Annotated in this window: 53 protein-coding genes and 1 pseudogene (1 of these 54 running past the window's edge); 31 read left to right on the top strand and 23 right to left on the bottom strand. The window is 64.1% G+C overall.

The window, feature by feature from the left end; genetic code table 11:
• Positions 1–46: the final stretch of a valine--tRNA ligase gene (locus tag ACS5Q0_RS21525; protein WP_473128701.1), read on the top strand. Its footprint begins 2663 nt before the window's first position; only the last 46 of its 2709 coding nucleotides appear in the window; its start codon lies off the left edge, out of view; it ends in the stop codon at positions 44–46.
• A gap of 169 nt (positions 47–215) precedes the next feature.
• On the opposite strand, the gene ACS5Q0_RS21520 is transcribed toward ACS5Q0_RS21525, so the two are convergent.
• Entirely contained in the window at positions 216–1493 is a 1278-nt protein-coding gene (locus ACS5Q0_RS21520; RefSeq protein ID WP_473128708.1) for an Nramp family divalent metal transporter, read from the bottom strand.
• Between the two features lie 342 nt (positions 1494–1835).
• Between ACS5Q0_RS21520 and ACS5Q0_RS21515 the strand changes: the two genes are divergently transcribed.
• The 5 genes from ACS5Q0_RS21515 (at position 1836) to ACS5Q0_RS21495 (ending at position 5887) form a co-directional block, all read left to right on the top strand.
• Entirely contained in the window at positions 1836–3842 is a 2007-nt protein-coding gene (locus tag ACS5Q0_RS21515) for an acetyl/propionyl/methylcrotonyl-CoA carboxylase subunit alpha (protein ID WP_473128700.1), read from the top strand.
• Positions 3843–3897: 55 nt separating this feature from the next.
• Entirely contained in the window at positions 3898–4335 is a 438-nt protein-coding gene (locus tag ACS5Q0_RS21510; protein WP_473128707.1) for a DUF1489 family protein, read from the top strand.
• A gap of 24 nt (positions 4336–4359) precedes the next feature.
• Positions 4360–4608 carry a hypothetical protein gene (locus ACS5Q0_RS21505; protein ID WP_473128699.1) on the top strand — a complete coding sequence of 83 codons (249 nt, stop codon included), beginning with the start codon at positions 4360–4362 and terminating at the stop codon, positions 4606–4608.
• Positions 4609–4688: 80 nt separating this feature from the next.
• Positions 4689–5045 (top strand): hypothetical protein, encoded by a 357-nt coding sequence (locus ACS5Q0_RS21500; RefSeq protein WP_473128698.1) that lies wholly within the window; start codon positions 4689–4691, stop codon positions 5043–5045.
• Between the two features lie 131 nt (positions 5046–5176).
• Positions 5177–5887, top strand: coding sequence for a DnaJ domain-containing protein (locus tag ACS5Q0_RS21495; protein ID WP_473128697.1), 711 nt, complete (start codon positions 5177–5179; stop codon positions 5885–5887).
• Between the two features lie 91 nt (positions 5888–5978).
• On the opposite strand, the gene ACS5Q0_RS21490 is transcribed toward ACS5Q0_RS21495, so the two are convergent.
• A complete protein-coding gene (locus ACS5Q0_RS21490) occupies positions 5979–7520 on the bottom strand; it encodes an SPOR domain-containing protein (protein ID WP_473128696.1) in 1542 nt (513 codons plus the stop codon).
• 254 nt (positions 7521–7774) lie between these two features.
• On the opposite strand from ACS5Q0_RS21490, the gene ACS5Q0_RS21485 reads away from it, so the two are divergent.
• The 4 genes from ACS5Q0_RS21485 to ACS5Q0_RS21470 all read left to right on the top strand — a co-directional run bounded on the left by ACS5Q0_RS21485 (position 7775) and on the right by ACS5Q0_RS21470 (position 11515).
• The gene (locus ACS5Q0_RS21485; RefSeq protein ID WP_473128695.1) at positions 7775–8110 is read left to right on the top strand and encodes a phasin family protein; all 336 of its coding nucleotides are present in this window, start codon (positions 7775–7777) and stop codon (positions 8108–8110) included.
• A 272-nt stretch (positions 8111–8382) separates the two neighbouring features.
• The gene (clpS, locus tag ACS5Q0_RS21480; RefSeq protein WP_473128694.1) at positions 8383–8775 is read left to right on the top strand and encodes an ATP-dependent Clp protease adapter ClpS; all 393 of its coding nucleotides are present in this window, start codon (positions 8383–8385) and stop codon (positions 8773–8775) included.
• A 29-nt stretch (positions 8776–8804) separates the two neighbouring features.
• The gene (gene clpA, locus ACS5Q0_RS21475) at positions 8805–11267 is read left to right on the top strand and encodes an ATP-dependent Clp protease ATP-binding subunit ClpA (RefSeq protein ID WP_473128693.1); all 2463 of its coding nucleotides are present in this window, start codon (positions 8805–8807) and stop codon (positions 11265–11267) included.
• On the top strand, positions 11264–11515 hold the full coding sequence (locus ACS5Q0_RS21470; protein ID WP_473128692.1) for a hypothetical protein: 252 nt from the start codon (positions 11264–11266) through the stop codon (positions 11513–11515). Before clpA ends, ACS5Q0_RS21470 begins: the two co-directional genes overlap by 4 nt.
• 79 nt (positions 11516–11594) lie before the next feature.
• Here the strand turns inward: ACS5Q0_RS21470 and ACS5Q0_RS21465 are convergent, their stop codons facing one another.
• The 4 genes from ACS5Q0_RS21465 to ACS5Q0_RS21450 all read right to left on the bottom strand — a co-directional run bounded on the left by ACS5Q0_RS21465 (position 11595) and on the right by ACS5Q0_RS21450 (position 16652).
• Positions 11595–13958, bottom strand: a complete 2364-nt coding sequence (locus tag ACS5Q0_RS21465) for an HWE histidine kinase domain-containing protein (protein ID WP_473128691.1) — start codon at positions 13956–13958, stop codon at positions 11595–11597.
• A 236-nt stretch (positions 13959–14194) separates the two neighbouring features.
• The gene (locus tag ACS5Q0_RS21460; RefSeq protein ID WP_473128690.1) at positions 14195–15370 is read right to left on the bottom strand and encodes a GNAT family N-acetyltransferase; all 1176 of its coding nucleotides are present in this window, start codon (positions 15368–15370) and stop codon (positions 14195–14197) included.
• A 62-nt stretch (positions 15371–15432) separates the two neighbouring features.
• Positions 15433–16185 (bottom strand): glycerophosphodiester phosphodiesterase family protein, encoded by a 753-nt coding sequence (locus ACS5Q0_RS21455; RefSeq protein ID WP_473128689.1) that lies wholly within the window; start codon positions 16183–16185, stop codon positions 15433–15435.
• The gene (locus ACS5Q0_RS21450; RefSeq protein WP_473128688.1) at positions 16182–16652 is read right to left on the bottom strand and encodes a RidA family protein; all 471 of its coding nucleotides are present in this window, start codon (positions 16650–16652) and stop codon (positions 16182–16184) included. Before ACS5Q0_RS21450 ends, ACS5Q0_RS21455 begins: the two co-directional genes overlap by 4 nt.
• Positions 16653–16887: 235 nt before the next feature.
• Here ACS5Q0_RS21450 and ACS5Q0_RS21445 point away from each other — a divergent pair, with 235 nt between their 5' ends.
• A complete protein-coding gene (locus ACS5Q0_RS21445) occupies positions 16888–17724 on the top strand; it encodes a cell envelope integrity EipB family protein (RefSeq protein WP_473128687.1) in 837 nt (278 codons plus the stop codon).
• Here the strand turns inward: ACS5Q0_RS21445 and ACS5Q0_RS21440 are convergent.
• Both ACS5Q0_RS21440 and ACS5Q0_RS21435 read right to left on the bottom strand, forming a co-directional pair.
• Positions 17715–18992, bottom strand: coding sequence for a DNA polymerase IV (locus ACS5Q0_RS21440; RefSeq protein WP_473128686.1), 1278 nt, complete (start codon positions 18990–18992; stop codon positions 17715–17717). The genes ACS5Q0_RS21445 and ACS5Q0_RS21440 overlap by 10 nt on opposite strands.
• Before the next feature lie 27 nt (positions 18993–19019).
• Positions 19020–19289, bottom strand: coding sequence for a DUF3572 domain-containing protein (locus tag ACS5Q0_RS21435; RefSeq protein ID WP_473128685.1), 270 nt, complete (start codon positions 19287–19289; stop codon positions 19020–19022).
• 122 nt (positions 19290–19411) lie between these two features.
• On the opposite strand from ACS5Q0_RS21435, the gene ACS5Q0_RS21430 reads away from it, so the two are divergent.
• From ACS5Q0_RS21430 to ACS5Q0_RS21410, 5 genes are all read left to right on the top strand, one after another.
• Complete coding sequence (locus ACS5Q0_RS21430; protein WP_091138365.1) at positions 19412–19795, top strand: response regulator; 384 nt, start codon at positions 19412–19414, stop codon at positions 19793–19795.
• Between the two features lie 522 nt (positions 19796–20317).
• Complete coding sequence (locus tag ACS5Q0_RS21425) at positions 20318–22156, top strand: adenine deaminase C-terminal domain-containing protein (RefSeq protein ID WP_473128684.1); 1839 nt, start codon at positions 20318–20320, stop codon at positions 22154–22156.
• A gap of 95 nt (positions 22157–22251) precedes the next feature.
• Positions 22252–23526 (top strand): efflux RND transporter periplasmic adaptor subunit, encoded by a 1275-nt coding sequence (locus tag ACS5Q0_RS21420; protein ID WP_473128683.1) that lies wholly within the window; start codon positions 22252–22254, stop codon positions 23524–23526.
• Positions 23523–24245 carry an ABC transporter ATP-binding protein gene (locus ACS5Q0_RS21415; protein ID WP_473128682.1) on the top strand — a complete coding sequence of 241 codons (723 nt, stop codon included), beginning with the start codon at positions 23523–23525 and terminating at the stop codon, positions 24243–24245. The genes ACS5Q0_RS21420 and ACS5Q0_RS21415 overlap by 4 nt, the downstream gene beginning before the upstream one ends.
• Positions 24245–25450, top strand: coding sequence for an ABC transporter permease (locus tag ACS5Q0_RS21410; protein WP_473128681.1), 1206 nt, complete (start codon positions 24245–24247; stop codon positions 25448–25450). The genes ACS5Q0_RS21415 and ACS5Q0_RS21410 overlap by 1 nt, the downstream gene beginning before the upstream one ends.
• Positions 25451–25457: 7 nt before the next feature.
• Here the strand turns inward: ACS5Q0_RS21410 and ACS5Q0_RS21405 are convergent, their stop codons facing one another.
• Together ACS5Q0_RS21405 and ACS5Q0_RS21400 are read right to left on the bottom strand one after the other, a co-directional pair.
• Positions 25458–26576 carry an FUSC family protein gene (locus tag ACS5Q0_RS21405; RefSeq protein WP_473128680.1) on the bottom strand — a complete coding sequence of 373 codons (1119 nt, stop codon included), beginning with the start codon at positions 26574–26576 and terminating at the stop codon, positions 25458–25460.
• Between the two features lie 47 nt (positions 26577–26623).
• Positions 26624–26809, bottom strand: coding sequence for a hypothetical protein (locus ACS5Q0_RS21400; protein WP_473128679.1), 186 nt, complete (start codon positions 26807–26809; stop codon positions 26624–26626).
• A 176-nt stretch (positions 26810–26985) separates the two neighbouring features.
• Between ACS5Q0_RS21400 and ACS5Q0_RS21395 the strand changes: the two genes are divergently transcribed.
• The 4 genes from ACS5Q0_RS21395 to ACS5Q0_RS21380 all read left to right on the top strand — a co-directional run bounded on the left by ACS5Q0_RS21395 (position 26986) and on the right by ACS5Q0_RS21380 (position 29183).
• Complete coding sequence (locus tag ACS5Q0_RS21395; protein ID WP_473128678.1) at positions 26986–27237, top strand: hypothetical protein; 252 nt, start codon at positions 26986–26988, stop codon at positions 27235–27237.
• Between the two features lie 93 nt (positions 27238–27330).
• Positions 27331–27567 carry a hypothetical protein gene (locus ACS5Q0_RS21390; RefSeq protein WP_473128677.1) on the top strand — a complete coding sequence of 79 codons (237 nt, stop codon included), beginning with the start codon at positions 27331–27333 and terminating at the stop codon, positions 27565–27567.
• A gap of 146 nt (positions 27568–27713) precedes the next feature.
• Positions 27714–28349 (top strand): SGNH/GDSL hydrolase family protein, encoded by a 636-nt coding sequence (locus ACS5Q0_RS21385; RefSeq protein WP_473128676.1) that lies wholly within the window; start codon positions 27714–27716, stop codon positions 28347–28349.
• Between the two features lie 228 nt (positions 28350–28577).
• Entirely contained in the window at positions 28578–29183 is a 606-nt protein-coding gene (locus ACS5Q0_RS21380) for a hypothetical protein (protein ID WP_473128675.1), read from the top strand.
• Between the two features lie 149 nt (positions 29184–29332).
• On the opposite strand, the gene ACS5Q0_RS21375 is transcribed toward ACS5Q0_RS21380, so the two are convergent.
• Complete coding sequence (locus ACS5Q0_RS21375) at positions 29333–30598, bottom strand: mandelate racemase/muconate lactonizing enzyme family protein (protein WP_473128674.1); 1266 nt, start codon at positions 30596–30598, stop codon at positions 29333–29335.
• Positions 30599–30823: 225 nt separating this feature from the next.
• Here ACS5Q0_RS21375 and ACS5Q0_RS21370 point away from each other — a divergent pair, with 225 nt between their 5' ends.
• From ACS5Q0_RS21370 to denD, 4 genes are all read left to right on the top strand, one after another.
• Positions 30824–31321: a TRAP transporter small permease gene (locus tag ACS5Q0_RS21370; protein WP_473128673.1), complete on the top strand. Its 498-nt coding sequence runs from the start codon at positions 30824–30826 to the stop codon at positions 31319–31321.
• On the top strand, positions 31318–32601 hold the full coding sequence (locus ACS5Q0_RS21365; RefSeq protein WP_473128672.1) for a TRAP transporter large permease: 1284 nt from the start codon (positions 31318–31320) through the stop codon (positions 32599–32601). The genes ACS5Q0_RS21370 and ACS5Q0_RS21365 overlap by 4 nt, the downstream gene beginning before the upstream one ends.
• A gap of 38 nt (positions 32602–32639) precedes the next feature.
• Entirely contained in the window at positions 32640–33650 is a 1011-nt protein-coding gene (locus ACS5Q0_RS21360; protein WP_473128671.1) for a TRAP transporter substrate-binding protein, read from the top strand.
• A 104-nt stretch (positions 33651–33754) separates the two neighbouring features.
• A complete protein-coding gene (gene denD, locus ACS5Q0_RS21355; RefSeq protein ID WP_473128670.1) occupies positions 33755–34735 on the top strand; it encodes a D-erythronate dehydrogenase in 981 nt (326 codons plus the stop codon).
• A 48-nt stretch (positions 34736–34783) separates the two neighbouring features.
• Here denD and ACS5Q0_RS21350 read toward each other — a convergent pair whose 3' ends face one another.
• Positions 34784–35101 carry a hypothetical protein gene (locus ACS5Q0_RS21350; RefSeq protein WP_473128669.1) on the bottom strand — a complete coding sequence of 106 codons (318 nt, stop codon included), beginning with the start codon at positions 35099–35101 and terminating at the stop codon, positions 34784–34786.
• Between the two features lie 336 nt (positions 35102–35437).
• Here ACS5Q0_RS21350 and ACS5Q0_RS21345 point away from each other — a divergent pair, with 336 nt between their 5' ends.
• Positions 35438–35902, top strand: coding sequence for an HU family DNA-binding protein (locus tag ACS5Q0_RS21345; protein ID WP_473128668.1), 465 nt, complete (start codon positions 35438–35440; stop codon positions 35900–35902).
• 91 nt (positions 35903–35993) lie between these two features.
• Here ACS5Q0_RS21345 and ACS5Q0_RS21340 read toward each other — a convergent pair whose 3' ends face one another.
• The 5 genes from ACS5Q0_RS21340 to rnr all read right to left on the bottom strand — a co-directional run bounded on the left by ACS5Q0_RS21340 (position 35994) and on the right by rnr (position 40255).
• Positions 35994–36308: a hypothetical protein gene (locus tag ACS5Q0_RS21340; protein ID WP_473128667.1), complete on the bottom strand. Its 315-nt coding sequence runs from the start codon at positions 36306–36308 to the stop codon at positions 35994–35996.
• A gap of 59 nt (positions 36309–36367) precedes the next feature.
• Positions 36368–36535 (bottom strand): 50S ribosomal protein L33, encoded by a 168-nt coding sequence (gene rpmG, locus ACS5Q0_RS21335; RefSeq protein ID WP_473128666.1) that lies wholly within the window; start codon positions 36533–36535, stop codon positions 36368–36370.
• A gap of 193 nt (positions 36536–36728) precedes the next feature.
• Complete coding sequence (locus ACS5Q0_RS21330; protein WP_473128665.1) at positions 36729–37454, bottom strand: NUDIX hydrolase; 726 nt, start codon at positions 37452–37454, stop codon at positions 36729–36731.
• Positions 37426–37911 (bottom strand): DUF983 domain-containing protein, encoded by a 486-nt coding sequence (locus ACS5Q0_RS21325; protein ID WP_473128664.1) that lies wholly within the window; start codon positions 37909–37911, stop codon positions 37426–37428. Before ACS5Q0_RS21325 ends, ACS5Q0_RS21330 begins: the two co-directional genes overlap by 29 nt.
• Before the next feature lie 16 nt (positions 37912–37927).
• Complete coding sequence (rnr, locus tag ACS5Q0_RS21320) at positions 37928–40255, bottom strand: ribonuclease R (protein WP_473128663.1); 2328 nt, start codon at positions 40253–40255, stop codon at positions 37928–37930.
• 836 nt (positions 40256–41091) lie between these two features.
• On the opposite strand from rnr, the gene ACS5Q0_RS21315 reads away from it, so the two are divergent.
• Positions 41092–41379 (top strand): hypothetical protein, encoded by a 288-nt coding sequence (locus tag ACS5Q0_RS21315; protein WP_473128662.1) that lies wholly within the window; start codon positions 41092–41094, stop codon positions 41377–41379.
• Positions 41380–41559: 180 nt separating this feature from the next.
• On the opposite strand, the gene parE is transcribed toward ACS5Q0_RS21315, so the two are convergent.
• Complete coding sequence (gene parE / locus ACS5Q0_RS21310; protein ID WP_473128661.1) at positions 41560–43623, bottom strand: DNA topoisomerase IV subunit B; 2064 nt, start codon at positions 43621–43623, stop codon at positions 41560–41562.
• A 250-nt stretch (positions 43624–43873) separates the two neighbouring features.
• On the opposite strand from parE, the gene ACS5Q0_RS21305 reads away from it, so the two are divergent.
• On the top strand, positions 43874–44062 hold the full coding sequence (locus ACS5Q0_RS21305) for a hypothetical protein (protein ID WP_473128660.1): 189 nt from the start codon (positions 43874–43876) through the stop codon (positions 44060–44062).
• Here ACS5Q0_RS21305 and ACS5Q0_RS21300 read toward each other — a convergent pair.
• From ACS5Q0_RS21300 to ACS5Q0_RS21290, 3 genes are all read right to left on the bottom strand, one after another.
• Positions 44047–44559 (bottom strand): MgtC/SapB family protein, encoded by a 513-nt coding sequence (locus ACS5Q0_RS21300; protein ID WP_473128659.1) that lies wholly within the window; start codon positions 44557–44559, stop codon positions 44047–44049. The two genes, ACS5Q0_RS21305 and ACS5Q0_RS21300, sit on opposite strands and share 16 nt — an antisense overlap.
• Before the next feature lies 1 nt (position 44560).
• Positions 44561–47269, bottom strand: a complete 2709-nt coding sequence (gene topA, locus ACS5Q0_RS21295; protein ID WP_473128658.1) for a type I DNA topoisomerase — start codon at positions 47267–47269, stop codon at positions 44561–44563.
• Between the two features lie 138 nt (positions 47270–47407).
• Complete coding sequence (locus ACS5Q0_RS21290) at positions 47408–49042, bottom strand: isovaleryl-CoA dehydrogenase (RefSeq protein WP_473128657.1); 1635 nt, start codon at positions 49040–49042, stop codon at positions 47408–47410.
• Positions 49043–49345: 303 nt separating this feature from the next.
• Here ACS5Q0_RS21290 and ACS5Q0_RS21285 point away from each other — a divergent pair, with 303 nt between their 5' ends.
• The 4 genes from ACS5Q0_RS21285 to dprA are packed head-to-tail and all read left to right on the top strand — an operon-like array spanning position 49346 to position 53399.
• Entirely contained in the window at positions 49346–50293 is a 948-nt protein-coding gene (locus ACS5Q0_RS21285; protein ID WP_473128656.1) for an aspartate carbamoyltransferase catalytic subunit, read from the top strand.
• Between the two features lie 8 nt (positions 50294–50301).
• Complete coding sequence (locus tag ACS5Q0_RS21280) at positions 50302–51594, top strand: dihydroorotase (RefSeq protein WP_473128655.1); 1293 nt, start codon at positions 50302–50304, stop codon at positions 51592–51594.
• A 10-nt stretch (positions 51595–51604) separates the two neighbouring features.
• Positions 51605–52207, top strand: coding sequence for a glycerol-3-phosphate 1-O-acyltransferase PlsY (gene plsY, locus ACS5Q0_RS21275; protein ID WP_473128654.1), 603 nt, complete (start codon positions 51605–51607; stop codon positions 52205–52207).
• A 4-nt stretch (positions 52208–52211) separates the two neighbouring features.
• Positions 52212–53399, top strand: a complete 1188-nt coding sequence (dprA, locus tag ACS5Q0_RS21270; RefSeq protein ID WP_473128653.1) for a DNA-processing protein DprA — start codon at positions 52212–52214, stop codon at positions 53397–53399.
• 1 nt (position 53400) lies between these two features.
• On the opposite strand, the gene ACS5Q0_RS21265 is transcribed toward dprA, so the two are convergent.
• Entirely contained in the window at positions 53401–53646 is a 246-nt protein-coding gene (locus ACS5Q0_RS21265; protein WP_473128652.1) for a hypothetical protein, read from the bottom strand.
• A gap of 140 nt (positions 53647–53786) precedes the next feature.
• Positions 53787–54571, bottom strand: a pseudogene (locus ACS5Q0_RS21260) (IS5 family transposase).
• Positions 54572–55181 lie beyond the last annotated feature (610 nt).

Genomic DNA, 55181 nt, shown 5'->3' with positions numbered 1-55181 from the left:
CAAGACGAAAATGGAAGAGGCGCTCGGGCGGCTGAAGGACGCTTGAGTGATCCTTTTTGGACCCTCGTCATCCCCGGCCTTGTGCCGGGGACCCACGTCTTTTCAACGTCGCGGCTCTCAAGGCGTGGATAGTCGGGTCTGATCCCCGGATCGGGTCCGGGGACGCCATGACGGAATGAGTCGGGATGGGGTGACGCGTCTTTCGCATCACCCCATCAGCCTATTACGAAATCCGCCAGCAGCTTCACATTCAGCACCACGATCACGGCCGCGATCACACCGGCGACGGCGGTGAGCCAGCGGGGCGTGACGAGGTCGCCCATCTTCTGCTTCGAGGCCGTCAGCGTAACCAGCGGGATGACCGCGAAGGGAAGCTGAAGGCTGAGGACGACCTGACTGAGGATCAGGAGCCTCGCGGTGCCGCTCTCCCCATAGGCGATGGTCACGGCGGCCGCCGGAATGATGGCGATGCCGCGCGTGACGAGGCGGCGCAACCACGGCGCCATTTTGAACGCGATGAAGCCTTCCATGACGATCTGGCCGGCCATCGTGGCCGTGACCGTGGAGTTCAGGCCGCAGCACAGCAGCGACAGGCCGAACAGCATGGGGGCGATGGCCGTCCCCAGAATGCCGTAGAGCAGGGTATGGGCTTCGCCGATTTCGGCGATCTCGGTGCGGCCGGTATGGTGGAAGGCCGCCGCGGCGAGGATCAGCAAGGATGCATTGATCGTGAGCGCGAACATAAGCGCCACGGTCGAATCGAGCGTTGCGAAGCGCAGCGCCTCGCGCTTCTCGGGAAGGGACTCGCCATAGGCGCGCGTCTGCACGATGCCCGAGTGGAGATAGAGGTTGTGCGGCATCACCGTCGCGCCGAGGATCCCGAGCGCGAGGTAGAGCATGTCGGGGTTGGTGACGATCTCGGTCGTGGGCGCGAAGCCTGCGATGACCGCGCCCCAATTCGGATCGGCCATGGCGATCTGGATGCCGAAGCACACGGCGATCACGCCGAGCAGGGTGATGATGAAGGCTTCGACCCAGCGGAAACCGAGATTCTGCAGATAGAGAATGAGAAACACGTCGAGCGCCGTGATGACGACGCCGATCTCCAGCGGGATGCCGAACAGGAGATTGAGGCCGATAGCGGTGCCGATCACCTCGGCGAGATCCGTGGCGCAGATGGCCAGTTCCGCCAGAACCCACAACCCCCATGCGACGGGCCTCGAATAGGCGTCGCGGCAGGCTTGGGCGAGGTCGCGGCCCGTGGCGACCGCCAACCGGGCGCAGAGCGACTGCAGGATGATCGCCATGACGTTCGAGATCAGGGCCACGGAAAGCAAGGCATAGCCGTATTTCGAGCCGCCGGCGATGGAGGTCGCCCAGTTGCCGGGGTCCATATACCCCACGGCCACGAGATATCCTGGCCCGAAGAACGCCATGGCCCGCCGCCAGGGAGAGCCGGAGCGGACCCGGATCGATCGGTTCACTTCGGGCATCGACGGAAGGTGGGCTTCCTGACGCCAGGCTGCCTTTTGGACGAGGGAAACGGGAGGAGACTGATCCATGGCCTATTCTGCAGTTGCAAGTCATTTGCAAGTAAAAGGTAGCGCGGGTCCGCCCCGTGCGCAAGAGGGCGTTTGACTGGAAGTTCTGGTGGGGGATCCTGGAGGGCGAAGAGCCTGTCCGAATTGAACCTGCGCGGACAGACTCTGACGACGGAGGTTCAGGCTCCCGTTCGCATGATGCCCCAGCGGCACCTGTTCGAAGGTGACAAGCAGCCTAGGTTTTGCTCTAGCTGTTGATCAACCGAACCTGAATTCGGACCGGAAGGGATGACCATGCTCGAGAGTGTCCTCATTGCCAATCGCGGCGAGATCGCCTGCCGGATCATCCGCACGGCGCAGCGGTTGGGGATGCGCACCATCGCGGTCTATTCGGAGGCGGATGCGAATGCGCTCTTCGTGCAGATGGCCGACGAGGCCTACCCGATCGGCCCCGCGCCCGCCCGCGAGAGCTATCTTAAAGTTGACACGATCATCGATGTCGCGAAGCAGGCTGGAGCGGCCTCCATTCATCCCGGTTACGGGTTTCTCTCTGAGCGTGCCGAGTTCGCCGAAGCCTGCGCCGCCAACGGCATCGTCTTCGTCGGGCCGCCTGCTTCCGCCATCAGAGCGATGGGCCTGAAGGACGCGGCGAAGGCGCTCGTGCAGCAGGCGGGCGTGCCCGTCGTGCCGGGTTATCACGGCTCCAAGCAGGATCCCGATTTCCTGCGCCAGAAAGCCTATGAGATCGGCTATCCTGTTCTTATCAAGGCCGTCGCGGGCGGCGGCGGCAAGGGCATGAGGCGCGTCGACAAGGCCGCCGATTTCGATGCCGCCTTGGAGAGCGCGCAACGTGAGGCGCAGAACGCCTTCGGCGATCCGCGCGTGCTGGTGGAAAAGTACGTCCTCTCGCCGCGCCACATCGAGATGCAGGTTTTCGCCGATGCCCACGGTAACGTGGTGCATCTCTTCGAGCGCGACTGCTCGCTCCAGCGGCGGCATCAGAAAGTGATCGAGGAGGCGCCGGCTCCCGGCATGACGCCGGAGATGCGTCAGGCCATGGGACATGCGGCGGTCGAGGCCGCGCGCGCGGTCGGTTATGTCGGCGCAGGCACGGTGGAATTCATTGCCGATGGACGTGAAGGCCTCCGCCCCGACCGCTTCTATTTCATGGAAATGAACACGCGCCTTCAGGTGGAGCATCCGGTGACGGAAGCGATCACCGGGCTCGATCTCGTGGAGCTGCAGTTCCGCGTGGCGTCCGGCGAGACGCTTCCCTTCACGCAGGACGACCTTTCTATCGACGGTCACGCGGTCGAGGCGCGTCTCTACGCGGAGGATCCGGAAAAGGAATTCCTGCCGTCGACGGGCAAGCTCTGGGCTCTGGAATTTCCGGAAGGGGAAGGCATCCGCATCGACACGGGTGTCGAAGCCGGAGCGGAGGTGACGCCTTATTACGACCCGATGATCGCGAAGGTGATCGCCCATGGAGCCACGCGCGACGAGGCGTTGTCGAAGCTCGCCGAGGCGCTCAGTGAGACGGTTGTCGCCGGACCGAAGACCAACACGGCCTTTCTGAAGAAGCTCTGCGAGGCTCCAGAATTCAGGGCAGGGCAGTTCGACACGGGTTTCATCGATCGAAATCTAACTGATCTGCTCCACGGCTCGCACGGGCCCGACCCTGAGAGCGTGTGCCTTGGTGTATTCAGCTTGCTTCAATCTGGTTTGAGCCGAGATTGGAGGAGAGAAACCATGATCGACGAATTCCGCAGATCCCCTTGGATCGTGCCGGATGGCTTTCAGATCGGCCATGCTCGACACCAGCGGTTTTCCATATTGGTTGACGGGGAGCGAGCCGAGGTAGCGGTCGAATGGCCGGAGCCGAGCTCAAAACCAAAGTTTCTGGAAAACGTCGTTCGCTTTGCAGACTGCCGGCTCGAGTTTCTCAAGGATTACGTGCCGCAATCCGGCAGTGGGTTCTATCTTACGGGCACAGGCGTCATTGTCGTGAGAGAAGGGCGGCAGACGCACGTTGCATTCTACGATCCCTTCGACGTCGATCTCGAGCACATGGACGAGGGCGGTTCGGTAAAGGCGCCGATGCACGGCAAGCTCGTGGCCGTGTTCGTGCAGCCGGGAGAGAAGGTCGAGAAGGGGCAGCGGCTCGCCATCGTCGAGGCGATGAAAATGGAGCATGTGCTCGTCTCACCCTCCGATGGGGAAGTTGCTGAGATCGCCGCCGAGCCCGGTGCGCAGGTGGCGGAAGGCGCCCGCCTCATTGTGTTGAAGGCCGAAGGGGAATAGGAGTGCGGCGGAACGCCTGATGGGCGTTTCCCCATCCGCATGGTTCAACGCTGCTATGGCTCTTCATCTCATCAAGCTCTGCGTCGGCTGCGAATCCATCACCGATCTCGAGGAGTGGATCGAGGAGAACCGCGCCCATCATCAGCGGCTCGGGCGCGATTACGAACAGACGCACACCACCCGCATGGTGCCCAAGCGCCTCGAGGAGCTTCTGAGCGGCGGTTCTCTCTATTGGGTCATCAAGGGGCAGGTCGCCGCGCGACAGACACTTCTGGACGTGCGCCCCTTCACCGATGCAGATGGCATCGGCCGTTGTCGGCTCGTCCTGGATCCCAAGGTCGTTGCCGTGGAGCCGCGTCCCTACAGGCCTTTTCAGGGCTGGCGCTATCTGGCGGCGAAGGATGCGCCGCGCGATATCGACGGCAAGGCGGGCGATCTTGCCAAGATGCCCGAGGACATGCGACGGGAATTGGCCGAACTCGGCCTGCTTTAACATATGTGAATCCCGGAGAAGACTATGAGGCTCCCGATTCTTCTCGCATCCTCTCTTCTCATCATGACGGGACCCGCTCTCGCCAAGGAATGCCGCATTCCCGAGCCGAAGCCGGGGCAGGCGCTTCATGTTCCACCGGAATGCAAGGACGTGGCGCGCTCAAAGCCGAAGACCGAGGCATTGAGGAGCGAGCCGGGCGCCTTTGATCTGGGGAATGGCACGACGGTGCGTATCGGAGGTCGCGTGCGGGCTGAAATGGGCTGGCGCCGTTAGACTTTTTTGCTGGGGATCATCTTGGAACCCCGCTGGCTGGATTCGCATTGGCTTTTCAGTTCAGTAGAGTGGAGGTTCCGATGCTCCTGTCCGCATCCGAAGGCCGGCACTGGCGTTATGAAGTCTGTGAGCACGAGGACGGATATCTCGTCCAGATGCGGGATCTGACAACGGGGGAGCTGGACGATGATTTCTCCACGATCTTCCGCACGCTTCCGGTCGCATTCGCCTATGCCGAGATGTCGGCCGCTTACGAACGTTATGCCGCCTGCGAGCTCGAGCAGGTCGAAGACGAGCAGATCGAGATCGACGTGGAAGCCACGGAGCGCCACTTCATCGATCTGAGCGACCGCCTGCACGATTCCGGCATCAACGGCGTGGTCATTCAGGCCTGGGAGCGGGAGAGCCAGCGCGGATCGGCGCGCCTCCTCCACTGAGCCGTCACACACGAATTCCGGTTCTGTCGAAGCCGGTTCCACGAAAGTGGGGCCGGCTTTGTCGTCAAAGAGAGGGTTGACGATTTACAAGCGCCTCGTCCCGGCCCACATCATGTGATGGGAATGGACACATGATGCTGCTTTATGGAATTGCGGCCGCTGCCCTCGTGTGGTGGCTTCTCAAGGTTTTCGCCCGATCGGACACGGCTGCCATCGCCAAGGCCGTGAAGATCGTCGGAGGGATCGCCGCTCTCGGCGCAGCTATGGTGATCGGAGCCAAGGGGCAGGTCGCTACGGCTCTTCTCGTGGGCGGCCTCGGCGCCTGGATGCTGGGCTGGGGCGGATTGCCGCTGCCGGGGCCCTTGAGCCGGTTTCAGAAGGCCTCCGGCCGCTATTCGCGGATCCGGTCCGCCATGATCGAGATGGAGATCGACCATGCGACGGGCGGGGTGGAGGGCAGCGTCCTGGCCGGTGCCTTCGCCGGCCGGCGGCTGTCGAGCCTGGGTCCTGAGAACCTGCGCCGTCTTTACGACGAATGCGGCACCCTCGATCCCGAAGGGGTTCCTCTCCTAGAGGCTTATCTTGATCGCCGGTTTTCCGGCTGGCGTGAAGACGCTCAGGGAGACCGCGACACGCGGACGCGCACTCATGCGCATTCGGGCGTAATGACGAAAGATGAAGCCTATCAGATCCTGGGGCTTAAGCCTGGAGCGAGCCTCGATGAGATCCGACATGCGCATCGCACGCTGATCAAGAAGCTCCACCCTGACCAGGGAGGGACGGCGTATCTCGCTGCTCGCGTGAATCAGGCGAGAGAAGTCCTGCTGGGCCGACATCGCTGATACTCCACGCGCGATCCGGTTTGGATGAGTGCGACGGAGCAAACACAACGCCCGTCGCCAATGATTAGAATGGTAAGAGATTAAAACTTCGTCAGCCGCGGGAGGCGAAGCAGTTCAGGCCGCCCTTCTTCAGCGCCTTGCACGCTTTCTCGGCATCGCCGGATTCCTTGAAGCCGGAGAAGCGGGCGCGGTAGAGGGTGCCGCCGTTGGAGGCCACCTTCTCGGTATAGGGAGAGACCTTGCCGAGAACATTGCCGAAGCGACCGCGGGCGGAATCCAGAATATCCTTGGCCTTGCCCTCGTCGTCCGTCGCACCGAGCTGGATCACCCAGCCACTGACGGTCTTCTTGACCTCGGGCACCTCGGCTTTCAGCGACGCCACCTTGACCGGCTCGACTTGAGCCTGGGCAGAGGGCTTCGCCTCGATCTTGGCCTGCAGGGCGGCCTTCTGGGATTCCGAGATCCTCGGAGGCTGGGCCGGAAGCGCGGCATAGGCCTGGGCATTCAGAGGCAGCGGCTCAGGACCCTTTTGCCAGCGAACGGAGGATGGGGTGGTCGTGGTGCTGGCGCCGGTCGCGGAGGCCACCACCGGACGCAGAGTGTTCAAGTCGAGCGGCTTGCGCTCCGGAACCGGGACCGGCGCGGGAGCCTCGGGGGCTGCGACGGCCTGCGGCGTCGCCGAGGCGACCTGGACAGGAGCAGGGGCGGGAGCCGCATCGGCTACCTGGGTCTGAGCGCCGCGCTCGACGACGGGCGGCGCAACGCGGGCCCCGGCATAGGCGCGCGGCAGATAACTGTCGATGAGACCCGCCATCTTCTGGTCGCGTGAGCCGGCCGAGCGGCCGCCGAGAACCACGGCCACGAGGCTGCGGCTCTCCGTATTGACCGACGTCAGCAGGTTGAAGCCGGAGAGGCGGGTATAGCCGGTCTTGATGCCGTCGACGCCGTTGACCTGGCCCAGAAGCCGGTTGTGGCCCCGGATGGTGCGCTTTCCGAACTGGAAGGAGCGGGTGTCGAAATAGGCGAAATATTTGGGAAACCGGTCCTGGATCGCGCGGCCCAGGATCGAGAGGTCGCGCGCCGTCGTGATATTCGGCGGCGAGTTCGGCAGGCCGTGCGGGTTGTAGAATTCCGAGGAATTCATGCCGAGTTCCTTAGCCTTGCGCGTCATCATGCGGGCGAAGGCCTCTTCGGAGCCGGCGATGTTCTCGGCCACCACGACGGAGACGTCGTTCGCGGAAAGGGTCACCATGGCCTTGATCGCGTCATCCACCTCGATGGTCGAGCCCGGGCGCAGGCCGAGCTTGGTCGGGGGCTGGCTCGCCGCGTATTCCGAGACCGTGAGGGGGGTGTTCAGGGCGATGCGGCCCCGTTCGAGCTGCTCGAACAGCAGATACAGGCTCATCACCTTGGTGATGGAGGCGGGAATGCGCGGGGAATCGATGTTCTCGCCCTGCAGGATCTTGCCGGTCTTCGCGTCCACGACGATGGACGCCGACGGAGGGGCGTAGCCGCCCCCCGAGGAAACCTTGCGGCGCGCGGCTTCAGCGGGAGAGGAGAGGGCTATGGCGGCAGAAGTGACAATACCAATAAACGTCCATGCAGTTCGGCGTCCTACCCAAACCGAAGTCATGCTGAAAAATCCCTGTTGAGTTGGGTCTTTGGCCTCCGCGACCGGTCCTCCAAACGGAGAATGTTGCCGGCGCAACACATCCTTTGACCGTACGGGAGTGGGGTTACGAGGGCGTTAACAGGGATCGTTTCGGATGCACAGCCTATTGTGCAATGCACAAAATTCTTGACAAAATTTGTGCGGTGCACATAATGCATTTCGTAACTGCTCATCGGCACTTGCCGCCACTAAACGCCTTATAGTCGAGGTTAACAATGATTCAGCCGTTCGCAAACTTGCAAAAGTTTGGCCAGGAGAACCTGGACGCTGCCATCAAGGCCGCGGGTGCCTTCTCCAGCAATGCCCAGGCGATCGTCAACGAGACCGCCGAGTTCGCCCGGAAATCCTTCGAATACAATTCCGACACCTTCGAGAAGCTGACCGGCGCCCAGAACGTCGAGAAGGCGATCGAGGTGCAGACCGCCTATGTGAAGGGGGCTTACGAGAGCCTCGTGGGCCAGTCCACGAGGATGGGCGCGCTCTATACCGCGTTGGCGACCGAGACCTTCAAGCCCTTCGAGGGCCTGCTGTCCAAGGCAGGGAAGGCCTGAAGCCGAGCCTGATCGCCTCATCAGTCCTGAATGGAGCGCCCGGTCACCATGCCGGGCGCTTTGCGTTTGGGGGGCGCGGGGAAGCCGCGCCTCGGGAAGAGCCTCGCGGGGAGCGAGAAGATGTCGCGGTTTTCAAAGCCGGTTCGGGCTCCCATCTGGTTGATCTAGCGAACCGAACGGAGCGACTATACATTCGACTCATGGCGCCGCGGCCTGGCGAACATGCAGGGCGCGGTCCAAAGGGCCAATAACAAGGGGTCGGTCGAAATATCATGCTGCGGTTAGCTCAGGACAGTCTGATCCGGACGAAGCGGTTTCCACTCTCCGCTGCCGGCGGGTCACAGCCCCCTGGCGGCGACGATGATGGCCGCTCGAACACCGCCATCATCACAAAAGCTAAACCGCGCACGAAACGGCCGAACCTTTACCGCGTTCTTCTCTTGAACGACGATTATACCCCGATGGAGTTCGTGGTGCATGTGCTGGAGCGTTTCTTCAATAAGAACCGCGAAGATGCGACCCGGATCATGCTTCATGTGCATCAGAACGGCGTCGGGGAGTGTGGAGTTTTTACCTACGAGATTGCGGAGACCAAGGTGACCCAGGTGATGGATTTCGCCCGTAAGCACCAGCACCCTCTGCAATGCGTGATGGAAAAGAATTAGCCGAGACCCGTCTCATAAAGGACAAGCCGTTGCCGAGCTTTTCTCGCAGTCTGGAACAAGCCCTTCACCGAGCTCTCGCTCTCGCGGGTGAGCGCCGACACGAATATGCAACCCTCGAACACCTTCTCCTTGCACTGATCGACGACCAGGATGCGGCCGCCGTCATGCGGGCCTGCAATGTCGATCTCGAAGTCCTGCGACGGAACCTGGTCGATTACGTTGACAGCGAGCTCGCCAACCTTGTCGCCGACGGGCGCCAGGATTCCAAGCCGACGGCTGGTTTCCAGCGCGTGATCCAGCGGGCCGTGATCCATGTTCAGTCGTCGGGGCGGGACGAGGTGACAGGTGCGAACGTGCTCGTCGCGATCTTCGCCGAGCGCGAGAGCCATGCGGCCTATTTCCTGCAGGAGCAGGACATGACCCGTTACGATGCCGTGAACTACATCAGCCACGGCATCGCCAAGCGTCCCGGCCTGGCGGAGAGCCGCTCGCCGCGCGGCACTGAGGAGGAATCCCCCAGCGAGCGCCCGACCCAGGACGAGTCCGATGCGCGCGGGAAGAAGAAGGGCGATGCCCTCGAGTCTTACTGCGTCAACCTGAACAAGAAGGCGAAGGAAGGAAAGATCGACCCGCTCATCGGCCGCGAGCCCGAGGTGCAGCGCACGATCCAGGTCCTCTGCCGCCGCCAGAAGAACAACCCGCTCCTCGTCGGCGATCCCGGCGTCGGCAAGACCGCCATCGCGGAGGGCCTCGCCCGCAAGATCGTGCAGGGAGAGGTGCCGGAGGTTCTCAAGGGCGCGACGGTCTTTGCCCTCGATATGGGCACGCTGCTCGCCGGAACCCGCTATCGCGGCGACTTCGAGGAGCGCCTCAAGCAGGTGATGAAGGAGATCGAACAGCACCCGAACGCGATCATGTTCATCGACGAGATCCACACGGTGATCGGCGCGGGCGCCACCTCGGGCGGCGCAATGGACGCCTCGAACCTGCTCAAGCCCGCGCTCGCTCAGGGAACCCTGCGCTGCATCGGCTCGACGACCTACAAGGAATACCGCCAGTATTTCGAGAAGGACCGCGCCCTCGTCCGCCGGTTCCAGAAGATCGACGTGAACGAGCCGTCGCTTCCGGATGCGATCGAGATCGTGAAGGGCCTGAAGCCGTATTTCGAGGACTTCCACAAGCTCAAGTACACCAACGACGCCATCAAGGCGGCGGTGGAGCTGTCGGCCCGCTACATCAACGACCGCAAGCTGCCGGACAAGGCGATCGACGTGATCGACGAGACCGGCGCGTCCCAGATGCTCCTGCCCGAAGGTCGCCGTAAGAAGACCATCGGCATCAAGGAGATCGAGGCCACCATCGCCACCATGGCCCGCATCCCGCCCAAGACCGTGTCGAAGGACGATGCGGAGGTGCTCGAGCACCTTCAGGAGACCCTGAAGCGCGTGGTCTATGGGCAGGACAAGGCCATCGAGGCGCTGTCCTCCGCCATCAAGCTGGCCCGCGCGGGCCTGCGGGACGCGGAGAAGCCCATCGGCTCCTACCTCTTCGCCGGCCCGACCGGTGTCGGTAAGACGGAGGTGGCCAAGCAGCTCGCGGCTTCGCTGGGCGTCGAGCTCCTGCGCTTCGACATGTCGGAGTACATGGAGCGGCATACGGTCAGCCGCCTGATAGGCGCGCCTCCCGGCTATGTGGGCTTCGACCAGGGCGGTCTTCTGACCGACGGCGTCGACCAGCATCCGCATTGCGTGCTCCTCCTCGACGAGATCGAGAAGGCGCATCCGGATCTGTTCAACATCCTGCTCCAGGTCATGGATCACGGGAAGCTGACGGACCACAACGGCAAGCAGGTCGACTTCCGTAACGTGATCATCATCATGACCACGAACGCGGGCGCCGCCGACATGGCCCGCCCGGCCTATGGCTTCACCCGCACCAAGCGTGAGGGCGAGGATACGGACGCGATCAACAAGCTCTTCACGCCGGAATTCCGCAACCGTCTCGATGCGGTCATTTCCTTCGGTCACCTGCCGAAGGAGGTGGTGCAGAAGGTGGTCGACAAGTTCGTCATGCAGCTCGATGCCCAGCTTGCGGAACGCAACGTGTCCATCGAGCTCACGGACGAGGCTCGCGACTGGCTGGTCGAGCACGGTTACGACGAGGCCATGGGCGCCCGCCCGATGGGCCGTCTGATCCAGTCCACCATCAAGACGCCGCTGGCGGACGAGGTGCTGTTCGGACGCCTGAAGAGCGGCGGCGCGGTCAAGGTCGTGGTCAAGACGGACGAGATCGGCTTGCAAAGTCTCGGATTCGAGTATGTCGAAGGCCCGATCAAGCCGAAGCCGGAAAAGGACGTGACGAACGCAGGCAAAAAGAAGCCTCGCGCGAAGTCGTCCTCAAAGGCAAAAAAGTCCGTGAAACCAAAAGGATCCGGTGGTAATGGGGGCGGAGGTATCCGCACCGTTCCCAAGGTTCCGTTGGTTAGAGCATGACGAGTGAGCTGAATCAGGCCCCGATCGAGGCCACCCGGATCATCGAGCCGACGCCGAAGCTGTCCTGGCGCGAAAAGCGCGAGCGCCGGCGGCGTCGGCGGGTCTGGTTTGAGGAAATCCTCGCCTGGATCCTCGTGCCGGCCATCCTTTTCGGGTGTTACTGGCTTCTGAATGCGGGCCTGGCCGCCATGGGGTCCTCTCCCGAGGCCGTCATGGAAGGTCTCAGGACTCTCACGGACGCTCTCTGAGACTTTAGAACATCAGAATAGCCGATCCCGGGCGCGGACCTCAAAAGGTCCGCGCCTTTTTCGTTGCCGGGGCGGGCTCCTATTCCAGCGGCGCGTTCACGACGCATGTCACGCCCGAGGGCAGGAAGCTGATCTCGGCCTGGCCGTTCAGATCTTGAGCGAGGCTGCGCTCGATGAGGCGGGTGCCGAAACCCCGGCGCGTGGGAGCGGAGACGGGCGGGCCGTCCTGCTCGCGCCAGGCGAGATGCAGGTGCGGCTTGTGGCTCTTGTCCTGAAGCGACCACCCGATGCTCACGCTCCCGGAGGCATCCGATAGGGCGCCGTGCTTGACCGCATTGGTCGCGAGCTCCTGCAGGGCCATGGAGATGGCGAGGGCCATGCGAGGCGAGAGGCGTATATCCGGTCCGGAGGCCCGAATGCGGTCCTCCCGGTCGTGCCGGTAAGGCGCAATCGCCTCCCGGATGATCTCGCCGAGGCTCGCGCCGCCCCAGTTTTCCCGGGTGAGCACGTCATGGGCTCTCGACAGGGCGAAGAGGCGGGCCTCGAGGGCGGAGCGGGCGGCGTGGGGCGTATCGGCGTTGCGGAGTGTTTGCGACGCCACCGACTGGACCGTGGCGAGCGTGTTCTTCACCCGGTGGTTCAGTTCGTTGATGAGAAGCTGCTGGTGTTCCTCCCAGCGTTTGCGGTCTGAGATGTCGAGCACGATTCCGCGGGCCTGGACCGGACGGCTGCCGCCATCCCTGATGTACTCGCCGCGGCCATTGAGCCACCTGACGGTCTGGTCAGGCATGAGCAGCCGCAGGGTCCAGTCGAAGAAATGGACCGCAGGATCGTTCAGCTCGTCGCGGGTTTTGCTCTGGATCTGTTCGAGATCGTCCGGGTGATAGCGCGCTCGAAGATCGTCGAGGGTGAGGATCCGATCCTCCGGATACCCATAGAGCTGATTGAAACGGGGCGACGGCTTGACCTGTCGCGTGACGAGGTCGATCCCGAAGATCGCGAAGGAACCAGCATCGAGGGCTGAGCGCAGCTCCATCTCGCGCTCCCGTAAGGCTTCCTCCGCCTTCTTCCGGTCCGTGATGTCCAGGATGACACCGATGGTTCTCACCGGCAGGCTGTCGGGCCCGGGGATCATTTCGCCGCGCATCAGAAACCATCGCAGGGCCCCGTCGGCGCGATAGAAGCGATATTCCACCTCGAAGAAGCGGTTGGATCGGTTCAACGCCTCGTGGGCAGCGGCCACGATGAGGTCGCGGTCTCGCTGGTAGTAGCGTTTGCGCACTTCCTCGATGTTCAGCGGAGCGCCCGGCGCGTAGCCCAGCAGGCGGTTCAGCTCCGGACTCGTGCGAAGGCTGTCCGTGGCGGTCTCATGCTCCCATACCGCCATGCGGCCCGCATCGAGAGCCAGGCGCAGATGGCTTTCGCTTTCGCGCAGGGCCAGCTCGGCGTGGGTGCGCTCGATCGCATTCCACGTGCGCTCGGCCACATCCCGCGCCAGGATGGCCTCGCCTTCCGTCCAGCGCCTGGGATGCGGCTCGTGAACGTAGAACAGCGCCTTGAGACGCCCTTCCTTCATGAGGGGGACGACGATGAGTGCGCGCGTCCCGACGCCGCCCCACATGGCCGAGCAGGTGGGACCGGCCCGGGGATCGTTCAGGCAATCATTGACGATGATGGGCGAACCGGCGCGAAGTTCCCCGATGAGAGCGGGCCCGAACGCGTCCAGGATCCGGCTTTCGCCGGCAAGGCTTGCGACCGTGCCGTCGGTCCAATCCTGGTGAATTCTCGCGATCTTGAGCGTTTCGTCGATCTCGGCATAGCCGGCTCGCGCCGCCTGAAGATATTGCCCGAGCATTCCGGCGGCGATCGCCATCACGTCGGTCGGATCGGTCAGGCTCCTCAGCCGGTCTCCCAGTTCAAGGAGGAAGGCGAGGCGTTGGTCGTTCGCCACCTGCTGCGTGGTTTCGACCACGACGGCGAGAAACCCTCCGGTTCTTCCGAAATCGTCGAACAGGGGTGAGAAGGAGAACGTAAAATAGGCCCGTTCCTCGTAGTCGTGCCGGCTGACGACAAGGGGCAGGTTCTCCTGATAGGTGGATTCACCCGCCAGCGCCCGTTCGACGAATGGGGTGACCTCGTCCCAGATATTGGCCCATGCCTCCCGAAGCGGGCTTCCGAGAGAGGCCGGATGCTTCCCGCCCAGGATGGGGGCGGCCGCGTCATTGTAGAGCAGGCAGAGATCGGGTCCCCAGGCGATGAACATAGGGAATTTAGAGGGAAGGGCGAAGCCGAGGGCCTGTCGCAGAGCGGCCGGCCAGCTTGCCGGATGTCCGAGAGGCGAGCACGACCAATCGCGCCCCTGCATGGCGGCGTCCACCACTCCGCCCACGAGAACCGGAGCTTCGGGAGGAAGTGCTTCGCTGGCGTGTTCCGGATGGATCATGCGCGATGGACTTCGAAGGCGGCGGGCCGCCGAAATGCCGCAGGCCGCGCCGACCGGCGAAGGGCCGGCATTCCTTCGGCATGGCTGCAACAATCGCCCGGTGTCGTTTCGATCAAGGTCGAACTCCCGCCCACAGGGTCAAGATGGGGGCTGTGACGGAACTAGGGTGCCCTTTCGTCCAAAGGAGCCCGATCCATCAAAACCTATGGAGAAGACGGCTTCCCGGGTGAGGGGGCCTACTCCTTCGGGGTATGCCTGAAGGGTGTCTCGTCGGAGAGTTCCTCGACGGTCTCGGAGAGATAACGGCGCTCCTGCTCGAGATACGCCTGAATCGCCTTGCGTAAGGACGGGTCGGCAATGTCGTGGGCCGAGGATGTGATCACCGGCCTGTAGCCGCGCGCGAGCTTGTGCTCTCCCTGCGCGCCCGCTTCCACGCGATCGAGCCTGCGCTCGATGGCGAACGCGATGGCTTGGTAATAGCAGACCTCGAAATGCAGGAAGGGGTGATCCTCGATGCAGCCCCAGTTGCGCCCGTAGAGACGCCTGTCGCCGATGAAATTGATGGCGCCCGCGATATAGCGGCCGTTGCGCTTGGCCATGACGAGCAGGATGCGGTCGGACATGCGCTCGCCGACGAGGGAGAAGAAGCGGCGGTTGAGATACGGGCGGCCCCATTTGCGCGAGCCGGTATCCATGTAGAAGGCGAAGAACGCATCCCAATGCGCTTCCGTGATCTCACTCCCGGTGAGCCACTCGATGGAGATGCCGTTCGCGAGCGCGTCGCGCCGCTCGCGCCGGATCGCCTTGCGCTTGCGGGAGGCGAGCGCTGCCAGGAAATCCTCGAAGCTGCCATAGCCTTCGTTGAACCAGTGAAACTGCTGATCGTCCCGGCGCAGGAAGCCTTGGGCCGTCAGGGATTCCAGGTCGCTCTCCTGGAGGAAGGTGGCATGGATCGAGGAGGCCCCGATCTGATCCCGCAGGGCTCGCAGACCCGCAACGAGATGCGCCCGCACGAACTCGGCCTGCGCACCGTGCGGCACGAGCAGGCGGGGGCCGGTCACCGGTGTAAAGGGCACGGCCACCTGGAGCTTCGGGTAGTAATGCCCGCCGGCGCGCTCATAGGCGTCCGCCCAGGAATGGTCGAACACGTACTCGCCCATGGAATGGGACTTCACGTAGCAGGGGGTGGCGCCCAGGAGCTGCCCGTTCTCATCCTCGACCAGCACATGCACGGGCGCCCAGCCGGTCTTCGGCCCGACGCAGCCGGAATCTTCGAGGGCCGACAGAAAGGCGTGGGACACGAAGGGATTGAACGGGTCGTCGTCGCCCGATCCCGTCCGGAGCGCGCAGGCATCCCAGGCGGTGGCTGCGACCGCTTTCAGGCCTTGGGCGATTTTGATCTGGAACGTCACTGAATGGAAGGATCCCGCCGTTCGGGCCTAGAGCTAATCACTCGGCGGGATCCCTTCAATAGTTAGGGAATGAACCCTTCGAAGACCATCTGATCGGCATGCTTCTCGGCCTTGGCGCGGTCCTCGGGATTGCGCACGGTCCAGGTCATGACGGGCAGGTGGCCCAGGAGCCTGCTGAGATAGGTCGAGGCGCAGGGCAGATCCTTCACCCGCCAGGACAGGAAATGCGGCTGCGTCTCTTCGAAATGCAGCAGGTTCGCCATGCGGTGCTTCTGCTCGGGAGAGAGGAAGTTGTCCGCCTTGGACGCATATTCCAGCTCGCCGATGAAGCCGCGCGTGATGTTCGGGGCATTCTGGCGCAGATAAGCCACGATGTCGGGGTCGAAGGACTTCACCACGAACGGACCGCTGTAATCGGCCAGGATCTCGATCACGCGCTTCGTCAGGCGCATGTCGCCGTTGAACTTGCTCTTCACCTCGATCACCAGCGGGGTGCGCCCGGCGATCCTGGCAAGATAATCCTTCAGGGAAGGGATCTTGTCCCCGCCGAGAGTGCCGGAAATTCCGATCCCGGTGAGGGCTGAAAGAGTACGTTCGGCCACGAATCCCGTCTCGCCCGTGACGCGGTCGAGCTCGAAGTCATGAAAAACCACGACGTCGTTGTCCGCCGTCAGCTGAACGTCGAGCTCGATCGGAAAACCGCGGGCGATCGCCGCCTCCGCGGCCGAGATCGTGTTCTCGATGATGCCGTTCGCTTTGTCGTGGAGGCCGCGATGGGCGATGGGCTTCGCGACAAGCCAGCTGGGCGTATTCATTTGACTTCGAACATTCCTTCGACTTCGACGCAGGCATCGAGCGGCAGCTCCGCAACGCCGATGGTGGAGCGGGCATGACGGCCCGCATCGCCGAGCACCTCGACCATGAGGTCGGAGGCGCCGTTCATCACGGGCGCGAGGGCGGCGAAGGTGGGAACGGTGTTGATGAACCCGCCGAGGCGCACGCAGCGCACGACGTTGTCGAGGTCGCCGACCGCGGCCTTCAGCTGCGCTAGCAGGTTGATGGCGCAAAGGCGCGCGGCCTGCTGGCCGACTTCCGGCGAAACCTCCGCGCCGAGCTTGCCCTTGTGGGCGTCGGCGAGCTTGCCGTCCTGCCCGAGGCAGAGCTGCCCGGAGATGATGACCAGGTTGCCGGTGCGAACGAACGGTACGTAATTCGCAACCGGAGCGGCGGGAGTCGGCAGGGTGATGCCGAGGTCCTGAAGTTTTTTGTCGACTGCGCTCATGAGAGCCCTCTGCTGTAACAGTGTGGGGATTAGTGGCGGATGACGCTTAAGGACGCAAGCCGGAACATTGCCCTGTCCTCAAGGTGCTCCTATTTTCGCGTAGCGTACCCGGCAAAAAATGGCGGGGCCGGTTTTCGGCGCCCGGCGATGCGCCGCTCGAAAGGCGAGCGTCGGACGGATTCCAAAGGCGGACGATCGACCTTGGGCCGGTTTCTTGGCGAAGTTTGGAGATGACATGCGTTCCCTCATGATGGCCACCGGCCTTTCCTTCGTCATGGTTACCTCCGCCATGGCGGACATTGCGAAAACACCTGTCCATCTTATCCCGCACAGGGCCGTGTACGACCTGTCTCTCCTGCGCTCGGAGGGGGCCAAGGGCGTGGAGGCGGCGAGGGGGCGGATCGCCATGGAATTCGGCGGCGACGCCTGCGAGGGCTACACCCTGAAATACCGTCAGGTCACGGTGCTCGACACGGGCGAGGCGGGCTCGCGCACGCTCGACACGCAAACCGCGACTTATGAGACGGGTGACGGCCTGTCGATGCGCTTCAAGAGCACCTCGACCTCGCAGGGGCTCGTTCGGGACGGTGTCGACGGCGACGCCCAGCTGCGGCCCGACGGCTCGCTCAACGTCCGCTTCAAGCAGCCGCGCAACGACAGCTTCGCGGCCACGGGGCAGCCGATCTTTCCGACCGATCACATGAAGCGCCTGATCGAGATGGCGCGCAAAGGCGAGCGCACCTATTCCGCACGGGTCTATGACGGGTCGGACGACGGCAAGAAGGTCTATGAAACGCTGAGCGTCATCGGCAACAAGATCGAGCCCGGAGCGGAGGACAAGGTGGAAGCGCCCGCCCGTCAGGAGGCCCTTGCCACGGTTCCGCGCTGGCCGATGACCATCAGTTATTTCGAGGAAGGCAAAGCGGACCGGGAGCCTGCCTACACGATCTCGTTCGAGCTTTACGAGAACGGGATCGCCCGCGCTCTGAAGATCAATTACGGGGAATTCGCCCTGAAGGGTGATCTCAAGAGCCTGGAGATTCACCCCATCGCGAGCACCTGTCAGCGCTGAGGCTTGTTGCGCAGGGCGATCCCCTTCTGAAGGGCCGCTGCGCCGAACTTGTCGCGGATCCGGTCGATGGCGGATTCCATCTGAGCCTGCCGGATCACGCTCTGGTCGGCGAGATCGCCGCGATCCGCCTCGGCCGCGTCGCACAAATCGGCAGCGCCGATCCCGATGAGGCGATAGGCGGTCCCGTCGCAGGCCGCCTTGAGGAGCTGCCGGGCGGGCTCGAACAGACGTGCGGCGAGCTGCGTCGGCGCCATCCCGGAACGGGTGCGGGTGAGAAGGCGAAAATCCTTGTCTTTCAGCTTCAGGGTGACGCTGCGTCCGGCAAGCCCCGCCGTTTTCAGGCGACGCGATACCTTTTCCGACAGGCGCCAGAGAACGGGCTCCAGTTCGTCGAAGGATCGGAGATCCGTCTCGAACGTGGTCTCCGCCGAAATGCTCTTGGTCTCCCGGTCCGGCGTCACGCGCCGCGTGTCCTCGCCCCAGGCGAGCCGCGACAGGCGTTGCGCGTCGCGGCCCAGGGCTTCGAACAGGGTTTTCAGGGGCACCTCCCGCAGATGGGCGATCTGTGTGACGCCCACCTTGGCGAGCCGCGCCTGGGCCGAGGCGCCGATGCCGGGAATAAGGCCGACGGGCTTGTCCGCGAGAAAAGCCGGAGCCTCCTCACGCCCGATGATCGCGAAGCCGCGGGGCTTCTGGAAATCGGAGGCGATCTTGGCGAGGAACTTGTTGTAGGACAGCCCCACGGAGATCGTGATCCCGATGTCGTTCTCCACCTTGTGCGCGAAGCGGGCCAGGGTGAGGGCAGGGCTTCCGTGGTGGAGGCGCTCCGTTCCCGTCAGATCCAGGAAGGCTTCGTCGATGGAGACCGGCTCGACCAGGGGCGTCAGTTCGAGCATCAGCGCGCGGACCTCATGCCCCGCCTTCCGGTATTTTTCCCCGTTCGGCGGGATCACCACGGCGTGCGGGCAGAGCTTGAGGGCCTGGAACATGGGCATGGCGGAGCGCACGCCGTAGGTGCGCGCCACATAGCAGGCCGTCGACACGACCCCGCGCTTGCCGCCGCCGATGATCACCGGCTTGTCCGCGAGACCGGGGTCGTCCCGCTTCTCCACCGCCGCGAAGAACGCATCGCAATCCACGTGGGCGATGGAGAGGCGGTCACGCTCCGTGTGGCGCAGGAGGCGCGGCGAACCGCAGGCCTGGCACCGCTCCGCCAGAGGCGAGGCTGCGAGGGTGAGGCAATCGCGGCAGAACGGGGCACTGCTCATGGTCGAGGGCACCTGAGGCGAGGGCGGTCACTCGAACTCGGACGGGGAGAGAGTCCAGTGAGCCGACATGATGTGCTCGGGCTTGGTGTTCAGCTCCTTGGCCAGAGCGACCAGAAGCGGCTCGTCCGAGGCCACGTAGTCGAGAATTCCGGGAAAAAAGCCGGGATCGGAGGCCGCGGAGCGAATCGTGTCGGGTCTCAGCCCCGAAACCGCCAGAAAGCGGCCCATACGTTCCTCGTCGCTCGTGATGAACGCGAAAGCGCTCAACGCGATGTTCTCCGCCTCGTCTCTGTTCATCCTTCTTAAGGGAGTGTTCATGCTGTCGGTTTGCACTTCATCAATAGGTGATGCTCTAACTATACCATCTCTGGAAGAAATGGGCCGGTGAAATGCTGCGTCTGGCCCCTGGGACAGTGCCAATGAAGAAGACCGTGCTCATCGTTGAGGACAACGAACTCAACATGAAGCTCTTCAACGATCTCCTCGAGGCCCATGGCTATGCCACGCTGAAGACCAGCCATGGCATCGAAGCCATGGAGCTGGCGCGTGCCCACAAGCCGGACCTGATCCTCATGGACATCCAGCTTCCCGAGGTTTCGGGCCTCGAGGTCACGCGCTGGCTCAAGGCGGATGAGGAATTGAAGTCCATTCCCGTGATCGCGATCACCGCTTTCGCCATGAAGGGCGACGAGGAGCGAATCCGGGAAGGGGGCTGCGAAGCCTATATGTCCAAACCGATTTCCGTCGCGAAGTTCATCGCGACTGTGAAAACATACCTAGAGGCGGACGGTGCTTCTTCTTAACTGTCAAGCTGGGTGGCGGCGCTTCCGTTAAGAAAGCTGTCAACCCCGTTAACTTTTCTTGTAAAATGTAGCTTTTCAGGCACATAGACGCTTGCATCGGCTCTTGTTTCTAATATGTTCGATCCAGTTTCCCGCTGAAGCGGAAGAAATGCCCTACGGATGCTCAGGTCCGCCGCATCTCCTGGGACTTCGTGGGCTCGGCCAGGCTGGAAGAGGATCGTTGCCTCCTCAACACCACTTCCAGCCGGCCACCTCTCCATTTTGGTGGCGACCTCAGGGTCCATGCAGCGCCTCAGGGCGCTTTTTTATTGCCGGTCTTGCCCCGATCCCGGTCTGTCCCGGCATTCCTCAGGCTCTAGCTTTCCTTTCGCATCCGTTCGCGTTCCGGCCGCGCCGAAACCGAATCAGGGATCCGATACGGCTTAGCTTGCAAGTTAAGCTTGGCCGTGACTATTCAGACGAATTGCCGATGCCCCATGGGAAGGCCCTGGGGAGCATCGTTTGAGAAAAAGGGGATCGACCATGGACCAGCGTACACCTCCAATGCCTCCGAAATCGGCCCTCACGCGGTTTTCCGTCGCCCCCCTGTCGACCATGACCCGGCGGCTCGCGGACGTCGCCTCCGGACGTACCCCCCCGGATCTGGTCATCACCGGCGCGCGGGTGCTCTCGACCTATAGCGAGCGCATCGCGCCGGAGCGGGAGATCTGGATCGCGGGCGGGCGCATCGCCGCGGTCAAGCCCGCCGGGTCCCACACCCGGGTGAACGGCACGCCGGGACGGGTCTATGACGCCCGGGGCGGCATCATCGCGCCGGGTCTGGTCGATCCGCATATCCATATCGAAAGCAGCATGATCACGGCCTGCGCCTATGCGGAGGCAGCGCTGCTCAACGGGACCACCACGATCTTCTGCGACAGCCATGAAATCGGCAACGTGATGGATGCGGCAGGCGTCGAGATGATGCTGGAGGATGCGCGCCATGCTCCGCTCTCCATCTTCCTCACCGTGCCGAGCACCGTGCCCGCCACCTCGCCGGACCTTGAAACCGCGGGCGGTGACCTGACGCCCGAAAAGATCGCTGCGCTCTTCGACCGCTGGCCCGAAGCCGCGGCCCTGGGTGAGAAGATGGATTTCGTCCCCGTCACCATGGGTGACGAGAGGAGCCACGCGATCCTCGCTGCGGCCCTCGAACGCGGCAAGCCCGTTTCCGGCCATATCTACGGGCGCGAGTTCGTGGCGGCCTATGCGGCGAGCGGCGTGACCGACACGCACGAGGCCATCGACCGCGACATCGCCGACGACCTGCTCGACGCGGGCATCTGGATCTTCCTGCGCGGCGGGCCTCCGACCACGCCGTGGCATTCTCTTCCGGAAGCCATCAAGACGATCACGGAGCTCGGCGCCTCGCACAAGCGCATCTGCGTCTGCACGGACGACCGGGACGCGGACGACCTCATGCTGTTCGGCATGGATTGGGTGACGCGGGAGGCGCGCCGCGCGGGCATGAGCCGCGAGCAGGCCTGGAGCATGGGTTCGCTCCATCCGGCCACCCGCTTCGGCATGGAGGGCGAGATCGGCGGCCTCGGCGGCGGACGACGGGCCGATCTGGTGCTGCTCGACGACGACCTGAACGTCCGGAACACCTGGTATGGCGGCGAGCTCGTCGTCGAGGACAAGGCAATCACCCCCGTTCTCGATCAGGCGCTGTCCCAGCGCTACCGTTATCCCGACGCGGCCTATCGCACGGTGCACATCCCGAGCATTCCCAAGCTCGTCCCCGATCTCCCGCAGCAGGACTGCACCGCGAACGTGATCCGCGTGGCTCTGCCCGGCATCGTGCTTTTCCATGACAAGGTGACGCTGAACAAGGCGGAGAGCTGGGACGATCTCCTGGCTGCGAACGATCTCACCTTCGTCACCGTCATCGAACGCCACGGGCGCTCCGGCGGCAAGGGCGTCGCGCATGGGCTCCTGAAGGATTTCGGCCTGAAGAGCGGGGCCGTCGCAAGCAGCGTGGGGCACGACTCCCACAACATCATCGTGGCCGGCACCAACGAGGCCGACATGCGGGTGGCGCTCGACGCGCTGATCCAGTCGCAGGGCGGCGTCTGCGTGGTCGATCAGGGCAAGGTGGTCGCGATGGTGCCGCTGCCGATCGCGGGGCTTCTGTCCGACAAGCGCGTCACGGAGGTGGCCGAGGAGACGCGCGCCTTGAAGGCCGCATGGGAGAAGGCGGGCTGCAAGATCCCGTATATGGGCTTCAACCTGATCCCGCTCTCGGTCATCCCGGAGATCCGCATCACCGACAAGGGCCTGGTGCTCGTGCCCGAGATGAAGCTCGCGCCGCTCTTCGAGTGACCCTTCTGCGCCAATCCGGCGCAGGCAGGTTGCGATATCTCAAGGTGGTGGTCGGCCATAGATCCTAGGGTGCTGCTTCCTAGGAAAGAGCAGATATGGCCGACAATCTCCTGCGCGACCGGACCCAGGATGTCGAGGCGCTGTTGGAGCTCGAGAAGCCCAGACGTGCGTGGATCTCTCCTGCACGCCTGGCCATCCTCGCCGTCGGCATTCTGGTCCTGTTCGGCCTCTATGCCTTTTTCGGCGCGGGCCGGAACGGCGGTCGGGTCGGCTACGTGCAGGAACCCGTCACCCGCGGAAACCTGATGGTCGTGGTGACGGCCACCGGCAGCATTCAGCCGACGAACCAGGTCGACGTGTCGAGCGAGCTCTCGGGAACGATCCGCAAGGTCTTCGTGGATTACAACAGCCCCGTGACGCTGGGCCAGCCTCTCGCCGAGCTCGATACGGACAAGCTGAAAGCGACAGTCGACAACTCCCGGGCCAAGCTCGAAGCCGCCAAGGCGCTGCTGAACGTCGCCGAGGTCACGGTCTGGGAGACGGAGCAGGATTACAAGCGCAAGCAGGCGCTCGTCGAGCGCCGCATCAGCTCCCCCCACGACGCGGAGATCGCAGAGGCCCTCTACCGCCGGGCCGTGGCGTCCCTCGCGAGCGCGAAAGCCGAAGTGGGAGTGGCGGAGGCCGACCTGCATCTCAACGAGACGAACCTGTCGAAAGCGGTCATCTACTCGCCGATCAACGGCGTCGTGCTCAAGCGCAATGTCGATCCGGGCCAGACGGTCGCCTCCACGTTCCAGGCGCCGGTGCTCTTTTCGATCGCGGAAGACCTGACCCAGATGGAGGCTCAGGTGGATGTGGACGAGGCTGATGTGGGCAAAGTGAAGGTCGGTCAATCGGCGACCTTCACCGTGGACGCTTATCCGGACCGCAAGTTTCCCGCCACGATCCGCGAGGTGCGCTTCGCGTCCGAGGTCGTGCAGGGAGTCGTGACCTACAAGGCCCTGCTCAGCGTCGACAATTCGGATCTCCTCCTGCGTCCCGGCATGACGGCGACCGCTCAGATCTCTGTGCAGGAGGTCAAGGACGCGGTGCTCGTTCCGAATACCGCGCTTCGCTTCTCGCCTCCCGCAGTGGAGCCTCAGCAGAAGCGGAGCCTTCTGAGCAGCATTCTGCCCCGCATGCCCCAGTTCCGCCCGGCAAGTCAAAAGGAGGTGACGGGACCCGAGCGCAAGATCTGGATTTTGCGGGAGGGTGTGCCTGTTGCCGTTCCGGTGACCGTGGGCTCCAGCGATGGGCGCAACACCGAGATCCGGGGCGGCGACATCAAGCCCGGTCAGTCTGTGATCGTGGACGCGGTGATCGCAAAATGAAGCCCGTCGACATCCAGAAGCCGGAGACGCACCTGATCGAGTTCGATGGCGTGTCGAAGGTCTTCGGCATGGGCGGCGCGAGGGTGCGTGCCCTCGACAACGTGGATCTCAGGATCGAAGCGGGCGAGTTCGTCGCGATCATGGGGCCGTCGGGGTCCGGAAAGTCGACGGCCATGAACATCATCGGCTGTCTCGACGTGCCGAGCGCAGGTCGCTATCTCTTCAGGGGCATCGACGTGGGACGCCTCGACCGGACGGGGCGGGCGCTTCTGCGCCGGCGCTTTCTCGGCTTCGTGTTCCAGGGCTTCAATCTCATCGCGCGCACCACGGCGGTGGAGAACGTGGAGCTTCCGCTCACCTATCGCGGCGTGCTGCAGAGGGAGCGGCGGACGAAGGCCCTCGGGGCGTTGGAGCGCGTCGGCCTCGAAGCCCGCGCGCACCACATGCCGAGCGAACTCTCCGGCGGGCAGCAGCAGCGCGTCGCCATCGCGCGGGCCATCGTTACGGAACCCTCCGTGCTCCTTGCGGACGAGCCGACCGGCAATCTGGACAGCCGGACGAGCAACGAGATCATGGAATTGCTCTCCGGGCTCAACGGTCAGGGCATCACCGTGGTCATGGTGACCCACGAGCCCGATATGGCGGCTTATGCCAGGCGCATCGTCCGGTTCGTGGACGGGCATATCGACAGCGACAAACGCAAGGCGGAGACGGCCTGATGTTGCTCGAAGCGGTGAAGCTCGCGTTCTCGTCCATCCGCCGCAACGCGCTGCGCTCGTTCCTGACCGTCCTCGGCATCGTGATCGGCGTCGGCGCGGTCATCGCCATGGTCACGATCGGCAATGGCACCACGGCGAAGGTCACGGCGGATCTCGCCAAGCTCGGGAGCAATCTGCTCTTCGTCTCGCCCGGCCAGTTCGGACCGGGTCGCGCGAGCTCCGAGGCGCGTCCTTTCAACGTGCGCGACGTCGAGGCCATGCGCACGCAGCTTGCGGGCATTCGCGCCATCGCTCCCGTTGGGCAGAAGGGGGTGACGGTGATTTATGGCAGCGAGAGCCGCAGCACGACGCTGACAGGCACCGAGCGCGACTTCCTTGTGGTTCAGGACTGGGCGCTGGCCTCGGGCCGTTCCTTCCTCGAAGGCGAGGAGAGGGCGGGGCGGGCCGTCTGCATCATTGGGCAGACGGTGCGCGACAAGCTGTTCGGCGGCGCGGATCCGCTCGGTTCCAGCATCCGGGTCAACAAAGTGTCCTGCGAGGTGATCGGCGTGCTCGAAGCCAAAGGCCAGTCGAGCTTCGGCACCGATCAGGACGATACCGTCATCATGCCTCTGCGCGCCTTCCAGCGCCGCATCGTCGGCAACACGGATGTCGGGCGCATCTACGTCTCGGCCAAGGACAACGTGGACACGGGGAAGGTGCAGGCCGATATCGAGCGCCTGCTGCGCGAGCGGCGCGGCATCACGGGCGGAAAGGAGGACGATTTCACCGTCCGCGACATGAAGCAGGTTGTGCAGACCATGGCGGGAACGACATCGGTGCTCACCGGGCTTCTCGGCGCGGTCGCGGCCGTGTCGCTGCTCGTCGGCGGCATCGGCATCATGAACATCATGCTCGTTTCCGTGACGGAGCGCACCCGGGAGATCGGCATCCGCCTCGCCATCGGAGCGCTCGAAGGCCAGGTGCTGCTGCAGTTCCTCGTCGAAGCGGTCGTGCTGTCTCTGTTCGGCGGAATCGCGGGCATTCTGCTGGGCCTGGGCCTTGCCGCCCTCGTGGCGAACGGAATGCAGGTGCCCTTCCTCGTTGATCCCTCGATCATTCTCATGGCCTTCGGTTTCTCGGCCCTGGTCGGTGTTGTCTTCGGTTATTTTCCGGCGCGCCGCGCCGCACGCCTCGATCCGATCGAGGCGCTCAGGCACGAATGAGGGCTTCTCATTCGGCTGCCTCGGCGTGTTCTTTCTGGGCGAGTTCGCCGGCGCGGGCCAAAAGATCCTCGACGTTCTTCCGGAACTGCTCGAAGGCGAAGCCGAGGGCGAAGACCTGCCCGAAGCTGCCGTAGGGCAGGTCGCGTGAAATCGCCTGCGTGCGCAAGGCCTCCGTCTCGCTGACGAAGGTGTGCAGGGCCGTCTCGAAGCGCGACGCATCGGGGGGCGCCGTGCGGGTCCGAAGAGATTTGGCGATGCCGAGAAGGAGCGCGCAGGTTTCATCCCGAAGCCCTTTCAGCGAGGGGCCGAGCTTATGGAGAACCGGCCCCGGCAGGGCATTGGTCGAGGCCCGTCCGATCATCACGAAGTCATGGCGCACGCGATAGAGCGTTCGGATGAGCGGCTCCGGGTCGGCCGCGTCGGTGAGGTGACTCTTGCGCTCGCGCGCCGCCTCGTCGGCGGCGGCTTCCGCTTTCTTCAGGGCAGCGCGGATCTGCGGATGAATCGTCTGAATCGCGCTTCGTCCTTTCGGTTCGGCCGTGAGTTCTCCGATATGGAGCTCGATCAGGTCGGCGTTGAGGGAAACCACTTTCGCGGCCGCCTCCGTCATCAGCGTATGCGCCCGCGCGGGCAGGACGAACAGGGACACGACCACGCCCACGATGTTGCCGAGCGTGATTTCCACTACCCGATCGATGGCCGCGGCAAGCGGACCGATGGCTTGGCCGGCAGGCGGCAGGAGCATGATCAGACCCGTCACGGGCGCCACGCGAAAGCTCGGTTTAACCGCGGCGAGCAGCGCCAGCGGGAAGAGGCCCGCGATCATCGCAACGCCCATGCCGGACGACGAGCCGTGCGGCACCAGTGCTGCGATGATGCCGCCGTAGATGGCCCCTGCAAGGGTTCCCATGAAACGCTCGACGGCGGCCTTGAGCGAGCCGCCGACGCTGGCCTGCGTGATGACCACGGCGGTGATGGCCGCCCAATAGCCCTGCGGGAGATTGAAGGCTTTCGTGATGGTGAAGGCGAGTGTGCCGGCGATGGTCACGCGCAGGGCGAGTTTCATCTCCGCCTGATGCGTTCCGATCCGTCCGGCTGCCTTTTCGATCCACCCTGACAATGCCATGCCATTGTCCGAACGCAGAGCATCAAGAGTGGTTCACGGACCGCGGGCTATGCCTCGGTCTCCAGCACCTGAAAGGCGGAGCCGCAATCCACGCATGTGCCCAGTTCGGGCGATGCAATCATCTGCGTGGCGCCGCATTCGGGACAGCGCTTCATCGCCATCCGGAGTGCTCCTTGCATATGACCCGCGCTTTGCCGAAGTGCCTCGCTGACCTGAACCGCTTCCTCGAACATGGCCGCCTCCTTGGAGCGACACGATGTTACGCTCATGCGGGTCCGCTAGCAAGGGGAGAGCTTCGTTCATGTGGCGCTCGAGCCGACACAATCCGCCGGATCGCTCGCGCCGTGACATGGAGCCTCTGTTCCGGACGGGTGCTTGCGCCGACCTCCTGGCGCGCTAGATCGCCCGCATGAGCAGAATTCGATGGGAACAGGACAGGGTCGCGGGCGTGCCGCTCAGCCGTCACATGGGCTTTGTGGGCGCCATCGAGGTCGGCAGTGTCGCCTATGACGGCAGCAACAGGTTCTGGGTCTGGTCGACGCCCCTGCAGGAAGACGTCTGGGGGTATGGGCCGACAGAGGACGCCGCAAAGACCGCTCTCGAGCTGTGGCTCGTCGCGTGGCTCAAGAATTTCAGGTCCTTCTTTCAATCCGAGAGATGAGCGTCGGCTCGAAAGAGGGCCTGTCCCGAATGCCTCTAGATCCGCGTTGTGCGGCCCCGCCCCAGGAAATAGTAAAGCAGCCCGGCGATGACGATGACGGCCAGAACGATCCAGAGCCAGTTGCTCGTTCCGGCGTCCCCGACCGCTCCCGTGCTCGTCGGCGCAGACGGTGCCGCCCCCGGAGCGCCCGACGTTCCGCTCGGCGCACTCTGCGCCATCACGGCAGCGCTCCACGCGGTCAGTATCATCGTCAGCAGCGATGTTCTGATGGTCCCGATCATCCGTCGTCCTCCGGATCAGCACATGGATCGGCAGATCAACGTCGCCTGAGACCGCCCGTTCCGGAGTGAGGGCAGGCCCCGCTGATCCCGGAGCGAGAGCCTTCCCGAAGCGTTGGCGCGACTATACTTAATTGCCTCCCTCCATGACCGCTTTCGTGTTACGTTATCATATCAAAAAAATGTGAGGGCTGCGCTATGAACCACGTGGTTCTGCTCGGTGACAGCGTGTTCGACAACAGGGCCTATGTGAAGCCAGGAGAGCCCGACGTGCTGGCGCAGGTTCAAGCGAAGCTTCCGGACGGTTGGCGCGCCACATTGCACGCGGTCGACGGCGCCATCACGACGAACGTGAAGCGCCAGGTCGCCCGATTGCCCGATGGTGCAAGTCACCTGATCTTGAGCATCGGCGGAAGCGATGCGCTCGGCTGCAGTGCGATCTTTCGGGAGGGCGCCCGGTCCGTGGCGGAGGTTTTGACCCGCATCGCCGATACCAGGGATGCGTTTGCCCGCGGCTATCGCAGGATGCTCGACCTGGTGATGAGCTATCGCCTGCCGACGGCACTCTGCACGATCCACGACGGACGCTTTCCAGAGCAGGAGGATCGCCGCCACGTGGTGGCCTCCCTGTCGGTCTTCAACGATATCATCACGCGTGAGGCTTTCAGCCGAAAGCTCTCCCTGATCGATCTGCGCCTGATCTGCAATCAGCATGACGATTATGCTGATCCGATCGAGCTTTCCGCCAAAGGGGGCGACAAGATCGCAAGAGCGATCGCACGGGTCGTGTCAGAAGGCGCTGCCTCCTTCTGTTCGCAGGTCTATGCGGAGTGACGAGGCCCCTCCGGAAACGGCGCATTCGCCAATGAAATCAATCATGAAGGCTGAAGTCCGTATTCGCTTGTATTGCTTGGCAGTATTCGCCTCAGTTGACCCGAGCTGAACGCTGGATGAACGATGGAATGTATAATTGAGTTCAGTATAGAAGTCTGTGAAACCTTTTCCTGAGTTCATGATTAGTAACGCACGAATGGTTCTCACCATTGCGTTGTGAGGTGTGTCATGAAGAAGGTGATCCTGTTATCGAGCGCTGCTTTGCTGACCTTCGCCAGTATCGGCTCTGCTCAAGCTCAGAGGGTTTATCGCGGTGATGGATGGCGTGGCGGTTACTACCATCACAATGGCGGCTGGGGTAATGGCGGCGCCGTTGCGGCCGGCTTGGTCGGCGGCGCGGTGCTCGGCGGCCTGATCGGAGCCGCGGCGACTCCGGCTTACGGATATCCTTATGGATACAGCTATCCTGCCTATGGCTATCGCTACGGCTACAACTACCCGGCCTATGGCTATGGTTACGGATATCCCGCCAGCTACGGCTATCCTGCCAATTACGGCTATTACGCCGCTCCCGTTACCACGCGCGTCGTCTATGCGCCGCCGGCGTACAGGACCCGCGTCGTTTACCGGGAGCCCGCATACCGCACCCGGGTCGTCTATCGCGCGCCGCGCTATCAAACCCGGACGGTCTATCAGGCTCCGCGTTACCGCACCCGCACGGTGTATCGGACAAGCGCCCAGCCGGTTCGCGTCGTCCGCTCGTCCCGTCGTGACGTGATCTCCACCGGATCCGTCAACCACCGTCAGCATGTCCGGCGGGTCCATTACCGCTAGCGCGCCGGCCCCAGAAGTGGACTTGCACTTTTGAGATTGATCCGATGCTCTCCTCTTGGAAGAACGCATCGTCCGAAAACCGCCTCCGCGAGGAGGCGGTTTTTTCGGGTTTGGAACCACCTCCGACGAAAGATGTCCCGGGCGGGCTGCTACATCCCGTCGGTGACGCGAATGATGGCGTCGGGACGTGCCCAGATCTCCGGCAGCAATTCGAGGCCGAGGCCGGGCTTCATGTTCACCGTGACTTCTCCTCTCGTGATCGTCGGGAGTTCGGTCACCAGTTCCGTGTACCATCCGGTATAGAAGGCCCGCACGCTTTCCTGGATCAATGTGTTGCGGGCATGAAGAGAGAAGTGGCAGGAGGCTGCATAGACCACCGGTCCCGTGCAGTCGTGCGGTGCGACGGGAACGTGCCAGGCTTCCGCCAAGGCTGCGATCTTGCGCGCTTCCGTCAGGCCTCCGCACCAGGACAGATCGAGCATGGCGACGCCTGCGACCCCGGTCTCCAGATATTCCCGGAAGGCATGAGTGTAGGACAGGGTCTCCGAGGCACAGACCCAGGCCTTAGAGTGCCGAGCGTATTCCTTGAGGTCGCCGATATTGTCGAGACGGAACGGATCCTCGTGCCAATAGGTCTCGAACTCGGCGAGGGCTCCGGCGAGCTTCTTGGCCATCGGCAGACTCCACAGCGAGTGAAACTCCACCATGATGTCCATCTTGTCGCCGACGGCCTTTCGGATCTTGGCGAAAGGCTCCAGCGCTGTCCGCAACTCGTCCGGTGAGATGTCGTATCCGCCGCTTCGCTCGGCGGCGACGTCGAAGGGCCAGATCTTCATGCCGGTGATGCCTTGCTCGAGCAGCGAATGGGCCAACTCGTCGGCACGGTTCAGGAAGGCGTCCAGATCCTCGTAATCGCCCTCGGCTTGTTCGATGCCCCAATTCGCAACCTTCTGCGCGCGGCTGTCGCGGATGTAGCGGTAGCCGGCGCAGGTATTGTAAACCCGGATCCGATCGCGGGAACGGCCGCCCAGCATGTCGCAGACGGGCCTGCCGTGCGCCTTGCCGAAGATATCCCAGAGCGCAATGTCGATGGCTGAGTTCCCGCGTGTTTCCACGCCTGCGGAACGCCAGCCGAGATAATTCTGCAGATCGCGGTTGATGCCTTCGATGTGAAGCGGATCGCGCCCGATCAGTTTCGCCGCCGCCGTTTCGTGGATGTAGGCTTCGACCGCCGCGGCTCCCATGAAGGTTTCCCCGAGCCCGACGATGCCTTCGTCCGTATGAAGACGCACCCAGACGATGTTCGCGAATTCCTGCAGGCGGACGGTTTCGACGTGGGTGATCTTCATGGGCCTCTCTTGGGGCTGCGCCTTCAGGGCTTCGGGCTGTCGGGATTCGCGCGACAGGATATCCATGACAAGGTTCCGAGATCCACCGACGACGGCAAGGAAACCGGCTAGTCATAAGTCGAATGCGCAACAATGCTGCGCGAGCGCCTCATACCATAAGCTGATAGCGGGACAGTTCTACGCGGCTTGAATAATCCACCCTTGCGAACAGAATAGAGAAAACCAATAGCCAAGCTGGGAGGAACTGTGAGCAGGGTAGGGACCTTCTTCTTCAGAGGCCTGGAAGGACTCATGGTCTTTCTCTTGGCCGGCATGGTCGTCATGGTCTTCGGCAATGTCGTGCTGCGCTATCTCTTCGATACCGGCATCGACGTTTCGGAGGAGATGTCCCGCTTCTTCTTCGTCTGGCTGACTTTCATCGGCGCCGTGGTGGTGGGGCGGGAGAACGCTCATCTGGGCGTCGAGACCCTCGTCGCCAAGCTTGGAGAGAAGGGCCGCAAGGTCTGCATGGTTCTGGCCGATATCTTCGTGGTCATCTGTTGCGCGGTCTTCTTCTGGGGCACCTGGCTGCAGGCCGAGATCAACGCGACGAACTATGCTCCCATCACCGAAATCTCGATGCTGTGGGTCTACGGGATCGGGTATTTCACGAGCCTGGGCCTTGGCCTCATGGCGGTGTTCCGGATCCTGCGGGTGATCACGGGGCGCATCAGCGAGCAGGAGCTGCGCGCATTCGCCGGAGAGTACGGCGACGACGAGGCGCATGCCTTGAGGGAGCGCCTCGAGTGACAATCCTCGTCTTTCTCGTCTCCCTGCTGGGAGCCATGGCGACCGGCATGCCGATTGCGTTTGCGCTCATCGTCTGCGCGCTCGCCCTGATGCTGTGGCTCGGAAACTTCGACAGCCAGATCGTCGCGCAGAACATGATCATCGGTGCGGATAACTTCCAGCTTCTGGCGGTTCCGTTCTTCCTGCTCGCAGGCGAGCTGATGAATGTCGGCGGCCTGTCGAAGCGCATCGTCAATTTTGCTCTCGCGTGTCTCGGGCATATTCATGGCGGCCTCGGCTATGTCGCGATCGTGGCGGCGCTGATCCTGGCCGCCCTCTCCGGTTCCGCTGCCGCGGACACCGCCGCTCTCGCGGCGATCCTGATCCCGATGATGCGCAAGGCCGGCTACGACGTGCCCCGGTCCGCGGGCCTTATCGCCGCGGGCGGCATCATCGCGCCCGTGATCCCGCCATCCATCGGATTCATCGTGTTCGGTGTGGCGGCGAACGTGTCGATCTCACAGCTGTTCCTGGCGGGCGTCGCTCCGGGCATCATGATGGGCCTGTCGCTCGTCGTCGCCTGGTGGATCGTCAGCCGGAAGGAGGCGTTGAAGACCAGCCCCCGCACGAGCATGCGGGAGCGGGGAAAAGCCTTCGTCGACGGGTTCTTCGCTCTCCTGATGCCCGTGATGATCCTCGGCGGCATCAAGTGGGGGATCGTCACGCCCACGGAGGCGGCCGTGCTGGCGGCGGTCTACGCCTTCGTCATCGGCATGTTCGTCTATCGCGAGCTGAAGCCGTCCATGCTCTACGGAATTTTCCTGCAGGCCGCGAAGACGACGGCCGTGGTGATGTTCCTCGTGGCGGCGGCGCTCGTGTCGGCCTGGCTCATCACCCAGGCGAATATCCCCGCGGAGATCAGCAATCTGATCCAGCCGCTCATGGGCAACAAGACTCTGCTCATGTTCGCGCTGATGTTCCTGGTCGTCATCGTGGGCACAGCGCTCGATTTCTCGCCGACCGTGCTGATCCTGACGCCGGTCCTCATGCCCATCGTGAAGCAGGCCGGAATTGACCCGGTCTATTTCGGCGTCCTGTTCATCATCAACAATGCAATCGGGCTGATCACGCCGCCGGTGGGCATCGTGCTCAACGTCGTGAGCGGTGTCGCCCGTGTCCCGATGGGAGCCGTGATCAAAGGGGTCAATCCCTTCCTGATTGCGCAGCTTATCGTGCTCGTCCTGCTCATCATCTTCCCTGAACTCGTGATGGTGCCGCTGTCATGGCTCAGGGGGCGGTGAGCAGAAGGGAAAGAAGAAGACAAGGGAAGGAAACAATCATGAAGACGTTGAAATACGCATTCGCGGCGAGCGTCGCCGTCACGCTCCTGTCCACGCTGCCGGCCTCCGCGCAGTTCGCCGAGCGCAACATCCGCCTCTCCAACGGCGTGAACGAGGATCACCCGAACGGCAAGGGCGTCGATAAGTTCAAAGCCTGCCTCACCGACAAGTCGGGCGGTAAGATGAAGGTTCAGGGCTTCTGGGGCGGCGCCCTGGGCGGCGACCTCCAGGCCACGCAGGCGCTGCGCTCCGGCACGCAGGAGATGGTCGTCACGTCGAGTTCGCCGCTCATCGGGATCCTGCCGGAACTCGGCGTCTTCGACCTGCCATTCCTCTTCGCCAACGAGAAGGAAGCCGACACAATTCTCGACGGTGATTTCGGAAAGCATATCGACTCGAAGCTCGAAGGCGTGGGGCTCGTCAATCTCGCCTATTGGGAGAACGGCTTCCGCAACCTGACGAATTCCCGCCGTCCCGTGGCGAAGTGGGAGGACTTCAAGGGTCTGAAGGTCCGCGTCATGCAGAACAACGTGTTCCTCGACACGTTCAAGAATATGGGCGCGAACGCGGTGCCCATGGCCTTCGGCGAGGTGTTCACGGCGCTCGAAACGAAGGCCATCGACGGGCAGGAGAACCCCTTCGTGACCATCGACACCTCAAAATTCTACGAGGTGCAGAAATATCTCTCCGTCACCCGTCATGCCTATACGCCGTTCCTGGTGCTCTACTCCAAGAAGCTCTGGGACGAGCTGTCGAAGGATGAGCAGGCGGCGCTTCGCGAGTGCGCCGCAGTCTCCCGCGACGAGCAGCGCAAGGTGTCCCGCGAGCTGTCGCAAGCCTCCCTGGAGAAAATCAAGGGCTCCGGCGTCGTCGTGAACGAACTCAACGAGCAGGAGGCCAACCGTATGCGCGAGCAGGCGAAGGCCGTCTGGGAGAAGCACGCGTCCACCATCGGCCCGGAGACGGTGAAGATGATGCAGAGCGAGCTGGATAAGATGCGCAAGAAGTAACGCATCCCGTTATCGAACCAAGCCGTCCGGCGTGGCAACGCCTGGACGGCTTGGAACGCCGCCCCACATTCCTATAGCAGCATTCTCGAACGAAGTTTGGATCGATGCAGATTCTCATTCTCGGAGCCGCCGGAATGGTCGGCCGGAAGCTCACCGAACGCCTTGTCCAAGAGGGGCAACTGAGCGGCCAGGCGATAACGCGCATGGTCCTGCACGACGTGGTGCAGGCCGAGGTTCCGCAGGCCCCATTCCATGTCACGGCGCTCACGTCGGACTTCTCGGCGCCGGGCGAGGCCGACAGGCTCGTGGAGAGCCGCCCGGACGTCATCTTCCATCTCGCCGCCATCGTCTCCGGCGAGGCGGAGGCCGATCTGGAAAAGGGCTACCGGATCAATCTCGACGGGACGCGCTTCCTCTTCGACGCGATCCGCCGGATCGGAGACGGCTATTGTCCGCGCCTCGTCTTCACGTCTTCCATCGCCGTATTCGGGGCCCCGTTCCCCGAAGCCATTGGCGACGAGTTCTTCCTCACGCCCCTGACGAGCTACGGCACCCAGAAGGCCATCGGCGAATTGCTGCTGTCCGACTATACGCGACGCGGATTCTTCGACGGCGTCGGCATCCGCCTTCCCACGATCTGCGTGCGACCGGGCAAGCCCAACAAGGCAGCCTCGGGATTCTTCTCGAGCATCATCCGCGAGCCCCTGAGCGGACAGGAAGCCGTTCTGCCCGTGCCGGAGGATGTGCGTCACGCCCATGCCTCGCCGCGGTCCGCAGTCGGCTTCCTCATGCATGCGGCCAATATGGACACGGCGAGGATCGGGCCTCGCCGCAATCTGACGATGCCGAGCGTTTCGGTCACCGTCGCGGAGCAGATTGATGCCCTGAGGCGAATCGCGGGAGACAGGGTCGCCTCCCGAATCCGCCGCGAGCCCGATCCGGACATCATGCGCATGGTGGCCGGATGGCCGCGCCGCTTCGACGCCAGCCGAGCCGAGAGCCTCGGCTTCAAGGCGGAGACCAGCTTCGACGACATCGTCCGCCTGCACATCGACGATGAACTCGGCGGCCGTTTCGTGAGCTGATCGGCGCGCATGGCGGCACGTGTCATGCACCGCCTGCAGCGGGCCCATTCAGCAGTTGGTTTCCTGCCTGGTCGTCGTGCCGGTCACGTCGGTCTTCTGCTTGGTCTCCGTCGTGCATCCGACGCTGCCCGTCGTTCCCGTATCGCGGTGCTCGATCGTGATGTTCTGCTGATCCGGGCCCGAGGCCGCGCCGCCAACGGCACCGCCCACACCCGCGCCGACTGCTGCCCCAACGGGACCTCCGACCGCTGCTCCGGCCGCGCCGCCCGCCGCGGCGCCGGCGGCAGCGCCGCCAGTTTCCGCAAGGGTCAGAGACGGAATCATCAAGCTCGCCGCGACGAGGGTGGCCTTCATGCTGACACGCATCGTTGCTTCTCCATGGAGTTCAATCGCGCCTTGCGATGTCTGCTCCTTCAACGGCATTGCCACGCGACCGTTTCAGCTTGGCTGTTGCGATGCTGAAAGTGATTCTGCTGTTCGATTGTGCGGACGCGAAAATCGCAAAGGGAGGGATTCTCGGAACGATGGAGCAAGACGTGCCGGTAGGTTAGGGCCGCCGCCGACCGTATTCGGCAAGGTTATCGACGGATTTTTGTGACATTTGCCTTGTGGAAACGCGTTTCTGACAACTTGGAACTTTGTCTCCAAGCACTATGCAGATAATGCTATTCCATATGCGCATGGCCTCGAAAGGAGTTTCCTGTGGCAAAAGCAGCAACGAAGAAAGCCCCGGCCCGCAAGGCCGCAGCAACGAAGACCGCTAAGGCCCCCGCCAAGAAGGCGGCAGCCAAGACAGTGGCCAAGAAGACCGCCAAGGCAGCACCGAAGGCGCCTGCGAAGGCGACCGCAGCCAAGACGGCCAAGAAGACCGTGAAGGCCGCATCGTCGAACGGCATCCTCACGCTGCGCAACATCGCTGAGACGCTCTCCGAGATGCACGAGCTGCCGAAGCGTCAGGCGAACGAGATGCTCACCCAGGTGGTCGAGCTCATCGCAAAGAGCCTGAAGAAGGGCGACAAGATCCGCCTGACCGGCCTCGGCATTCTCCAGGTCCGCAAGCGTGCTGCCCGCATGGGCCGCAACCCGCAGACCGGCGAGCCCGTGAAGATCAAGGCTTCGAAGAAGATCGCCTTCCGCGCCGCCAAGGACCTGAAGGAATCGATCTGAGGTCCTTCTCGCGCATCGAACGCAGAGCCGGTGACCGGTCCTGCGTGGAATGATGCCCGAAAACTTGAAGCGCCGGACGTGAGTTCAATGTTCACGTCCGGTGTTTCGTCGGGGTGCGGCTCCACTGGCCCGCGCCGTTGCCTTTGACTCTGGCGAGCGCCAGCGCTCGTTGCTCCACGCAGGCCCGTCCATCGATCGCGGCGCGTGTCGAAGCGGCTCTTCCTTCCCGAATCGTCCCGCACGAATCCTCCGATGCCAAGCCATAGGCCGCCGCAGCCGCGAGGGCACGCATTCCCGCCCGCGGCGCTGTCGGCCCGGCCGCGCGGCGCTGCGGCGTTGCGCGATCAGGAACGAGATACGGAGTGTCGCTCGCGGGCGCTGCTGCCCCGATCCGCAGGCCGGACATGAAAAAGGCCGCCCCCGGAAGGGAGCGGCCTTTTCGATTCTGCGCTGGTGGCAGGAAGCTTACTTGATCTTGGTTTCCTTGAACTCCACGTGCTTCTTCGCGACCGGGTCGTACTTCTTGAACGACATCTTGTCGGTCATGGTGCGGGAGTTCTTCTTCGTGACGTAGAAATAGCCCGTGTCGGCGGTGGAGACGAGCTTCACTTTAATCGTTGCGGCTTTGGCCATGGGTCGGACCTCTCGTTCGGTGTCAACGCGCTCGGTTGGCCCCGCGGCGTGGCCGAAACGCAAAGGCCGGGCGAACCCGGCCGGAAAATCGTGACGTTCCCATGCCCGATTATGCCGCTTCCGTCAAGGGTTACGGAGGGTGGGACGGCACCTTTCCGCCATCTCCGGGCCTGTCCCGGCCGGGGCGGGGGGATTACAGCAGTTCCCGGACGAAATGGCCGCGCTTCTGATAGAAGAAGGGCACAGGCAGCATGGGGCTGAAGCCGGCGGCGATGCGGGCTTCCAGCTCGTTGAGGAGCATGTTCGTCACGGCGTGCAGGTCGAGCTTCCTGGCCTCGGCCATGGTCACCCAGGCCAGCTCCACGAGCTCGGAATCGGGCCCGACCACTCCCTCGACCTCATGGGCGACGGCATTGCGGTCGATTGCGAAGAAGCGGGTGTCGAAACGCTTCACGCGCTTCGGGGGCGTGACGGCGCGGCCGATGAAGTGCAGCGCCTCCAGGTCCGGAAAAACGCCATGCTCCCGGAAAGCCTCCCAGGGCGTGCCGGCGGGGACCGAATCGGGGCTTCCGTAGTCCTTGGTGCCGAGGAGCAGGCCGGTCTCCTCGAAGGTCTCGCGAATGGCGGCCAGCGCCAGCGCACGGCTGCGCTGGACGGAGGCGCGGGACACCCGGGTCATGAGAGCCTGCTCGGCCTGCGGATGCAGAGCGCCCGCCACCGCCATGGAGCGGTCCCCGGCCTCGATGCGCCCACCGGGAAACACGAACTTGCCCGGCATGAACGTGTGGCCCTCGTGGCGCCTCCCCATCAGCACCTTGGGGTGCCTGCCCCTCCGGTCGATGATGATGAGGGTCGCGGCGTCGGCGGGCCGAAGGACGGGGGCGTGCTCCTTACGCTCCCCGGCGACCAGCGTATCCATTCTGGTCAATGCTTGCGCGTCCGTCACCCGCGTCCTCCCTGTCTGCTTGCCTCATTTGGCGGGCCACGCCGAAGCCGTGCATTCCTAACGCGTATTGCAGCCCCACGACAGCCCCTTTGACGGGCTGGAGCAGCAGCAGGGAGAGGATGAGGGTCAAGGCAGGCCAGATCGCCAGATGGGCCCAGAGGGGCATCTCCATCTTGGTTTCCGTCATGAAAATTCCATAGCCGATCAGGTGGCCCACGATGGTGATCACCACGTAGGGCGGAAGATCGTCGGCGCGGTGATGGTGGAACTCCGTGCCGCAGGCCTCGCAGCGATCCACGACCTTCAGGAAGCGGCCGAAGAGGCGGCCTTGAGCGCAGGCCGGGCAGCGGCCGCGAAAGCCGCGCTTCATGGCGGGCATGAGGGTCACATCCTCGGCCGGGGCCGAGGCAGTGCGGATCGTCAGGGACATGTCTTCTCGTTTCCTGTCAGCCGCGACCGCGGCGTTTCACCTTCACCCGTGTCGGAGAGCGGCGGCTCGAAGAAGCGGCCTTCGGGGCCTTCTTCGCTCCGCGCGGCGGGCGCTTCGCTCCCTTCTTGCCGCCCCCGGCCTTGCCCGTAAAGCGGCCTTTCGTGAGCAGCTCGAAGCGCAGGGCGCCGGCGACGGGAGCCGCCTCCACGAGCTTGACCTCGACCTTGTCGCCGAGGCGGTAGGTCTCGCCCGTGTGCTCGCCCTGCATAGAGTGGGTCTTCTCATCGAAGCGATAGTAGTCGTCGCCGATGGTCGCCGCCGGGACGAAACCGTCCGCGCCGGTCTCGGCCAGCTTGATGAAGAGTCCCGCCTTCGTCACTCCGGAAATCTGTCCCTGGAATGTGGCCCCGATCCGGTCCGCGAGGAAGTGGGCGATCAGGCGGTCGATTGTCTCACGCTCCGCCGCCATGGCGCGCCGCTCCGCCGCCGAGATCTTGGCGCTGATCTCGATCAGCTCCGCCCGGGTGGTGTCGGGCGGCAGCCCGTCCTTGCCGAGCTTGAGGCCGGTGATCAGCGCGCGGTGGACGATGAGATCCGCATAGCGGCGGATGGGGGATGTGAAATGGGCGTAGCGTTTCAGGTTCAGGCCGAAATGCCCGTAATTCTCCGCCGAATACTCGGCCTGCGACTGCGAGCGCAGCACCACCTCGTTGATGAAGAGCTGGTGCTCGGAGCCATCGACGCTGCGGAGAATCCGGTTGAAGAGTTCCGGCTTGAGCGCTCCCTGCGTGGGCAGTTTCAGGCCGATGGAGGCGAGCACTTCGCTCAACGAGCGCATCTTCTCCAGCGAGGGCTCGTCGTGGACACGGTAGATCAGGTCCGACTGGACCTTCTCCAGCGCCTCGGCGGCCGCCACGTTGGCGAGGATCATGAACTCCTCGATGAGCCTGTGGGCTTCGAGCCGCTCAGGAACGAAGATGCGATCCACGGTGCCGTCGGGCTTCAGCACGATCTTGCGCTCCGGCAGGTCGAGATAGAGCGGCTCGCGGATGTCGCGCGCCTTCTTCACGAGCGCATAGCCCGCCCAGAGGGGTTTCAGGATCGCGTCGAGAATGGGGGCCGTCACCTCGTCGGTGCGGCCGTCGATGGCGGCCTGGGCCTGTTGGTAGGAGAGCTTCGCCGCCGAGCGCATCATGATCCGGTGGAAGGAATGGCGGATCTTCCGTCCGTCGGGCCCGATGACCATCCGGACGGCGAGGGCGGGGCGGGGCACGTGCGGGCGCAGCGAGCAGAGATCGTTGGAAATCCGCTCCGGCAGCATGGGGACGACCCGGTCGGGGAAATAGACCGAGTTGCCGCGCTCCTGCGCCTCCCGGTCCATCGCCGTGCCGGGCGTCACATAAGCCGCCACGTCGGCGATGGCGACGGTGATGATGAAACCGCCCTCGTTCTGCGGGTCCTCGTCCCGCACCGCATGGACGGCGTCGTCGTGGTCCTTGGCGTCCGGAGGGTCGATGGTGACGAGCGGCACGTCGCGCCAGTCCTCGCGGCCCGCCATGGAGGCGTGCTCCGCCCGCTCAGCCTCGTCGATGACGGGCTTCGGGAACTCGTTCGGAATGTTATGGGCGTAGATCGCGATCAGGCTCACGGCCTTCTCGGACTTGATGGAGCCCAGCCGCTCCTTGACCTTAGCGTGGGGCAGGCCATAGCGCCCGTGCTTCACGATGCTGGCGGAGATGAGGTCGCCGTCCAGCGCCCCGGCCTCGTCGCCGGGATTGATCTGGAGTTCCTGCTCGCGGGACTTCTTGTCGACGGGGATCAGGCGGCCACCGCCTTCGGGGAGGGCGCGGAAAATGCCGAGCACCTGCGCCTGCTTCTTGGCGAGGATCTTGGTGACGCGGCCTGCATAGCGGTGAACGTCACCGGCCTTCAACGGATCGACCCGCAGCAGCGCCCGGTCGCCGACGCCCGCCACGGGCATGCCGGGCCTGGGCTTGCGCGGGGGCATGATGACGATGGTGGGGATGGAGCCGTGCTCCTCCTCGTCCCATTCGGTCGGCACGGCGATCAGCTCGCCGTCGCGGTCGCGCTTGACGATATCGGCCATCACCATCGGCGGCAGCTGCCCCGCCCTGTGGACGCGCTTGCCCCGGCGGTCCACGACGCCCTCGACTTCGAGGTCTTTCAGCATCTGCTTGAGCCAGATGCGGTCGCCGCCCTTGATGTTGAAGGCCTGCGCGATCTCGCGCTTGCCGACCTTGCCGGGGGTGTTGGCGATGAAGGCGACGAGATCCTCCCGGGACGGGAGAGCGGAAGAGGAGGGTGCTTTTGAACGTTTGGCCAAGGGAAAACTCGTTGAGTTCGTCAGGTCTTGTCGCATGCAAGCTTGGCCGCGGCTAGAGCATCGGCCCCAAAAGTGGATTCCACGTTTGGGATTGATCCAATGCGCCCATCCGGCCATGCGCCCCTGGGGATGACGCACAAGCCGCGCCATTGATCCATCGGAACGGTAACAGCGCTTCAGGGCAAAAAAAAAGGCTCCGGAGTGGAGCCTGTGAGGGACCGGCCCGTGGGGGCAGAATGGGCCGGTGATGCCTAATCAACCGCGGGCTTCAACATTGGTTCCCGGTTTTTTCAAAAAAATTTCAAAAAAGTTTCACATGGGAGTTAAGTTATTGGAATATCTTGAATAATTTATCCTTCGTCATAGCCGGACTTGATCCGGCCATCCACGTCTTCAGGAACCGCCTCACCTCAAAGACGGGGATCCCCGGCACAAGGCCTGGGATGACGGCGAGGGTGCCTGTCTCTGCTCAGAACCCCTTAATTTTCCAGATGGATGAGCGGTGTGCGTGGCCGCGCCTTCTCCGGCCGGAGCCAGAGAGCAGGAAAGCCCTGGTAACGCCGAGGGTCATCGTCCTCTCCGCTCACGGCGCGCTCGGCCTCAAAGGAAAAAAGGTAGCGGCGTAAGCGTGGCTGTCTGGTCGGGTGACGCACGATGTCTGTGCGCCCCAACCGGTACCAATCGCCCACGAAGTAGAGGCCGCTGCCGCGCTTGGGCTCTCGCCCCTCGACCCAGTCCGTGATGAGAATATCACATCCCTTCTGCCGTCGGCTTCGGGGGCGAGCGAAGCTGCCACTTCCGTAATCCGAGGCAGACCATGAGATTGGCGCAACGGCGTGATGGGCCGGATCGAGAACGTGCAGGCTCCAATAATTGATGCCGATGCCCTGGGAGGTGAGTTCACGATTGGCAACGATCCAAAGCGGTCGTCCATCTCCGCGCAGGTCGCCGCTGAGGACGTGAAAGTCTTCCGTTTCAGTCAGATATGCCGCGACCGGCCAATGCTGGACAGCCTGCCCGTGAACGACATAGGACATCTGGGCCGCTGCGTCGTCCTCTTTGCCGAGGCATTTGCAGATGGATCGGCCTTGCCCCAGATCGACGCAATGACCCTCGCCGCATGATGGGTCGGAGGCAGGGGACGGCTTCGGAAAACGCGTCAGGGGACAGGTCCTAATCGGCTCTAGCCTCTCGCGTGCGGATGCAGGGGCGCAGAGCAGGCACAATCCCAGAAAAACAAAAACCCGGCGCATCCCCATGCCTCTTACGGGAGGTTCTGCGCCGGGAGCTTATCGTTATAAAGTTCAGATATCCAGATCCGCCTCGTCGGCGAAGGCGGCGCGTTCCTGGATGAAGGTGAAACGGGCTTCGGGCTTGTTGCCCATCAGGCGTTCCACTGTGTCGTTGGCCTCCGGCCGGTCGTCGGCTTCCACCACGACCTTGAGCAGCAGGCGCTTCTTCGGGTCCATGGTGGTTTCCTTCAACTGGCCCGGCAGCATCTCGCCCAGACCCTTGAAGCGGCTGATCTCGACCTTGCCGCTGCCCTTGAACATCGTCTTCAGCAGCCGGTCGCGATCCGCCTCGTCCCGGGCATAGGCCGACTTGGCGCCGTGCGACAGGCGGTAGAGGGGCGGAACCGCGAGGTAGAGATGGCCGCCGTCGATGAGCTTGGGCATCTGACGGTAGAAGAAGGTGATGAGCAGCGTGGCGATATGGGCGCCGTCCACGTCCGCGTCCGTCATGATGACGATCTTCTCGTAGCGGAGATCGGCTTCGCGGTACTGCGAACCCGTTCCGCAGCCGAGCGCCTGGACAAGGTCGGAGATCTGCTGGTTCTGGTGCAGCTTGTCCCGGCCCGCCGAGGCCACGTTGAGGATCTTGCCGCGCAACGGCAGCACGGCCTGGGTGGCGCGGTCGCGGGCCTGCTTGGCGGAGCCGCCGGCCGAATCGCCCTCGACGAGGAAGAGCTCGGAGCCCTTCGCGCCGGCATTGGAGCAATCCGCCAGCTTGCCGGGCAGGCGCAGCTTGCGGGTGGCCGTCTTGCGGGCGACCTCCTTCTCCTGGCGGCGGCGCAGGCGCTCCTCGGCCCTGTCGATCACCCAGTCGAGAAGCTTGTTGGCCTGCTGCGGGGAGGCGGCAAGCCAGTGGTCGAAGGTGTCCCGGATCGCGTTCTCGACGATGCGGCCCGCTTCCACGGTCGCCAGCTTGTCCTTGGTCTGGCCCTGGAATTCCGGCTCGCGGATGAAGACCGAGAGCATGGAGGCGCAGGTCGCCATCACGTCGTCGGTGGTCACCGCCGCCATGCGCTTCTGCTGGCCCACGCGCTCCGCGTGGTCGCGCAGGGCGCGCAGCAGGGCGATGCGCAGGCCGTTCTCGTGCGTGCCGCCCTCGGGCGTGGGCACGGTGTTACAGTAGGAGATCGAGAAGCCGTCCTCGTTCGCCATCCAGGCGACGGCCCATTCCAGGGAGCCGTGGCTGCCCGGCTTCGTGATCTTGCCGGAGAAGATCTGGTCGGTGACCAGCTCCTTCCCGTCGATGTCGTGGAGCAGGTAATCCTTCAGGCCGTTCGGAAACTTGAAGGTCGCCTCGGCGGGAACGTTGTCGACGCCTTCGAGCAGGGACGGGGCGCATTTCCAGCGGATCTCAACGCCGCCGAACAGATAGGCCTTGGAGCGGGCCATCTTGAACAGGCGACGGGGCAGGAAATGGGCGTCCTTGCCGAAGATCTGCCAGTCGGGCTTGAAGCGCACCTTCGTGCCGCGCCGGTTGAGGACACGGCCTATGGTTTCGAGCTTGCCCTGGGGGAGGCCGCGGGAAAAGACCTGCCGATAGAGCTGCTGGCCGCGCGCGACCTCGACTTCGAGGGTCTCGGACAGGGCGTTCACCACCGACACGCCGACGCCGTGCAGGCCTCCGGACGTCTCGTAGACCTTCGAGTCGAACTTGCCGCCCGCATGCAGGGTCGTCATGATGACTTCGAGGGCCGACTTCTTCGGGAACTTGGGGTGCGGATCGACCGGAATGCCGCGCCCGTTGTCGGTCACGGACAACCAGCCGCCTTCCTCCACCTCCACCTCGATGAAGGTCGCGTGGCCCGCGACCGCCTCGTCCATCGAGTTGTCGATCACTTCGGCGAAGAGGTGGTGCAGGGCCTTCTCGTCCGTGCCGCCGATATACATGCCCGGACGGCGGCGGACGGGCTCCAGACCCTCCAGAACCTCGATGGCGGACGCGTCGTATCCGGCCTCGCCCGGCGTGCCTGGCTGCGGCGCAGGCGCGGCGCGGGAGGATTTCACGGTAGCCGTTCTGGCTGCGGCGGGCGTCGCGCGCTTGGCGGCTCCGCCCCCGAAGAGATCGTCATTGTCCATTGGGACCTTGGTCCGTTTCGATGATTCGCGCTTGTTTACACTATTTCTCATTCCGTTTTTATACGAGAACAAAACGGAAACGAGAAGGCGGCTTAGGGTCACAAGCCACAAAAAAGGCGGCTTGGGAACCCTCGTTCGAACAGTATCGTGGTTGCCCCTAAAGGATGTCTTTCACCTGTCATCAGGAACTGTTTAGTTACCATTCACGTTGGCTGGATAAGCATGGGCTTAACGGAGAACGAGGGCGGCGATGCGCACGACGATGGGATCGGCACGGCAACTTCATCTGGACCGCGCGGCGCGCACCGCCGGAGAGGCCTTCGCCTTCGATGAGCCCGACACCACGCCCGTCGTGAAGAGCAGCACCTTCGGGTCGAGCCTCCTGTGGCTCTCGATTGCGGCCTTCGCCGTTCTGGGCCTGGGTTACGCCTTCAACTGATCGTCGTCCTGCACGGTTTTCTCCTTGCCCGTGAACAGGCGGGTGAGCCATCCTTCGAGAGCTTTGCCGAAGGTCAGGACGAGCAGGGTCATGGCGGTCCCGGCGAACGTGATGAACCAGGCGCCGAGGCCCGCCGTCACGCCGAGAGCCGCTGCGATCCAGACAGTCGAAGCGGTGGTGAGCCCCTGAACTTCCGTGCCGTCCCTGGCCTTGATGATGGCGCCGGCGCCGAGGAATCCGAGGCCGGTCAGAATGCCCTGGACGACACGGCTGACGGCGTCCTGCCCGAAATGCAGCCCCTCATAGACGGACCCTGAGAGAATCACGGTAGCGGAGCCCAGCGCCACGAGGCCGAGCGTCCGCATGCCGATGGGCTTGTTGTGGATGTCCCGGTTGATCCCCACGGCCATGCCCGCGATCGCCGCCACGCAGAGGCGCAGCAGAACCTCGATCTCGTCAGCATGATCCAGCAGGAGCCAGGACAGCCACTCCTTCATGTCATTCGGCCGCCTTCGCCTTCTTGGCTGCCGTCTTCTTGGCCGCGGGCTTCTTCGCTGCCGCTTTCTTCGCGGCCGTTTTCGGCGCTGCCGTCTTCGCCGCCGCCTTCTTGGCCGGAGCCTTCTTCGCGGAAGCGGCCTTCTTGGCGGGCGCCTTGCGGCCGCGGGCGGACTTCTTCGACGGACCGGCGGCCCGGCGCGCCTTCAGAAGCTCGACGGCCTCATCCAGCGTCACCGCTTCCGCGGCCAAGGTCCGCGGCAGGGTGGCGTTGGTCTCGCCGTCCGTGACGTAGGGGCCGAACCGCCCGGCTTTCACCACGATGGGCTTGCCCGATTCGGGATCATTGCCCAGCGGGCGGCCCGGATCGGCGGCGCGGCGGGCGTTGCCGCCGCCGCTTTCCTTCGTGACGATCAGGTCAATGGCGCGGTTGGCGCCGATCTCCAGAACGTCGTCGCCCGGGCCGAGATTGGCATAGGTCTTCCCATGCTGCACGTAGGGCCCGTAGCGGCCGATGCTCGCCAGGATCGGCTCGCCCGATTCCGGGTGCGTCGCCACCTGACGGGGCAGCGACAGGAGCTTGAGCGCCTTTTCCAGATCCACCTGCGAGGGCGCCAGACCCTTCGGCAGGGACGAGCGCTTGGGCTTCTCGCCTTCGCCGAGCTGCACGAAGGGACCGAAGCGGCCATCGCGCAGGGTCACCTGCTGCCCGGTCTCCGGGTCGTCGCCCAGAACCTTCACGCCGGGCTGGCCGCCGTTCTCCGACGAGCCTTCGCCGTCGCCGTCGACGCCCGATGCGGCGAGCTGACGGGTGTACTTGCACTCCGGATAGTTCGAGCAGCCGATGAAGGCCCCGAACTTGCCGAGCTTGAGGGAAAGCTGGCCCGTGCCGCAGGTCGGGCAGGTGCGCGGGTTCGAGCCGTCGCCCTTGTCCGGGAAAATGTGCGGGCCGAGGAGTTCGTTGAGCGCATCGAGCACTTCCGTGGTGCGCAGCTCCTTCGTCTCGCCGATGGCGGCGGAGAAGTCGCGCCAGAACTCGCGCATCACCTGCTTCCAGTCGATCTCGTTGTTCGAGACCCGGTCGAGCTGCTCTTCCAGGTCCGCCGTGAAGTCGTATTCCACGTAGCGGCGGAAGAAGCTCTCCAGAAAGGCGGTGACGATGCGGCCCTTGTCCTCGGGCACGAGGCGCTTCTTCTCGATGCGCACGTATTCGCGGTCGCGCAGGGTCTGCAGCACGGCGGCATAGGTGGAAGGCCGGCCGATGCCGAGCTCCTCCATGCGCTTCACGAGCGAGGCTTCCGAATAGCGCGGCGGCGGCTCGGTGAAATGCTGGGTCGCGTTGATGCGGCGGCGCTCCAGCGGGTCGCCCGCCTTCATGGGAGGCAGACGGCCCTCGTCCTCGTCCGCCTCGTCGTCCTTGCTCTCGTTGTAGAGCGTGAGGAAGCCGTCGAACTTGATGACCTGACCGGTCGCGCGCAGATCGAGCTTGCGCGGGCCGACCTGCGCGGCGATGTCTGCGGTGGTGCGCTCGAGCTCGGCCGATTCCATCTGGCTCGCCAGGGTGCGGGTCCAGATGAGGTTGTAGAGGCGGGCCTGTTCCGGTTCCAGGTACTTCGCCACGGCCTTCGGCAGGCGGCCCATATCGGTCGGGCGGATGGCCTCGTGCGCTTCCTGCGCGTTCTTGGCCTTGGTCGAGTATTTCCTCGGAACGGCCGGCACATAGCGGTCGCCGTATTCCCTGCCGATCACCCGGCGGGCGGCCTGCACGGCTTCGGGCGCCATGTCGACGCCGTCCGTACGCATATAGGTGATGAGACCGACCGTCTCGCCGCCGATATCGACACCCTCGTAGAGACGCTGCGCGATTCGCATGGTCTGCGCCGGAGCCAAGCCCAGCTTGCGCGAGGCCTCCTGCTGCAGGGTCGAGGTGGTGAAGGGCGGGTAGGGGTGGCGCTTGGCGGGCTTGGCCTCGATGGTCGCGACCGAGAAGGTCGCGAGTTCCAGGTCCTTCTTGAAGGCCTCGGCGTCCTTGCCGTTGCCGATGTCGAGGCGCTGGATCTTCTTTCCATCGGCCCCGACGAGGCGCGCATCGAACACCGCGCCATCCTTCGTCGCGAGGGTCGCGATCAGGGACCAGTACTCGCGCGGCTTGAAGGTCTCGATCTCCAGCTCGCGGTCGCAGACGAGGCGCAGGGCCACCGACTGCACGCGGCCGGCCGAGCGCGCTCCGGGCAGCTTGCGCCAGAGAACGGGGGACAGGGTGAAGCCCACGAGATAGTCGAGGGCGCGGCGGGCCATGTAGGCATCGACCAGCGCCTGATCGATCTCGCGCGGCTGCCGGAGCGCGGTCTGCACCGCGTCCTTGGTGATGGCGTTGAAGGTGACGCGCTCGATCGGCAGGTCCTTGAGGACGCGTTTTTCGCGCAACGCCTCGACCACGTGCCAGGAAATCGCCTCGCCCTCGCGATCCGGGTCGGTGGCGAGGATGAGCTTCTCGGCTCCCTTGATCGCCTTGGCGATCTCGGAGACCCGCTTCGAGCCCTTGTCCTCGAGCGTCCAGATCATGCGGAAATCGGCATCCGGGTCGACCGAGCCGTCCTTGGCGGGCAGATCGCGGATATGCCCAAAGGAAGCCAGGACCTCATAGTCCTTGCCGAGATATTTGTTGATCGTCTTGGCCTTTGCAGGCGACTCGACGACGACGACTTTCATGGGCGACTTCCCGTAGATGGCCGCGAGCGGATGCTCAAAGTTCTGGTGACCGGAGGCTGCGGTCGGTTCTGACCGTCAGAGGCGCGATAAGTGGTTGATGATTGAAGACAAGTCAAATCGGCCGTTTTCCCCACCCTGTTATTTGGTGACGAAAGCCCGCTCCAGCAAGGGTTCGACGGCTTCTCCGAGCTCGTTCGCTCCAATCATCCGGGCCGGCTGCGCCAGGCGGGAGAGGGCATAGGCCTCCACGATGTCCGGCGGGGCGGAGCGGGCCATGGCCGCTGCGGCGGCGAGGGAAAAGAGACGCTCGGCGACGAATCTGGCCTTGGCCTCGGCATGAGGCGATTGCAGGGCCAGGACGATGTCGCGGGCCGTCTCGGAGGCTCCGGGCAGGTCTCCGGCGTCGGCCATGAGCCTTTGCAGGACGGAGGCGGAGAGTTCCGGGTCGCGCCTCTCGGCCCGCAGGAGATCGAGGGCGATCACGTTGCCCGATCCTTCCCAGATCGCGTTGACGGGAGCCTCCCGGTAAAGGCGGGGCAGGGGGCTCTCCTCCACATAGCCGTTGCCGCCCAGGCTCTCCATGGCCTCGTAGAGGAGCCGGGGCGCGGCCTTGCAGATCCCGAATTTGGCGGCGGGCGTGACGAGGCGGGCATGGGCCGCCTCGTGCTCGTCCTTGGCGGCGAGGTCGAAGCTGTGGGCCGTGCGCAGGGCAAGCGCCGTCATGGCTTCGTTCTCCAGGGCGAGGTCGGCGAGCACCATCCGCATGGCGGGCTGGTCGATGAGCTTCTTCTGGAAGACGCTGCGGTGATGGGCATGATGCATGGCCAAGGTCAGGCCCATGCGCACGAGCCCGGCGGAGGCCACCGCGCAGTCGAGGCGGGTCATCTGGACCATGGGGATGATGGTGCGCACGCCTGCTCCCTCCTCGCCGATGCGCCAGCCGAACGCGTCCACGAACTCGACCTCGGAGGAGGCGTTGGAGCGATTCCCAAGCTTATCCTTCAGCCGTTGCAGGCGAAGGCCGTTGAGGGAGCCGTCCGGCCGGAAGCGCGGGACGAGGAAGCAGGTGAGGCCGCCGGGCGCCTGGGCGAGCACGAGGAACGCGTCGCACATGGGCGCGGACATGAACCATTTGTGCCCGGTGAGCGCATATTCGTCCCCGGCCACGGGGACGGCGCGGGTGCTGTTGGCGCGCACATCCGTCCCGCCCTGCTTCTCGGTCATGCCCATGCCCAGGGTGACGGAGCTTTTTTCCCAGAAGGGAATGAAGCGGGAATCGTAGTCGCGGGAGCGGATCCTAGGCAGCCACTCCTTCAGCCGGGCGGGCGCGGCGGCGAGCGCCGCTACGGAGGCATGGGTCATGGTGATCGGGCAGACATGGCCGCTTTCCACGCCCGCCACGGTGTAGATCCTGGCCGCCCGCGCCGCATGCGCGTGACCTGATTTCGGCTCGTCCCAGGTGGAGGAATGAAGCCCGTCCGCCATGCTCGCCCGCATGAGCGCATGGTAGGCCGGGTGAAACTCCACCGCGTCGATGCGAAAGCCGCGCGCATCGTGGGTGCGCAGCTTCGGCGGGTTCTCGTTGGCGAGCCGCCCGAGATCGAGCCGCTCCGCGCTGCCCCGGGCCGCCCCGAAAGCGATCAGCCCCTCGGCCTCCGGATCGACCCCGTTGCTCCTGAGGGCATCCAGCAGGGGCCGATCCCCCGCGATCAGGTTCACATCGGCGAAGGGGGGCGTCTGGTTGACGATCTCATGGGTCTGGAATGCGGACATGGCACGATTCCCGAAGCTCGTTCATTCATTTTAGGGTGACATCTTCACTCCGGAATATTCCCTTCCCTTGCCGGAGGGGCAGAGGGCAGATGAAACGGTGTCTTACTCACTGCTCTCACGTCATCCCCGGCCTTGTGCCGGGGATCCACGTCTTCATGGCGTGACGCCTCCAAGACGGGGATGGCCGGGACAAACCCGGCCATGACGCAGGATTTTCGCTGAATAGCCCTTGCTCAACAGGGAGGAAAAATAGCGAGCCTGCTTGCTGCCCACAGCCGGAGCGCCTATAGCGATGGCTTTAAGATGACAGTCACCCCCCGAACCGTTTTTCCCCACCGGCATCTCCTCGGAATCGAGGGGCTGTCTCCTTTGGACATTCAGGCGCTGCTCGATCTGGCCGATAATCAGGTCGAGGTGAGCAGGCAGATCGAGAAGCGGAAAACCTCCCTCCGGGGACGGACCCAGATCAACCTCTTCTTCGAGCCCTCGACGCGTACGCAATCCTCCTTCGAGATCGCGGGCAAGCGCCTAGGCGCCGACGTGCTCAACATGGCGGTGGCCTCCTCTTCTGTGAAGAAGGGCGAGACGCTGATCGACACGGCGGCGACCCTCAACGCCATGCGCCCGGACATCATCGTCGTCCGTCATCACGCGGCGGGCGCGGTCCATCTCCTGGCCCGGAAGGTCGATTGCGCGGTGGTGAACGCCGGCGATGGCGCGCACGAGCATCCGACCCAGGCGCTCCTCGATGCGCTCACCATCCGCCGCAACAAGGGGCGTATCGAAGGCCTGACGGTGGCGATCTGCGGCGACATCCTGCATTCGCGCGTGGCGCGCTCCAACATGATCCTGCTCGCCGCCATGGGGGCGCAGGTGCGCCTCGTCGCGCCCACGAACCTCCTGCCGCCCGGCATCGAACGGCTCGGCTTTCCCACCTTCACCGATATGCGAAAGGGCCTGGAGGGCGCGGATATCGTCATGATGCTTCGCCTTCAGCGCGAGCGCATGAACGGCTCCTTCGTCCCCTCCGTGAAGGAGTATTTCCGCTTCTATGGGCTGGATCAGGAGAAGCTCTCCTACGCCAAGCCCGATGCGCTCGTGATGCATCCCGGCCCCATGAACCGGGGTGTGGAGATTTCCTCCGACGTGGCGGACGGCGCGCAGTCGCTGATCCGGGAGCAGGTCGAGATGGGCGTGGCCGTCCGCATGGCGGTGCTGGAGGCTCTCGCGAGCCATCTGCCGAACGGGTGAGACGCGCGATGAGCACGAAACCTCTTCTCTTCAAGAACGCACGCCTCGTCGATCCCGATACTGGGCGTGAGCAAGTCGGCGCTCTGCTCGTCCGCGACGGCGTGATCCGGGATCTCGGGCCGCAGCTGGCGGACGTGTCCGACGCGGACGTGATCGATTGCGGCGGGCAGGTGCTGAGCCCCGGTCTCATCGACATGCGCGCCTTCATCGGCGAGCCGGGCGGGCCCTATCGCGAGACGCTCAAGAGCGCGGGCGAGGCCGCCGCCGCCGGGGGCGTGACGACCGTCGTGTCCATGCCGGACACCAGCCCGGTTCTCGACGATCCGGCCGTGATCGACTTCATCGTGCGCCGGGCGCGGGACACCTCCGTCGTGAACATCCTGCCGGCAGCCGCCCTCACGAAGGGCCTCATGGGCGAGGAGATGGCGGAGATCGGGCGGCTCAAGGAGGCGGGGGCGATCGCCTTCACCGATGGCGCTCGCTCCGTCACCAATGCGCAGGTGATGCGCCGGGCGCTCACCTATGCCCGCGATTTCGACGCGCTGATCGTCCATCACGTGGAGGATCCCGATCTGGTCGGCCAGGGCGTGATGAACGAGGGCGAGTTTTCCGCCCGCCTCGGCCTTCCGGGCATCCCCCGCGAGGCCGAGACCATCATGCTGGAGCGCGACATGCGCCTCGTGCGCCTCACCGGCGCGCGCTACCACGCGGCCATGATCTCCACCGCCGATTCGGCGGAGATCGTGCGGGCCGCGAAGGCGAGGGGATTGCCCGTGACCTGCGGCGTCTCCATCAATCACCTGTCGCTCAACGAGAACGATATCGGGGATTACCGCACCTTCCTGAAGCTCTCGCCCCCCTTGAGGCACGAGGACGACCGGCAGGCGATGATCGAGTCCCTGGCCGAGGGGACCATCGACGTGATCGTCTCGGACCACAATCCACAGGATGTGGAGAACAAGCGCCTGCCCTTCGCCGAGGCCGCGAACGGGGCCGTGGGCCTCGAAACGCTGCTCTCGGCGGCGCTGCGCCTCGTGCATTCGGATCGCATTTCGTTGCCTAAGCTCCTGCGCGCGATGACCACGAAACCCGCGGAAATCCTCGGGTTGCCGGCCGGGCGGCTGAAGATCGGCGCTCCCGCCGACCTCATCCTGTTCGATCCGGACGCGCCTTATGTGCTCGACAAGCGCGACCTGAAGTCCCTGTCCAAGAACTCGCCGTTCGACGAGGCCCGTCTGGAAGGACAGGTGACGATCACGATGGTTGCGGGCAGGATCGTGTTCGACCGCCGCCCAACGTGACGAGACGCGAATGTCCGACGAAGTGAACCTGATGTACCTGCTCGGAGCCCTGGTCTTCGGCTATCTCCTGGGCTCCATCCCCTTCGGGGTGATCTTCACCCGCATGGCCGGGCTTGGGGACATCCGCAAGGTCGGATCGGGCAATATCGGCGCGACCAACGTTCTGCGCACCGGCCGGAAGGGGCTGGCCGCCGCGACGCTCGTGGGCGACGCCCTCAAGGGAACGGCCGCCGTGCTGATCGCGGCCCGCTGGGGCGAGCACGCCGCCAGCGTCGCCGCCCTCGGCGCCTTCCTGGGCCACCTCTTTCCGGTCTGGCTCGGGTTCAAGGGCGGCAAGGGCGTTGCGACCTTCATCGGCGTGCTGATCGGCCTGAACTGGGTCGCCGCGCTGATCTTCGCCGTAATCTGGCTCGGCGTCGCCTTCGCCTCGCGCTATTCGTCCCTGTCGGCCCTGGTCGCCAGTGCCGCGACTCCGATCGCGCTCTGGCTTCTCGGCCAGCCCGCGATGGCCGGCATGGTGGTGATCCTCGCGGCGCTGCTCTGGTGGAAGCACAGCCCGAACATCAGCCGCCTCCTGGCCGGAACGGAGGGCAAGATCGGTCAGAAGGGCTAAAGCCGTGCAGTTGACGGATGAGCAGCGCCTCGACTGGCTCCGGCTGATCCGGTCGGAGAATGTGGGGCCGCGCACGTTCCGCGCCCTGGTCAACAAGTTCGGTGGCGCGGCCGCGGCGCTGGATGCGCTGCCCGACCTCGCCCGGCGCGGCGGGCGGCCGTCGCTGAAGGTGGCGAGCCGGGCCGAGGCCGAGAAGGAGATGGCCGCCGCCGCGCGTCTGGGCGTGCGCTTCATCGCCATGGGCGAGCCCGATTATCCGAAAACACTCCAGGCCGTCGACACCGCGCCGCCGCTGATCGGCGTGCGCGGCTCCACGGAAGTGCTCGCCAGGCCATCCGTCGGCATGGTGGGATCCCGCAACGCTTCCGCCGCCGGGCTCACCTTCGCCGAGCGCCTGTCGCGGCAGCTCGGCGAGGCCGGTTACGTGGTCGTCTCGGGCCTCGCGCGCGGCGTCGATACGCGGGCGCATCGCGCAACTCTGCAGACCGGCACCGTCGCCGTCCTCGCAGGCGGGCAGGACAAGGTGTATCCGTCCGAGAACGAGCCGCTCCTGCGCGCCATCGTGGAGCAAGGCGGGGCCGTGGTCTCGGAAATGCCGATGGGATGGGAGCCGCGCGGGCGCGATTTTCCCCGCCGCAACCGCATCATCTCAGGCCTGTCCTACGGGGTGGTGATCGTCGAGGCGGCGCGCCGCTCGGGCTCGCTCATTACCGCCCGTTTCGCCCTGGAGCAGGGGCGGGAGGTCTTCGCCGTGCCGGGATCTCCCCTCGATCCCCGTGCAGAGGGAACGAACGACCTCATTCGGGAAGGGGCCATCCTCTGCGCCACCGTCGAGCATGTCACGAGCGTGCTCGAGCCGCTCGTCGCGTCAGGGCCCCGCGTCGAGCCCGGGGCGGAGGAACCGCACCATGTCCTGGGCACCGAGGAATTGTGGGACGAATTGGATCTACCGGACATTCCCCGGGCGCCGAAGGGCTCCGTCTCGCCTGCTGCGGGGATCGATGAGGCCAGCACGGATGCCGCCGCCGGGCTCATCGCGCTTCTCGGCCCTTCGCCAGTTGCCATCGACGATCTGGTGCGCCAGTCCGGGCTCCCGATCCGGACCGTTCAGATGACCCTGCTCGAACTTGAGATCGCAGGACGCCTGGAACGCCACGGCGGCAATGCTGTGTCGCTGACGGCCGGCTCCTGAACTACCGTTTCCGGGTATCCGCCTGTACGGCGCGCGCCGCTTCGAGCCTGGCCATGTCCAGGAGATAGGCCAGCAGGTCGAGACGGGCCTGCCGCGCGAGGTAGGACAGCTCTGCCGTCAGCTCGGAGACGTACCGCGCCGTCTCGGCCGCATCCATGCCGTGTCGATCGCCACGGATGCCCCCATCGGCAAGCTCGTCGTCGCGGAGCAAGGGGACGGATGGAGCGGAGAGCGGAGCTTTGGTCATCGGGATACGGTTGTGCCTCTGTTTCACAGAGGCTTATTATCAATGCAACTGTAAATGAAACAAGAGTTCTTTATGCATCTTTTGATTGTAAATGCCGCTGCCGTTATCGACCCATAAGAGAAATCAGCATCTCTATGTATCTAGAGGCTGTTATGGACCGCGATGTAGTTGACGGCCTGGCGCAGCATAAGACAGACCATCGCAATGACATGCAGGTCTGCGAGCGTTTGAGGTAGACGCTCGTAATCGCGCACCAGACGCCGAAAGCGCGTCGCCCAGGCGAAGGTCCGCTCGACCACCCACCGGCGCGGCAGCAGCACGAAACCGCGTTGGCCTCAGACAACTTGACCACCTCCAGCTGAATCCCATGCTCCCGGGCCGCATCCGCCGCCCTCTCGCCCGTATAGCCCTGATCGACATAGGCCAGATCAACACTCTCACCGGTGGCCCCCTGCATGGCCTGAGCCAGCTGTCCCACTTGAGCGCGATCATCCGCCGTGGCGGGGGTGACGTGGGCCGCCAGCAGATGCCCCAGCGTGTCCACCGCCATGTGCAGCTTGGAGCCCTTCTTGCGCTTGGTACCATCATAGCCAGCGCGGGCTCCGCTCTCAGGGCTGGAGCGCAGCGTACGGCTGTCGAGCACAGCTGCCGAGGGCTCCCCATCGCGTCCAGCCGCCAGGCGCAGCACGGCGCGAAGGTCGTGCGCCAGTTCCTCGAAACAGCCGGCGTTAAGCCAGCGCTGCGCCTGCTGATAGACGGCCGCCCAGGGCGGCAGATCGTTGGGCATCCAGCGCCAGGGCGCCCCCGTTTTGATGATGTAGCGCAGGCCGTTGAACACCTCCTGCAGGGAGTGTTCCCGCTGGCTAGCCTCTTCGGGCAGGAGCGTCAGATAGGGCGCCACCAGCGCCCATTCCTCATCGGACACATCAGAGGGGGTAGGGTTTGCGAGTTGAGGTCATCTCGCCCCAACGGAGATCACCTCAAGCTGGGTCCATAACAGCCTCTAGGTCACCAGGATTTTTCGACCTTTGGACCTCCGCTATGGGCGGTGCATCACGCACATCTGAGCTTTTCGATCCCAGATACCGGTTCGACCCGCATCCCCCCTCCCGTGATGGCATCCTGCAAAACGTGGGTTTATCGGACAGTCATGCTGAACTTCGAGCACCTCGGCAGCGTATTCGCGCTACTTAAGTTCCCTGATGTCGTCAGAAGTCTGGCGGCAGTTGGGGCTCAACTGGAAGAGGACAGCGCTTGCCTCGGAAATCGTCGCGTTGTGTTCGTGGGAGATCAGACAAAGCCGGGTCGATAACAAGGGCCAAGAAGGCGTTCCTACGGTTCTTGAAACGTAGTGTCGATCGGGATTTCCGGACGATCTCCAGATGCTGTGAGATGAGAAGACCCTAACTTGCTGTCGGCCGAACTGAGAAACTGACCCCCTGACGAAACGAAGAACTGACCCCTCCTTGGCAGAGGAGGAATAGATGTCGACCGGGGTTTCAGTGGATCCTGCATTGTCGCGGACGATGCGGAGA

The organism is Microvirga sp. HS2 (assembly GCF_055792805.1).
Note: the sequence above shows the minus strand (reverse complement) of the source record. Positions and strands in the feature narration are given on the sequence as shown.

What these genes read in the sequence shown, in the direction of transcription:
- ACS5Q0_RS21520 (WP_473128708.1), bottom strand. Translation starts at nt 1,493, where the DNA reads ATGCCCGAAGTGAACCGATCGATCCGGGTCCGCTCCGGCTCTCCCTGG.
- ACS5Q0_RS21515 (WP_473128700.1), top strand. Translation starts at nt 1,836, where the DNA reads ATGCTCGAGAGTGTCCTCATTGCCAATCGCGGCGAGATCGCCTGCCGG.
- ACS5Q0_RS21510 (WP_473128707.1), top strand. Translation starts at nt 3,898, where the DNA reads ATGGCTCTTCATCTCATCAAGCTCTGCGTCGGCTGCGAATCCATCACC.
- ACS5Q0_RS21505 (WP_473128699.1), top strand. Translation starts at nt 4,360, where the DNA reads ATGAGGCTCCCGATTCTTCTCGCATCCTCTCTTCTCATCATGACGGGA.
- ACS5Q0_RS21500 (WP_473128698.1), top strand. Translation starts at nt 4,689, where the DNA reads ATGCTCCTGTCCGCATCCGAAGGCCGGCACTGGCGTTATGAAGTCTGT.
- ACS5Q0_RS21495 (WP_473128697.1), top strand. Translation starts at nt 5,177, where the DNA reads ATGATGCTGCTTTATGGAATTGCGGCCGCTGCCCTCGTGTGGTGGCTT.
- ACS5Q0_RS21490 (WP_473128696.1), bottom strand. Translation starts at nt 7,520, where the DNA reads ATGACTTCGGTTTGGGTAGGACGCCGAACTGCATGGACGTTTATTGGT.
- ACS5Q0_RS21485 (WP_473128695.1), top strand. Translation starts at nt 7,775, where the DNA reads ATGATTCAGCCGTTCGCAAACTTGCAAAAGTTTGGCCAGGAGAACCTG.
- clpS (WP_473128694.1), top strand. Translation starts at nt 8,383, where the DNA reads ATGCTGCGGTTAGCTCAGGACAGTCTGATCCGGACGAAGCGGTTTCCA.
- ACS5Q0_RS21470 (WP_473128692.1), top strand. Translation starts at nt 11,264, where the DNA reads ATGACGAGTGAGCTGAATCAGGCCCCGATCGAGGCCACCCGGATCATC.
- ACS5Q0_RS21465 (WP_473128691.1), bottom strand. Translation starts at nt 13,958, where the DNA reads ATGATCCATCCGGAACACGCCAGCGAAGCACTTCCTCCCGAAGCTCCG.
- ACS5Q0_RS21455 (WP_473128689.1), bottom strand. Translation starts at nt 16,185, where the DNA reads ATGAATACGCCCAGCTGGCTTGTCGCGAAGCCCATCGCCCATCGCGGC.
- ACS5Q0_RS21450 (WP_473128688.1), bottom strand. Translation starts at nt 16,652, where the DNA reads ATGAGCGCAGTCGACAAAAAACTTCAGGACCTCGGCATCACCCTGCCG.
- ACS5Q0_RS21445 (WP_473128687.1), top strand. Translation starts at nt 16,888, where the DNA reads ATGCGTTCCCTCATGATGGCCACCGGCCTTTCCTTCGTCATGGTTACC.
- ACS5Q0_RS21440 (WP_473128686.1), bottom strand. Translation starts at nt 18,992, where the DNA reads ATGAGCAGTGCCCCGTTCTGCCGCGATTGCCTCACCCTCGCAGCCTCG.
- ACS5Q0_RS21435 (WP_473128685.1), bottom strand. Translation starts at nt 19,289, where the DNA reads ATGAACAGAGACGAGGCGGAGAACATCGCGTTGAGCGCTTTCGCGTTC.
- ACS5Q0_RS21430 (WP_091138365.1), top strand. Translation starts at nt 19,412, where the DNA reads ATGAAGAAGACCGTGCTCATCGTTGAGGACAACGAACTCAACATGAAG.
- ACS5Q0_RS21425 (WP_473128684.1), top strand. Translation starts at nt 20,318, where the DNA reads ATGGACCAGCGTACACCTCCAATGCCTCCGAAATCGGCCCTCACGCGG.
- ACS5Q0_RS21420 (WP_473128683.1), top strand. Translation starts at nt 22,252, where the DNA reads ATGGCCGACAATCTCCTGCGCGACCGGACCCAGGATGTCGAGGCGCTG.
- ACS5Q0_RS21415 (WP_473128682.1), top strand. Translation starts at nt 23,523, where the DNA reads ATGAAGCCCGTCGACATCCAGAAGCCGGAGACGCACCTGATCGAGTTC.
- ACS5Q0_RS21410 (WP_473128681.1), top strand. Translation starts at nt 24,245, where the DNA reads ATGTTGCTCGAAGCGGTGAAGCTCGCGTTCTCGTCCATCCGCCGCAAC.
- ACS5Q0_RS21405 (WP_473128680.1), bottom strand. Translation starts at nt 26,576, where the DNA reads ATGGCATTGTCAGGGTGGATCGAAAAGGCAGCCGGACGGATCGGAACG.
- ACS5Q0_RS21400 (WP_473128679.1), bottom strand. Translation starts at nt 26,809, where the DNA reads ATGTTCGAGGAAGCGGTTCAGGTCAGCGAGGCACTTCGGCAAAGCGCG.
- ACS5Q0_RS21395 (WP_473128678.1), top strand. Translation starts at nt 26,986, where the DNA reads ATGAGCAGAATTCGATGGGAACAGGACAGGGTCGCGGGCGTGCCGCTC.
- ACS5Q0_RS21390 (WP_473128677.1), top strand. Translation starts at nt 27,331, where the DNA reads ATGACGGCCAGAACGATCCAGAGCCAGTTGCTCGTTCCGGCGTCCCCG.
- ACS5Q0_RS21385 (WP_473128676.1), top strand. Translation starts at nt 27,714, where the DNA reads ATGAACCACGTGGTTCTGCTCGGTGACAGCGTGTTCGACAACAGGGCC.
- ACS5Q0_RS21380 (WP_473128675.1), top strand. Translation starts at nt 28,578, where the DNA reads ATGAAGAAGGTGATCCTGTTATCGAGCGCTGCTTTGCTGACCTTCGCC.
- ACS5Q0_RS21375 (WP_473128674.1), bottom strand. Translation starts at nt 30,598, where the DNA reads ATGGATATCCTGTCGCGCGAATCCCGACAGCCCGAAGCCCTGAAGGCG.
- ACS5Q0_RS21370 (WP_473128673.1), top strand. Translation starts at nt 30,824, where the DNA reads ATGGTCTTTCTCTTGGCCGGCATGGTCGTCATGGTCTTCGGCAATGTC.
- ACS5Q0_RS21360 (WP_473128671.1), top strand. Translation starts at nt 32,640, where the DNA reads ATGAAGACGTTGAAATACGCATTCGCGGCGAGCGTCGCCGTCACGCTC.
- denD (WP_473128670.1), top strand. Translation starts at nt 33,755, where the DNA reads ATGCAGATTCTCATTCTCGGAGCCGCCGGAATGGTCGGCCGGAAGCTC.
- ACS5Q0_RS21350 (WP_473128669.1), bottom strand. Translation starts at nt 35,101, where the DNA reads ATGCGTGTCAGCATGAAGGCCACCCTCGTCGCGGCGAGCTTGATGATT.
- ACS5Q0_RS21340 (WP_473128667.1), bottom strand. Translation starts at nt 36,308, where the DNA reads ATGTCCGGCCTGCGGATCGGGGCAGCAGCGCCCGCGAGCGACACTCCG.
- rpmG (WP_473128666.1), bottom strand. Translation starts at nt 36,535, where the DNA reads ATGGCCAAAGCCGCAACGATTAAAGTGAAGCTCGTCTCCACCGCCGAC.
- ACS5Q0_RS21330 (WP_473128665.1), bottom strand. Translation starts at nt 37,454, where the DNA reads ATGGATACGCTGGTCGCCGGGGAGCGTAAGGAGCACGCCCCCGTCCTT.
- ACS5Q0_RS21325 (WP_473128664.1), bottom strand. Translation starts at nt 37,911, where the DNA reads ATGTCCCTGACGATCCGCACTGCCTCGGCCCCGGCCGAGGATGTGACC.
- parE (WP_473128661.1), bottom strand. Translation starts at nt 43,623, where the DNA reads ATGGACAATGACGATCTCTTCGGGGGCGGAGCCGCCAAGCGCGCGACG.
- ACS5Q0_RS21305 (WP_473128660.1), top strand. Translation starts at nt 43,874, where the DNA reads ATGCGCACGACGATGGGATCGGCACGGCAACTTCATCTGGACCGCGCG.
- ACS5Q0_RS21300 (WP_473128659.1), bottom strand. Translation starts at nt 44,559, where the DNA reads ATGAAGGAGTGGCTGTCCTGGCTCCTGCTGGATCATGCTGACGAGATC.
- topA (WP_473128658.1), bottom strand. Translation starts at nt 47,269, where the DNA reads ATGAAAGTCGTCGTCGTCGAGTCGCCTGCAAAGGCCAAGACGATCAAC.
- ACS5Q0_RS21290 (WP_473128657.1), bottom strand. Translation starts at nt 49,042, where the DNA reads ATGTCCGCATTCCAGACCCATGAGATCGTCAACCAGACGCCCCCCTTC.
- ACS5Q0_RS21285 (WP_473128656.1), top strand. Translation starts at nt 49,346, where the DNA reads ATGACAGTCACCCCCCGAACCGTTTTTCCCCACCGGCATCTCCTCGGA.
- ACS5Q0_RS21280 (WP_473128655.1), top strand. Translation starts at nt 50,302, where the DNA reads ATGAGCACGAAACCTCTTCTCTTCAAGAACGCACGCCTCGTCGATCCC.
- plsY (WP_473128654.1), top strand. Translation starts at nt 51,605, where the DNA reads ATGTCCGACGAAGTGAACCTGATGTACCTGCTCGGAGCCCTGGTCTTC.
- ACS5Q0_RS21265 (WP_473128652.1), bottom strand. Translation starts at nt 53,646, where the DNA reads ATGACCAAAGCTCCGCTCTCCGCTCCATCCGTCCCCTTGCTCCGCGAC.